We start from the raw sequence: 56,713 nt of genomic DNA on the forward strand, positions 1-56,713 counted from the left end.
CGGGGTAAGTTCGTCGGCCATCATGCCAGCTCACCGGTGATGGCGGCGGTGGAAGCCATGACGCTGGGAACCGCGTTCACCTGCTGGGTCAGGGCAAAGCAGCACATCACGACCATCGCACCGATGCTGGCGAGGCTGGCGCGGCCGAGCGAGGTGGAGAAAAAGCGGGCGGTGTACATTTTCGTGACCTTTCGGCGGGTTACTTGTCAGTTGGTCCGGCTTGCCGCCGGGTTGTTCATGGTAGAGCAAGGGGTGTGCCAAACTGCGAAGGGCGCAGAATTCCGCCACTTTTCGAGAGTCACCCACCTTTAATGTTGGGAATTCTTGCCGAGACTTGGGAAAATGCGCTAAACATGCGGCATGGACAGGGAGGTTCAGTTCATTGGCCAATCGGGCGCGTTCCTCGACGCGGTCGAACGCGCCAGCCGCGCCGCACCAATGCGCCGCCCGGTGCTCGTCATCGGCGAACGCGGGACCGGCAAGGAACTGATCGCCGAACGCCTCCACCGCCTGTCGACGCGCTGGCAGGAACCGCTGGTAACGATGAACTGCGCGGCCCTGCCCGAAACGCTGATTGAGGCCGAACTGTTTGGACATGAGGCGGGCGCGTTCACGGGCGCGACGCGGGCACGAACCGGTCGGTTCGAGGAAGCCGACAAGGGCACGCTGTTCCTGGACGAACTGGGCACGCTTTCGATGGGCGCGCAGGAGCGCTTGCTGCGCGCGGTGGAATATGGCGAGGTTACGCGGATCGGTTCAAGCAAGCCCGTGCGCGTCGACGTGCGCATCGTGGCGGCGACCAACGAGGATCTGCCCAAGCTGGCCGAACAGGGCCGCTTCCGCGCCGACCTGCTCGACCGGCTGAGCTTCGAGGTGATCACCCTGCCCCCGCTGCGCGTGCGCGAGGGCGACATCGCTGTGCTGGCCGACTACTTCGGGCGGCGCATGGCGGCAGAACTGCACTGGGATTCCTGGCCTGGTTTTGCAGCATCGGTGCAGAAAGCGATGGAAGACTACCTCTGGCCCGGCAACGTGCGCGAATTGCGCAACGTGGTGGAACGCGCGGTATATCGCTGGGACGACTGGACGCAGGCCATCGGCCACGTCCAGTTCGATCCGTTCGAAAGCCCGTGGAAGCCAGCCGCATCGATGCGGCCGGAGGTGGCGGAAAGCGAGGCTGCGGCACCGGTGCGCGTTGCCGCTCCTTCCGCCGACTTCGACAGCGTGGCCGACTTGCGCGCGGCGGTTGATGCGCACGAACGCGCCATCGTCGAGCATCACCTCGGCCGCAACCGCTACAACCAGCGCCAGACCGCCAAGGCGCTGGGGCTGACCTACGACCAGTTGCGCCATTGCATGAAGAAGCATGGCCTGAGTGACAAGACTTGAGCGAGAAGGCCTGAGCGACAAGACTGGAGGTTTCGCTTGTCGCGCAAACCCACTAACGCCTCAAATCGATGTCTCTCACCCGCCTGACCTTGCGCGATTTTCGCAACCATGCTGCGACGCGGCTTGAGGGGATGCGCGCGTTCAACGTGCTGGTGGGGGAAAACGGAGCGGGCAAGACCAATGTGCTCGAGGCTATCAGCCTGCTGGCGCCGGGGCGCGGGCTGCGGCGGGCGCAGCCTGCCGAGATGGCGGGGCGCGATGGGTCTGGCGGGTTTGCAGTGGCGGCGGAGATCGAGGACGGGGCCGTGCAGATCGGCACGTCGACCGCGCACGAGGCGCCAAATCGCCGGCTGGTGCGGATCAATGGTGCGGAAGGGCCGGCGGCACGGCTGGGGGAATGGCTCTCGATCACCTGGCTGACGCCGGCGATGGACCGGCTTTTCGCAGAAAGCGCCGGATCGCGGCGGCGCTTTCTCGATCGGCTGGTGCTGGCGCGCGAGCCTGCCCATGCGCGCAATGCCACGCGCTATGAAACCGCACTGCGCGAGCGCAACCGGCTGCTGGGCGAGCCTGTCGAACCTGATCCGCTGTGGCTTGACGGTATCGAGACGCAGATGGCCGAAAGCGGTGCAGCCATGGCGGCGGCGCGGGCCGCACTTGTGGCAGACCTTGGCCGCGTGCTGGAAAGCGTTCCCGAACAACCCTTTGCGCGGCCTTCTTTGGTCTATGCCAGCGATGTGCCGGTCGAGGCCGATGCCCTGCGCAACCTTTTGCGCGAGGGGCGGCGTCGGGATCGCGCGGCAGGGCGATCGCTCAGCGGCCCGCATCGCGATGATCTTGCCGTGACGCTGGCGACCAAGAACGCGCCTGCCGCCGATTGCTCTACGGGTGAGCAGAAGGCAATGCTGATCGCCATTGTCCTCGCCCACGCGGAACTGACGGCGGGGGAGCGCCCGCGCCTGCTGTTGCTTGACGAGATTGCCGCGCACCTCGACCCGGTCCGGCGCACGGCACTGTTCGAGCGGCTGGGATCGAGCGGAGCGCAAGTGTGGATGACAGGGACCGAGATGGCACCGTTTGCCGAGATCGCCGGGTCAAGCGCCGTGTGGGCGGTGCGCGACGGGTTGGTCGAGCGAGTCTGAGCGCTATTCCGCAGTGGCCGCTTTAAGCGCCTCTGCCACCTGGCCCCTGGTCGCCGCGACGATCCTGTCAACGCCCTGGGCGTTAGGGTGGACATTGTCTTCCAGCATCAGGCTCTTGTTGCCAAGGACGGGGGCGAGGAAAAACGGGACGAGGCCTGCCTTGTGCTTCTTGGCCAGATCGGGCCAGATCGGGTTGAATTGCTTCTGGTAGTCCGCGCCCAGATTTGGGGCAGCGAGCATTCCCGTAAGCACCACGGGGATGCCGCGCTTGTCGAACTCGGTCAGGATTGCATCAAGGTTGGCGCGGGTCTCCGCCGGGGGCAGCCCCCGCAACATGTCGTTGCCACCGAGGCCGACAAGCGCGAGACTTGGTTGCACCGGTTGGTTGTCGAGCGTGAACTGGAGGCGCTGAAGGGCCGCTGCGGTGGTATCTCCCGAGACACCTGCATTGACGACTTTGACGGGAACGCCGCCCGCATTGAGCGCCGCTTCAAGGCGCGGCGGATAGCCCTCGCCCGGATCAAGCTGGTATCCCGCATAGAGGCTGTCGCCGAATGCGAGGATGACCGGGGCATTGGCCGGAACCGGTGCCTGTGCCTGCCCCTGCGCCTGTGCGGCTTTGGTGGCGGCCGGTTCAGGGGTCTTCTCGGGCGAGCAGGCGGCAAGAACAAGGGTGGCGGCAAGAGCGAAGCGGCGCATTGAAACTCCATAGGCGCGCCCCCAAGTGCCGGTTGCACGCTGCAACCAATCTATGCCACGTGAGGCCTGTGACAAGCTCCCCCCTTTCAAGTTCATCGGCGCCGGCAATCGCCGCTTCGGCCCTTACCCTATCGCTCGGCAGCGGGGAGGCACAGGTTCAGATCCTTCGCGGCATCGACCTGACGGTGGGCGCGGGCGAGACGCTCGCATTGCTGGGGCCATCAGGCTCGGGCAAGTCATCGCTGCTGGCGATCCTGTCCGGCCTGGAGCGCGCGAGCGGCGGGTCGCTCAATGTCGCCGGGGCGGATTTCACCGCGCTGGACGAGGACGGCCTTGCCGCCGCGCGGCGCGGGCGGATCGGCATCGTGCTCCAGGCTTTCCACCTGCTGCCGACGATGACCGCACTCGAGAATGTAGCGACGCCGCTGGAACTGGCGGGCCAGACCGACGCGATGACACGCGCCGAAGCGGAACTGGTAGCTGTCGGCCTCGGCCATCGCCTGCACCACTACCCGACGCAGCTTTCAGGCGGCGAGCAGCAGCGCGTGGCGATTGCGCGGGCACTCGCGCCCAGTCCCGCCATTCTGTTCGCCGACGAGCCGACCGGCAATCTCGACCATGCGACCGGCGAAGCGGTAGCCGACCTGCTGTTCGCGCGGGCAGCGCAGGCGGACGCGACGTTCATCATGGTCACCCATGACGAGGCGCTGGCGGCGCGCTGCGGGCGCATCGTGCGGCTGGCCGATGGGCAGATCGCTTCGGACGTTTCTTCGTGAACCTTTCGTGGAGTGCCGCCTGGCGGCTCGCGCGTCGCGGACTGGACTGGCGGTTCAAGGGACTTCGCCTGCTGCTGGTGTGCCTGGTGCTGGGCACGGCAGCGCTTTCGGCCATTGGTACGCTGACCGGCGCGATCGAGCGCGAACTGGCGACGCGCGGGCGCGAGATGCTCGGCGCGGATCTCGAATTCACCTTGGCAGCGCGCCAGCCATCGGCAGAGGAACGGGCAGCCATCGCCGCGATGGGCGAGCTTTCCGAAGGCGCGCGGTTGCAGGCGATGGCACGGGTGCCGGATGACGAGACGCGCACAACGCCGGTCGAGTTGAAGGCAGTCGACGCAAAGTGGCCGCTTTACGGGCGGTTCACGCTGGAGGGCGGCAAGGTTGCCGGCGCGCCGGATGGCATGACTGCTTGGATAGCACCGGGTGTTGCCGACCGGCTTGGCGTGAAGATTGGCGACAAGCTGCGCGTGGGCGAGGCCGAGCTTGTCGTTGGCGGGGTGATCGGGTCGGAGCCGGACCGGCTGGCTGAGGGTTTTTCGCTCGGGCCGACGGTGATCGTCAGCAAGGGCGCGCTTGCGGCATCCAAGCTGGTGCAGCCGGGATCGATGGTGCGGAGCAAGCTGCGCTTGAAGCTGCCGGCGGGCGCCGACGCGCTGGCGCTGGGCGAGAGGGTGAAAGCGCAGTTTCCGCTGGCGGGCTATGAGGTGCGGACGCGCGACAAGGCCTCGCCGGGACTGGACCGTTTCGTTTCGCGGATGGGGCAGTTTTTGGTGCTGGTTGCGCTCGCGGCGCTGGCGATTGCCGGCATCGGCATCGGCAACGGGGTGAATTCCTACCTCGAAGCGCGGCGCGGGAGCATTGCCACGCTCAAGATCCTCGGCGCTTCGAGCCGGGACATTGCGCGGATCTATCTGCTGCAGTTGGCCGCCGCTGCGTCGCTGGCCATTCTCGGCGGACTGGTGATCGGGGTGAGCATCACGCCGTTGATCGCCAGGGCGCTGCAAGGGCTGCTGCCGATCGAGGCAGGGTTTGTGCTCGATTGGGGCGCTCTGGCGATTGCTGCGGCCTATGGGGCCTTGATTGCGCTGACTTTTGCCGCTCCGCCCTTGACCAGGGCCAAGGCGTTTCCAGCGATGGCACTGATGCGGGCGCGGGTAAGTCCATTGGCGGGCGGCTGGAAGGGCGCAGCACTCCCGGTCGCGCTCGGGCTTGGCGGGATTGTGGCGCTGGCGGTGCTGACTGCACCGCAGAAGCTGCTCGCCGCCGGATTTCTGGGCGGGGCGGCTGTGCTGTTCCTCCTGCTGTCGGCGCTCGGGTGGGGCCTGCAGCGGCTGGCAGCACGGCTGCCCCGGCCCAAGGGCGCGATTGCGCGGATGGCGCTGGCCAACCTGCACCGTCCCGGCGCGCAGACTTCGGCGCTGGTGGTGGCGTTGGGCTTTGGCCTCGCCGCCTTCGTCCTGCTGGCAGGCGTGCAGACCAGTCTTGACGGCAATATCGCATTGCGGGTGCCTACCCGCGCGCCGGACTACTTCGTTCTCGACCTGCCGCAGGGCAAGACCGGCGAGTTTGACCGGATCGTTCAGCGTGCCGCGCCCGAAGCTATGCTTCGCAAGGTCCCTGCCCTGCGCGGTTCGATCGTTGGCTATGGGCCAGCAGATGCGATGACGCGGGTGGCCGATCTCAAGGAAATACCCGACAACGCTTGGCCCCTGCGCGGCGATCGCGGGCTGACTTATGCCGACGACGTTCCCGAGGGTAACGTGCTTACGGCGGGAGAATGGTGGCCCAAGAACTATTCCGGCGAGCCATTGGTTTCGGTCGACGATGATCTGCGTGAGGCTCTCGGGCTGAAACTGGGCGACCGCATCGCGGTCTCGATCCTCGGTGTCGAGCGAAGCGCCAGGATCGCCTCGTTCCGACGGATCGACTGGGAGAACATGGGCTTCAACTATGTGCTGGTGTTCAGCCCCAATGCGATTGCCGATGCTCCGCACAATCTGGCGGCGACCATCAGCTTGCCGGAAAGCGCGAAGACGCCGGAAGTTCGCCGCGCTATACTGGGTGGGCTGGTAAAGGCGCTGCCTTCTAGCTCGGTGATCGAAATCGGCCCGGTGCTGGGGCAAGCGCGCGAGATCCTGTCGCAGATGGGCACGGCGATCCTTGCTGCGGCGAGCGTGGCGATCCTTGCCGGGATGGCAGTGCTGGCCGGCGCGATCGCCGCCGCGCGCGAACGCAAGACCTACGACAACGTGATCCTGCGCGTACTGGGCGCAAGCCGCAGGCAATTGCTGGTGCTGCTGGTGGCCGAATACGGCCTGCTCAGTGCGCTGCTGGCAGGCGTGGCACTGGTGCTGGGCACGGGCGTGGCATGGGGCGTGATCGTGCTGCTGTTCGAGTTCGATTGGCTGCCCGACTGGCCACGCATCCTTGGCGTGCTGGGCGCAGGCGTAGCGCTGGTCATGGTGCTGGCGATTGCCGGCTCGGTCGGGCTGCTGCGGACCCGACCGTCGCAAGTGCTGCGCGAGCTTTAGGGTCCAAACTAAGAAAAAACGTCCGCAGGCGTCGGTTTCTTGGGGTCAGGTCCGAAGCGGTTCGGGCCGCGCGTGCCATCGAGGCACATCAGCACAAAAATGGCGAACCAGCCGAGGAACGGGATGATCCACAGCAGCAGAAGCCAGCCGCTGCGGTCCTGATCGTGAAGGCGCCGCACCGACACGGCAAGACCCGGAACGATGGAGGCGAGCCAGAACAGCCCGCCGATCCATCCTCCTGCCCCGACCAGCCGGGAACCGTACACGAACGCGCCCTCGCCTTGTGTCACTTCGTTGGTGCCGAAGACCACGTTCAGCGCCACCATCACCAGCACATAAAACAGTGCGAAGCCCCAGTATTCCCTGCGCCGTGACCGGCCGGCAAATTCGGCGTAGCGGCGATAGGGCAGGATCATCCAGTTCATCGCAAAGTCCCCTTGCCTTGGATCACCCGAACACGTCGTAGCCAGCGGGGTTCTTCGGATCATCGCCAAAGCGGTTCATGCCCGTGGTGCCCGGCAGACACAGGATCACCAGAAAAGCGATGCTGGCGATCCAGCCCACGAACGGGATCATGCCCAGCACGATGAAACCGAGATACCACCAGCCAGACATGTCGCGATCATGCAGGCGGCGCACGATCACCGCGATGCCGGGCACCAGAGTACCGAGGAAGAACACCATCATCAGAACGGCACCAATCCAGAACGAAACCCCGAACTGGGGATCATCGACGCCTGAAAGTGCTGTACCAAGACCGCCGGCAAACATGAATGCAGCAATCAAGGCGTAGACGATCACCGTGAACAGGGTGAACATCCAGTATTCCTTGCGCCGCGAGCGCCCCGAGAATTCAGCGTAACGCCGATAAGGCATCAGCATCCATTCCATGACTTTCCCCCTTTGTTGTTTATCCGCAGGACCATTGCGGTTTCACCAGTGACCATCATTTGGCAGCGACTGCAAGTGCGGCAAGCGTTTTGCATTCAATTGCCGACCAGCACGAATGGTGCCCACGTCGCGGGATGCGCGCCGCCCGGCACTTTGGCATCGCGCAGGATGGCGAGCTGGGCGCGACGCAAGCCTTCGGCGCGGGACAGGCCCTTGCCAGCACCTTTCAGGGTGTCGAGTGTCAGGCGGCTGGCCACGTCATCCCGCACCGGCCAGTGCGACAGCAGCAGCGAACGCGCACCGGCGGCAACAAAGGAGCGGGCAAGGCCCGAGTAGGTCGGCGCGCTTTCGCCATCGCCAGCACTGGTATCGCAGGCCGAGAGGATTACCCAATCGGCATCAAGCCGCAGCTTGGCAATTTCCGAAGCAGTGAGCAGGCCGTCGTCGGTCTCGCTCGGCTGTTCGGGGGGCGTGAGAACAAGTGCGGGTTCCACGAGATCACGGAAGGCCCCGCCGACAAGACCGTGCGTGGCGAAGGCCAGGACGCTGGCCTGTTCCAGCGGCGCTGCCTTGACGGCTGCTTCGGTGGCGTCCGCACCGATCAGCAAGGCTGGCTTGCCGGGGAAAGCCGTTGCCATCGCCCGCAACTCGTCAGCCGCGCCCGGCAGGCTGGCCAGCTCGCGCAGGGCCTTGGTGCTGGTATCGCCCGAGCGCAGCAGAGGCGCAGCACGGGCGGCCAGTCGAACGGGCTGACCCAGGATCGGCGCGCCAATGCCGGCGAAGGTCACTTCGCGCTTGCCGCCCGCGCGCTGAGGGAGCGGCGTCGCAGCGAGCGGGACAGAGACCGCGTGGTCCAATGCCAGCCAGTGCGTGTTGCGCAGGGCCGCAGGTGCGTCATCCGCCCCTTCTGGTGCTTGCGTGACCAAGGCGGAAAACGGCAGCGCAGCAAGGCCACCAGGGGCAAGTATGCGCAAGTCGGGCGCAGCCTTGATGGCCTGCCGGATCGGTGCCGGGAAGAGCAGTTGGTAAAGTTCGAATGCAGCTTTCCGATCGAAGCGTCCTGCACCGTTGTTGACGAGACCAAGGTCGATCGAGCCGCGCATGCGCTTGATCAGTTCAAGCATTGGCCGCGGAGCAATCGCACTTTCCGCAACCACCGCCTTTTCCGCCGTGACGGCAAGGACGACCAGGCCGTCCTCATCTTGCCCGAAGAGCACAAGGGCCTGCCCCTTGGCCAAAGCCTTCTGGGCAGCGGAGAGAGCGGCGGGCTCGACGGCGGTCTGCAGCGAATAGCCGGGGATCAGTTCGGCCAGCCGGGCGTCCTCTTGCCGGATCTTCGCATCGATTTCTTCAAGCTGGCGGTTGATCGCGTTGACGGTGTCACCCTTCCCCGCTGCGACTTGTGCGTTGAGCGTGCGGCGCAGTCTTGCGCCATCGCTGGCCAGAGACTGATAACGCCGGATCACCTCGGTCGCCTCGGCGCCATTGCCGTCGCGCAGCATGGCCAGGCTCGACATGGCGCTTTGCAGATCGCCAAGGTTGGCCAGTTGCAGTGCCTCGAACGCTTGCGCTGGGTCATTCGCACCTGCCGCAAATCGCGCCTGCTGGACGAACAGGAAGTGATACTGCTCCGCCAGCCTCATGACCTCGCCGCGCGGCGTCGCGCGGTCGAGCAGACGCGCTCGCGCTGGTGCCAGAATCTGAACGGTTCGGGTGAGCGCTCCTGCTACATCACCGCGAGCCGCAGCTATCTGCTCGGCGAAGATCAGGCCGCAAAGCCGGCGAAAGTTGGCGTCGAGCGCTCGCTGCCGGAAAGCGGCGTTGGCATGATCCAGCAGAACCGACGCCTCATCCAGACGGCGGTTCGCGATGTATTCGCGCGCCAGATTGACCTCTGCCAGCAGCACGTCCGGATGTTCTGCAGAGGCCGCCCGCTTTCGCCCCACTTGCAGCGCTTTTTCACGCAGGGCCAACGATTGCGCCTTGTCGCCACGCCAGGCGGCAAGGCGCGCCAACTGGCCAATGACCGTAGCGCCTACCGTCTCCTTGCGTTCGGTGCTGCTGTTTTCGAAAATTTCGGCAGCCCGCTCATAGAATGGAAGCGCCTCGTCCTTGTGCCCCGAATTATCGAGCGCAAAGCCCAGCGCGCTCAGCGAGAAGCCAATATCCTGATGCCCTGCAGGATAGGCCTTCATACGCAGATCAAGGGTCCTGCGTATCACCGGAATGGCTTGGGCATAGAGCCCGGATTCACTGAGCGATGCGCCCAACTGGTTAAGGGCAGCCATGGTAACACGATGGTCCTCGCCCAGATGCGTTTCAGCCCATACCGCTGCTTCACGAGCCGGCTCAATCGACGACGCGGTATCACCCGACTGGATCAGAAGAGCTGCCAAGCTCAGCCCGAAAATTGCGGGCTGTTCGACATCATCACCGGTGCGGTTCGCATGGGCGCGGGCCAGACGCAGCGCCTCGCGCACGCGCGGCAGTGCTTTCAAGGGCTCTCCCCGCCGGAACTCGACCAGAGCCATGCCATAAAGTGCCGAGGCATATTCGATGCTCTCGGTACCAGCTGTCTGCGCAGTCAGATCAAGCGCGCGCAGCTTGTAGCGGCTGGCTTCTTCAAGCTTGCCGAGGGAGGAGTAGAGCGAACCGATATTGTTGACGAGCTCGGCCCGGTCGGGGGTCATCGCGTATTTGCCCGAGTCCAGTTCAGCTTCGAGCCTGTGGTAGATTCCCAGAGCCTCGTCATAGCGGTCGAGCCAGAACAGGGCATTGGCGCGGCTGGCTTCGGCGTAGATCATGTCCAGCCGATCGATACCCTTCGCCTTGCGGGCGCGTGCGAGGACGACATCGATCCTGGCCAGCGCCTCTGCAGGCTTTCCGGCCGTGTCCATCGTCTTGAGCGCCTTGACCTCGTCGGCAAGGCTTGGCGCGGATGCTGGTGCTGGCTCCGCCGCTTGCGCGACACTTGGCACCCCTGTCGCCAAAAGTGCCGCCAACCAGATCGATTTTCCCATGCCCCACCCTTAAAAGATCCAATCCGGAAGCAAGGGTTAATGGCGATTTAGCGAAACAACAGTGCCTATTCGCACATTTTCATTTGAGCCAGCCCGCCTCGCGGTACCACGCGGCCGTGGCGTGAAGTCCCATCGCGGTTTCGACTTGGGGCATCCAGATGGCGGGCGGCGGCTGGTTGCCCTCGCCCGCGCGCCAGTCCGGGTGGCACATGTAGCCGACGCGATCGAGCGTGAGCTTGGCGCCCTTTCCGCGGAACGTGGCGTCAAGCTTGGCGCCCAGGCGCAGAATGCTGGCAGGGAGGTTCACTGCGGTGGCGCGCCTGCCCACGGCCATGCCGATGGCCTTGGCAAGATCGTTGTGGGTCCATCCTCCCGGGGTGCCGTCATCGGGTTCGAAGGTCAGGTGCGTAACCTCCTCGCCTCCGGGGATCAGGGCGAGCAGCAGGCGGGCGAGATCACCCACGTGGATGATCGAAAGATGTCCCTGCGGCGGGAGCGGCACGATTCCCCTTCGCGCCAGCTTGAACAGCTCGAACATCTCGGTATCGCGCGGGCCGTAGACGGCCGGCGGACGCACCACGGTCCAGTCAAGACTGCTGGCCTTGACGATCTTCTCTCCGCGCAACTTGGACCGACCATAGACCGACAGGCCCGGTTCGCGCGCCGAGAGAGACGAGACGTGGATGAAGCGCGGGACCCCCGCCTCCAACGCGGCGTTGACGACGTTGAGCGTGCCCCAGACGTTGCCGTCCTCGAAGCCCTGCTCGTCGGGCGCGTTGACCACGCCGGCGATGTGCAGGACGACGCTGGCCCGGCCGACCAGGCGCTGGAGGGCGCGCTTGTCATTGAGATCACCCTGAACCCATTCGACGCCAACGCGCGCATCCTGCGGGCGGCGGGCAAGCGCGCGGACCTCGATCCCGGCGCGGGCGGCATAATCGAGCACGGCCTGGCCGACGAAGCCGGTGGCTCCGGTAATCGCCAGCAGTTCCGCCGCCATTACAGCAGCACCATCTGGTCGCGATGGATCAGCGCCGAGCGGGGAGCATAGCCGAGGATACCCTCATGCTCGCGGCTGTGATGGCCCTTGAGGCGCGCGCATTCGGCAGCATCGTATTCCGACAGCCCCCGCGCCAGCGTTGCGCCATCAGGTCCGATCACGGCAATGGCATCGCCTCGCTGGAAATCCCCTTCGACTTGCTTGATGCCCGCAGCAAGCAGGCTGGAGCCACGCGCGAGTGCGGCGGCGGCCCCGGCATCGACATGGACGCTCCCGCGCATGCGCATGCGCCCGCCCAGCCACGCCTTGCGCGCCTGCTTGCGGCCGCGCGGCAGGAACAGCGTGCCACGCTCGGCGCTCAGCGCAGCGTGGATCGGCGAAACGGGCTGACCATCGATAATGGCCAGCGCCATGCCGGCAAGCTCCGCAATCTCGGCAGCCTGCAGCTTGGAGGTCATCCCGCCCGAGCCCAGGCCAGATGACGATCCCCCCGTGGCCATGGCATGAATTTCCGGAGTAACGCCCCTTACCACTGGAATACGCGCAGCTCCGGGTTCGCGCGGATCCCGGTCATAAAGCCCGTCGATATCGGACAGGAGCAGAACGCCCGAAGCCCCGGCCGCCTGCCCGACGCGGGCGGCAAGTCGGTCGTTATCGCCGAAGCGGATTTCCTGTGTGGCGACGGAGTCGTTCTCGTTTATCACCGGCACTGCCCCTGCGGCCAGCAGAGTGCCGAGCGTGGCGGTCACATTGAGGTAGCGCCGACGATCCTCGAGGTCCTCGAGCGTAAGCAGGATCTGGGCGGCGGCCAGGCCATGTGCCGCCAGCAATTCAGCCCACAGGCCCGCAAGCGCGATCTGGCCGACCGAGGCGGCGGCCTGGGCGTCGGACAGGCTGCCGCGCCCACCCTTGGCAAGGCCGAGCCTGCGGGCGCCCAAGGCGATAGCGCCGGAGGAGACGACGATGACTTCCTGCCCCGCAGCGCGCGCCGCCGCAATCTCGGCGACCAGCGCGGTCAGCCATTCACGCCGCGGCGCACCATCCCTGCCCACGAGCAGCGCCGAGCCGACCTTGACCACCAGGCGCGGACAGGCAGAGGCGTCGGTCAGGTGGGCAAGCTGGCTGATCTTCATGAGGGCCGCTTAGGGCAATTGTGACGGATCGTGAAGGGCTGTCAGTCCCGCTGGCAGAGCGCTTGGGCGATCAGATCGGCGACCATGGCTTCTGGTCAGTCTCTTCCTCGACTTCGCCCGTCGGCCGTTCGGTCGCCGTGGCAAGAGGCAGGTGTTCGAGCACTGCATCGAGCAGGGCATCCATGCCCTTCCCGGTCGCGCCGGAGATCGGATAGACCTTGCGCGCGCCTGCCTCGCGCAGTTCCTTGGTGAAAGCCTTGACCAGTTCTGCATCGACCAGGTCGATCTTGTTGAGGGCGATCAGGCGGGGCTTTTCATCAAGCCCGGCACCGTAGGCCTCAAGTTCGCTCTCGACGATCTGCATGGCTTCGGCGGGATCGGTCTCGCTGTGGATGTCGATGAGGTGAATCAGCACGCGGCAGCGCTCGATATGACCGAGGAAACGGTCACCGATGCCGGCACCGTCGGCGGCCCCCTCGATCAGGCCGGGAATATCCGCCAGCACGAATTCCCGGTTGCGATGGCGCACAACGCCCAGTTGCGGGCGCAGCGTGGTAAAGGCGTAATCGCCAACCTTGGCCTTGGTGTTGGTGATCTGATTGATGAAAGTGGATTTGCCCGCGTTGGGCAGGCCGACAAGACCGGCATCCGCCAGCAGCTTCAGCCGCAGCCAGACGTACATCTCCTCGCCGGGCCAGCCGGGACCGTGCTGGCGCGGGGCACGATTGGTAGAGGACTTGTACGAGGCATTGCCCCGGCCGCCATCGCCGCCGCGCAGAAGGACCTTCTGCACGCCCACTTCGGTCATGTCGAGCAGGACGGTCTCGCGATCATCGTCAAGAATCTGGGTGCCGACCGGCACCTTGATGACCAGATCGTTGCCGCCGGCACCGGTGCGGTTCTGGCCTGCGCCGCCGCCGCCGCGCTGCGCCTTGAAGTGCTGGGTATAACGGAAATCGATCAGGGTGTTGAGGCCGGTCACGGCTTCGAAGATGATGTCGCCGCCCTTGCCGCCGTTGCCGCCGTCGGGGCCACCGTATTCGACATACTTCTCACGCCGGAAGCTGACAGCGCCGGGGCCGCCCTGCCCTGAGCGAATGAAGATCTTGGCCTGATCGAGAAAATGCATGCGGGTAACTGTTTCCAATGACAGGCCCGGAGCAAATGCAACATGCCGCCCCGGAAGCGAGCCTTTTACCCGTTCATGGAGAGCTTGTAACGCCGAACCGCGAGGCGCCTGCCATATCAGGCGGTTCGGTGATACCTGGTGGAGCCGAGGGGGATCGAACCCCTGACCTCGTCATTGCGAACGACGCGCTCTCCCATCTGAGCTACGGCCCCGTTCCCGGTATCGCCCCACGGTGTGCCACCGCAGGGAGCGCCGCCATTAGCGCAGCGCTCCCTTGCTGAAAAGAAATTTTTTGCCGCTCCAGTCCGGCTCAATGCCCTGCGGCAGTACCGTCCGGAACAGGCGCCGCCGTGATCTGCACCGCCTGCTGCGGCGGATTCACAAGGTTGCCGTACTGCGCCTGCCAGATGGCAAGATCCGTGCGGTAGACCTCGTAGCGACGGTAGAAATCATCGAACACGACTTCGATGTTGGGCAGGCTGCGCACGGCGAAGGCTTCAAGATCGGCCGGTGCGACGGCAGCGCCATCCCGGCTCACGGCCATGACGGCATCGCAGAAGTCGGACAGTGTCGGCGGCAACGCAAAGTGGTTGTAGACTTGCGTGATGTACGCCTCGCGCGGGGCAATGAACTTGGCGCCGTACTTCGCCTTGAATTCGACATCGAGGCGCTTGTTGATGGCGTTCAGCACCTTGTTGTGGGTGGTCAGGAACGCCTTGTAGCGGGGCAGGATGTCCGCATGGACCGGTGCGTTGCAATTCAGCGCAGCCACGTTGTAGGCCGAGCGGAGGTTCCACACCATCTGCGCGGACGAGATGTTGCGGTTCAGCGACTGGCGCAGGCCATTGGCATCAGCCGGAGGAACCGGAATATTGTCCGAAGCGCCATTGGGTGCCTTCGGCTTGGGCGGAATGACCACAACCTTCGGCGGCGGCGGGGGTGGTGGCGGCGGCGGCGGCGGTGGCTTTGGCGCACAGGAAGCAAGGCCGATAGCCAACCCTGCAGTGATAAGGCTTGGCGCGACGATACGCCGGAAACGAAACATTGGCATTCCCCCAATTCCGATCCCTAAAAGGACCGTGACAGGCAGATGGTCCCTTGCTGCAGCGTGTCAAAATGCTGCGCGAACCATCCTGTATGCAAGATGAAGACGAGCGTAGCGTCGGCGCAGACAAATGAGAATCCCCCAGGCAATAAAAACCCGGCGAACCGTTGCGGCCCGCCGGGTCAATCTGGTTCAGTTCGGGTGCTTTTCAGATCAGCGGCGATCGCCCATGAACTGCAGCAGGAACTGGAACATGTTGATGAAGTCGAGGTAGAGGCTCAGCGCGCCGAGAACGACGGCCTTGCCCGCGAAATCGGTGCCAGCGACGTAGGCATACTGCTCCTTGAGCTTCTGCGTGTCATAGGCGGTCAGACCCGCGAAGATGAGCACGCCCAGGAAGCTGATCGCCCAGCCGAGGCCCGACGACTTCAGGAAGATGTTAAGCAGCGAGGCGATCAGGATGCCGAAGACGCCCATGATCAGGAAGCTGCCCATGCCCGACAGGTCCTTCTTGGTGGTGTAGCCGTAAAGGCTCAGACCCGCGAAGGCGCCAGCAGTGGCAAAGAAGGTCGTCGCGATCGAGGCGCCGGTGTAGACGAGGAAGATCGTCGACAGCGACAGGCCCATGGCCACCGCAAAGCCCCAGAACATTCCCTGGAGAGCCATGGTCGAGAACTTGTTGGCGCCAAAGCTCATGAACATGACGAAGGCGAGCGGGGAAAGCATCACCAACCACATCAGCGGCGTGCCGAACAGCATGAGCGTGAAGCCGGTGGTTGCCGACAGCAGCGCAACGACGCCAGAGAGCAACACGCCCGAGGCCATGTAGTTGTAGATCGACAGCATGTGACGGCGCAGGCCCGCGTCGAACACTTCGCCGCGAGCGGAGACGCCGGAAAGGCTCGGAGACGCGCCGAAGCCCGTTCCGGTGGGCCGAGGGTCGTTCCAGTTTGCCATTTTCAAAGCTCCGTTCTGTGGCCCCAATGGCCACGTACACGGAATATCGGCGCTTTGGCCCGCGCTTTCAAGTGAAACCGGACCAGCCGACAGGTCGCCAACTGTAACGAATTGTTGCGGCGTTCAACCGGCCTTGCGCGCCTGCTCGGTCATCTCGGCGCTGCGATCTCGCGCGCCGCGCAACGTGTCTTCCATAAGGCGAACCAACCGGTCATCGGCATCGAGCACGTCGATACCGATCTGCGTGACGCCTCCGGGGCTCGCGACACGGCGGGCAAGCTCGCCCGGTGCGTGCTCGGACGCTGCCGCGAGCATCGCTGCGCCTTCGACCATCGACAGCGCCAGCCGATCCGCCTGCTCGCGCGGCAGGCCGAGCACAGCAGCACCTTGGGCCAGCGCATCGATGAAGCGATAGACAAACGCGGGGCCCGAGCCGGCAAGTGCGGTTACCAGGTCCATCTGGTCCTCACCACCAAGCCATTCGGCCTGGCCAAGCGGCACCATCAGAGCTTCGGTTTCAGCGCGCGCGGCTTGGTCCGCATCGCCGACCAGCGCAATCGGCGACTTGCCAAGCGCTGCGGCAAGGTTCGGCATGACGCGGACGATGGCGCGGGCCTCAGGGAAGCTGGCGCGCAAGGTGGCAAGATCGACACCCGCCAGAATCGAGAGCAGGAGCGTGTTCGCGCCGACGAATGGCCGGACCGAAGCAGCCGCATCGGGCAACTGCTGCGGTTTGAAACCCAGCAACACGACATCGAATGCCCCCTCGCCTTCGGGCGCGGAACCGAGCAACCGCGTACCCGGCGGCGCATTCTCCAGATACGGGTCAACGATTGTGAAGATCTCAGGCGCAATGCCGCCAGCCAGCCAGCCCTTGAGCATGGCTCCGCCCATGTTGCCGCAGCCGAACTGGAGAAAGGTCTTGGTCATGGAGCGGTTCCCTCGAAGCGCATCTGCTGAGTCGCGCTTGGCCGCTCAATGCCGAGCCGCCCTGCCTATCGCAAGCGCTGAAAGCCGCAGCTCAAGCCTCGCCTGCCGCATCCACCATAGCGCTGGCCAGGGCATCGGCCGGGCTCTTGTCGCCCCACAGGATGAACTGAAACGCCGGATAGAACCGGTCGCATTCATCCACTGCCGCCTCGATCGCGGCCTGGGCCTGGCTGATGCTGAGCAGACCTTCGTCACCGAGCATCAGCCCATGACGGTAAAGCAGGACGGAACCGTTGGACCAGATGTCGAAATGGCCGATCCAAACCTGCTCGTTGATCATCGCCATCAACTCGTAGACCGCGGGCTTCTTGTCATCGGGAATGCGAATGTCGGGCAGGCAGAGAATCTGGAGGACGTGATCCTCGACGCGCCAGATGGCACGCAGCTGATAATTGGCCCATGAGCCCTGGATCTCGCCGGTGACCTCATCGTCTGAGACGAACTCGCATGGCCAACCGCGCGCCTCGAAAAGCGAGGCGATCATGTCGACAGGCGCTGCCTCCTCGCGCTCGTTGTCGTCATGGCCGGTCCGCATGGTACGTCCCCTGAACATGTGATCGGGCCTCCTCGGCTGGTTGGCCCGGCAGGGCGATCTGCCCTGACTGCTGCTCAAAACGTCAATGGCGGTTCACACCCCCGCCCGACAATCGCGGGTTAACAGGCGGTTGGGCAAAACTCGACAACCTTGTGGGAAAGCTGTGGACAAGGAGTGAACAGGAATCCCGGACAGAGGTTCCGCCCAGCCCCCTTATTTGAGCGAGAGCGTATCTACCGCCTGGCCGGCAGGGCTGGTCCACTGGTAACTCGAAACCCCGTCCTTCTTGAGTTTCGTGACGAAATCCTGCGCGTCAGCCTCGCTGTCGAAGGGACCGGTCAGAAGGCGGAAATTGCTGCGCCAGGGTGAAAGATAGGGCTTTCGCGAGCGCAGCAGCGTCGGCGCCTCCTTCACGAGACGACGCCACTCGCTGTCCATGACGCCCTTGTTCGCACCGGTCAGCACCTGCACCCAGATACGGCTTGGGTGGCTGGGAGCGGCCTTCTTGGCCTTCGCCTCTTGCGTGTCCTTTGCGGCAGCCTTGGGATCCTTGATCGGCTTCCCGTCCTTGCCAAGTTTCACCGCATCCCTGGCCGCTGGCTTCTGCGGCTCCTTGGCGGGCGTTCGCGACACATCGGTCGGGCCGTCAGGCCGTTCACCGCGAGGGTCAGGCTTGGCACCCTTGGCGGCGGAACCGGGGGCAATGCGCGTGATGTCGACCGCCGGAACCGAAGAAACGCGCTCCTCCGGCGGGGGAGTGAACGATTTGAACAAGGTGGCCAGATCACGCGCTGGCGGTGGCGTGTCAGCCGATGCCGCCTGCCCTGGCGGCGGTAATGGCACCGGAGCGACCGTTCCGGACGCAGCAACTGGAGCGCTTGCGGGGGCAGAAGCGACACCGGGTGCTGATCCCGCTGTAGATGTCGAAGCCGCCGCAGTGGCAGGCGGGGCAGCGGTAACCGACCCGACCTTAGCCAGATCAAACCCGCTCGCCGATGCAAGCGACGGCGCTGGCCGAACATTGCCCGCAGGAGAGGGCGACGTTGGCTTCGCAGAGGACGTGGCGCTCGCTGTTCGGGCAACTGCCATAGTTGGCGCGGCAGTCAGATCCTGCTGGAAGCCGGGCTTCGCAATCGGGTTTGGCGATGGCGCGATCGTCGTCGTAGGAGCCGGGGTTGTCAGCGGCCGGGTGACCGACGGCTGGACCGATGCCGATTGTGCAGGCCGGATCGGCGGAACAGCAGGACGCACAGACCCGGGCGGTACGTCGAGCGCTGAAAGCACTGTCGGGCGGGGAACTGTCGGGCCGGGTACTGCCGGGGTCATACTGGCCGGAGGAGCTGACTGCACTGCTGGCGCGGCGCTCGCATAACTCTGGACCGGCGGCAGCTCTGCCGAAGGTGATGTGCGCACGGCTGGACGTACGACAACCGCCGAAGATGCGGCGCCATCGCTCCTGCCGGGACGGCGGCGCTTCTCGCGGCTGGGCTTTTCGCTGGAGGCGACGGATGGGCCGAGGGGCGCACCTGCCGGAATCAGGCCCGCTTCCGCTGTGCGCGGCGCGCGCGGGTTGAGCGCAGCATATTGCACCACGCGCGGATCATCGCGCCCGATGTCTGCTGCGCGGGGAAACCTCCCGAAATTTGCAGCGGCGGCCTGCTGCGCCGGCGTAAGGCGCGGCATATAACGCAAGTAGGGCGCAATGCCCGATGCCAGATCTTGCGGCATCGAGGCGTAGGCGATGGCCACTGCCTCGTCCGGCCCGCCAGTCACGGCCATCGCAAACGTGCGGGTCCGCCATGCTGCGCGATCCTGCTTTTCGATCAACGGCGAAAGCAGCGCCTCGGCGCCGCGCCGATCGCCCGATATGGCAAGGCTCATCGCATAGCGGCGCGTGATTTCGTCGTCCCCGCCCCGGCTCAGCGCAACCTGATACCACCGCTGTGCGCGGCCATTGTCACCAACGAGATCGTAGGCAAGCGCCCGGTCCGCAGCCATGGCAAATGTATCAGCGCCAGCCCGTTCCGCCTCATCAAAGGAGCGGATAGCCTCGACCGGATTTTCCGCGACAAGCTGGGCCTTGCCGAGCAGGGCCTTGGTTCGGGCATTGCCCGGCTGGACCTCGTCAGCCCGCGCCAGAAACCCGATCGCAGCATCGCTGTCACCCAGCTTCAGTGCAGCGCTGGCTGCATCGAACAGCGCGGCAACATTGCGTGGATCGGCAGCAAGTCGTGCCAATGCGGCATTGAGCTCGCGGCTGGGACTGGGGGCCGTAGACTGCACCACGGGGCGCGATACCGTGGCGGGGCCATCAGGATCGTCATCCACCTGCGCGAATGCCCGTGGCGCTGCAGCGCAAAACAGGAGCGCCAGAGCGAGCCTTAGACGCGATGAGCCCGAGAACTGCGCGATGGGGAGCCGATTCGTCATCCTGCCGCGCTCTTTACCGTCTTGAAGATGAAGCGGCGGCAACAGCCGCCGCCGCTCGCACCTGATTACTGGTTGTTCTGGCGGCCGAGGAAGCGCGGAATATTCAGCGAACCGCCTTCATCGCCATCGTCATCGCCGGTGGGGGCACGATTGCCGCGAGAGAGATTGGCCATACGCTCGAACAGGGTGCTGCCGCCGGCAGGCTTTGCGGGCTCCTGCTCCGGCGCGCGGCCAAGCCGGGGCATTTGCGGGGCAGGTTCCGGCGCGGGCGCGGCCACTGGCGGTTCGGCAGGAGCCTCAATGCCACCCAGAAGCAGTTCATCCGAGGCAGGTTCCTCCTGCGCGGCGGAAAGGTCGAGCGTAAGATCGAGCGGCTCCGGCTCGGGCGCGGCTGGCGCTTCAGGCTGGACCTGCTCTGCCGCAGGCGTCCATGCCGGTTGCGCAGGCTCCGGAGCGGCAGCAGGCGGCGGCGTGTAGACAGGTGCCGCAGGTGCAGCCGTTGGCACGGCAGGGCCGCGCGCGCTGCTCGGGATCGAGACCGGACGCGATGCGATCTCCGCCTGCTCCTGGCTCTGTTCGATGCCGGTTGCGACAACCGAAACCCGGATTTTGCCATCAAGATCGGGATTGAAGGCCGAACCCCAGATGATGTTCGCGTTGGGATCGACCAGTTCGCGGATGTGGTTGGCGGCTTCGTCGACCTCGAGCAGCTTCATGTCGTCGCCACCGATGATCGAGATGATCACGCCCTTGGCGCCCTGCATCGACACGCCATCGAGCAGCGGATTGGCGATCGCGCGTTCGGCCGCTTCCAGCGCGCGGTTCGGACCTTCGCCCTCGCCCGTGCCCATCATCGCCTTGCCCATCTCGCCCATGACCGAGCGGACGTCGGCAAAGTCGAGGTTGATCAGGCCCGGCATGACCATGAGGTCGGTGATCGAGCGGACGCCTTGCTGCAGCACTTCGTCGGCGAGCTGGAACGCTTCCTTGAAGGTCGTCTCCGCCTTGGCAACCAGAAACAGGTTCTGGTTCGGAATGACGATGAGCGTATCGACGTGCTTCTGCAGCTCCTCGATGCCGCTTTCGGCCGAGCGCATGCGGCGCGTGCCTTCGAACAGGAACGGCTTGGTCACCACGCCAACAGTGAGCACGCCCTTGCGACGGGCAGCTTCGGCAATGACAGGAGCCGCGCCGGTGCCGGTGCCGCCGCCCATGCCGGCGGCGATGAACACCATGTGCACGCCTTCCAGGGCGCGCTCGAGTTCCTCGATCGTCTCTTCCGCAGCAGCGCGGCCCACTTCGGGGCGAGCGCCCGCACCAAGGCCCTGCGTGATGTCCGGGCCGAGCTGGATGCGGTTTTCGGCGATAGAATTATTCAGCGCCTGCGCATCGGTATTGACGACGATGAACTCGACGCCCTCGATCTGCGCGTTGATCATGTTGGCGATGGCATTGCCGCCTGCGCCACCAACCCCGATCACCGTGATCCGGGGACGAAGTTCGTCAATTGCCGGCGGTCCGATGTTGATGCTCATAGTCGGTCTCCCAATCGGGTCATATGTCTCGTTGCTGGCTGGAACGCGCACCAAACGAGATTGGAAAGCTTCACATTAACCTGTTGCACAAGGCTGCGCGGCGAATCAAAGGCGCAGCAACCTTTTCCACAGGTTGCAACACCATGACGGGCCAAGTTCGCACGTCGAGAGCGCTGAACCGGGCCAAAAGGCCGTTCAAAAGTAATCCTTTATCGCCCGCATAAGGCGAATCAGCAGCTTCTTGCCGCCGTAAGCTCCGCCGACCGGGTCGTTGGCTGGGCCGATGGCGCGAATGTCCACTGGATCGGCCGCTGCAAACAGCACGAGTCCCACCAGTGTGGAGGAGCTTGGCGTGGCATGGCCCGGCGGAAGGCCGAGCATCGTCGGCGGCGAACCGATGCGCACAGGCCGACCGAGCGCCGATTGCGCATAGTCGGCAAGGCCTGGAAGTTGCGCGCCCCCACCGGTCAGCACGACCTGCTGCCCGGTCTGGCCAACGAAGCCCATCGACTTGAGTGATTTGCCCACTTCCTCGGTGAAGAAGCCGAGCTGCTGGGTGATGACCGAGATCAATTCGGCACGAGGAATGCGGTTCTTGTCGTCGGCATGGCGGGCGACCGGGCCGCCTTCGGGGTCACCTGGCGCGTTGACCGGGATCATCTCGCGATGGTCCGCCGGGCTGGCGATGGCCGAGCCGGACATGCACTTGAGGCGCTCTGCCTGATAGCGACGGATGCCGAAGGCCGAGGCAATCGCATCGGTGATATCGCCCGAACCGTACTGGATCACCTGCATGCCAAGCAGCATGCCGGCCGCGTAGACCGATACCGTCGTGACCTCTGCCCCGAACTCGACCAGCGCCACGCCCAGTTCACGCTCTTCCGGCGTAAGGCATGCGTGGCCAGCCGCGACCGGCGATCCGACGACAGCTTCGACCTCGAGATGGGCGTTCTGCACTGCCTCCCGAAGATTGCGAACCGGTGCACCATCGGCGAGCATGACGTGGATATCCACCGCAAGCCGTTCGGCATGAAGGCCCTTGGGATTGGGCACACCGTGGGCACCATCGAGCGTGTAGTGCGCTGGCTGGGCGTGGAGCACGGTGCGGCCATCGGGCTGGATCACGCCGCGCCCGGCCACCAGCAGATGCTCGATATCGTCCTGCTCGATGCGGCGTCCGCCGACCTCGACCTCGACCCGCGCGGTGGTGCTGGCAAGGCCTGCACCTGCGCAGCCGATCCAGACCTTCTGGATATCGACATTGGCCATCTTCTCGGCCCGCTCGATCGCATCGCGCACCGAATGGGTCGCAGCCTGCATGTCGGTGACATAGCCGCGCTTGATCCCCTGCGCGGCGCGGTGTCCGGAACCGAGCACCACCATCTCGCCCGTTTCCGAAAGCCCCGCGATCATCGCAGAAACGCGGAACGAGCCGATGTTCACGGCAGCAAAGACTTTGGTGATGCGGGGCGTCGCCATGTCGCTGGATCAGCCCTCGTCGCTCTTGGCCGCAGCCGCGATGCGCTTGGCTTCGGCCTTGGCCTGATCGGCGGCGCGCTTTTCCGCCGCAACTTCCTCAGCATGGCCAGGCACGCGCATATAAACGCGGTCGGGCGCGCGCATGTCGAAGGCGGCAACCTTGCCGCCGAGCAGCCGGTTCACCCCGTCCATGCGCGCAAAGCTCAGCAGCGCTCCGGCAGACTTCTCGTCGCCCTCAGGCAGAGCCAGCACCTGCCCGGTCTTGAACGTGAGGTTCCAGCGGCGGTTGCCGACCCACTCGGCTTCCGAAACCTGCGGTTTCAAGGCAGGCGCGGCATCAAGCAGTCGCGTGAGGTCCTGAACGCGCTGGCCAACGCCGAGGCCGGACAGGACGAGCATGCCCTTGGCCTTGTCAGGCTTTACCGTTTCGAGCTCCACGCCGGTATCGTCGATCAGCACCATGCGATCGGGCTTGCGCAGCACGGCGTGCGGATTGCGCTCGACGATGTCGATCACCAGCGTATCGGGCAACTTGCGCGAAACGCGGGCATCCTTGACCCACGGCAGCTGGTTGAGTTCGTCTCGCAGCGCCGCGAGATCGAGCGTGGTCATCGCACGATCGTTCTGGCCAAGCACACGCTCATAAATGCGCTGCTCGTTCATGCGGTTGACGCCGCGCACCTCGAGATGGCTGACCTTGAACCCGGCATCGGACGCGATCAGTGCCGCCTGTTCGGAAGCAAGCGTCGGGATGCCGGCCATGACCGCCACGGTCCACACCAACCCTGCTGCTGCCCCCAGGATCAGCGTCATCAGGATGCGGTGCAGGGTCTCCTCGCTGAACGGCAGCCAGTGCATCACGGTGTCGAGCACCGATCCGGTCTGTTGGCGCGCTGCCTGGACCTTGCGCTGCGTCGTCCGCGCAGCCGCTGCCCGCCGCACGCCCTTTCCGCCCCGCTTGATCGTCTGCGCCATGCTTCAGGCCCTTCCTGAGTCCTTGCCCGAGTCTTTCAGGCTTTCCGCAATGATCGCCTCGACCAGATCGGGATAGTCCATGCCCAGCGCCTTGGCCTGTTCGGGCACGAGGCTGAGCGGGGTCATGCCAGGCTGGGTGTTGACCTCCAGCAGGAACAGCCCTTCGACGCCCTGCTCGTCATCCCAGCGGAAGTCGGAGCGGCTGGTGCCCTTGCAGCCCAGCAACTGGTGCGCGCGCAGGGCGATCTGCTTGCACGCCTCGGTGATTTCGTCCGGAATCTCGGCCGGGCAGATGTGATCGGTCATGCCGTCGGTGTACTTGGCGTCGAAATCGTAGAAGCCGGACTTGGGCTTGAGTTCGGTGACGAGCAGCGCGCGATCACCGATGACGGCTGTGGTCAGTTCACGGCCACGAATGAAGGGTTCGGCAAGAAGCTCGTCGAACTCCTGCCACGGACCTCGCGAATCCGCGTTGATCGGGTTGCCGTAGTTGCCGTCAGCCGTGACGATAGCGACGCCAACCGATGAGCCTTCATTGACCGGCTTGAGCACGTAAGGACGCGGCAGGGGATCAGCCTTGTAGAGCTCTTCGGTGCGTACGATGCGCCCGCCTGGCATCGGAATGCCATGCGGCACGAGCGCCTGCTTGGTCAGTTCCTTGTCGATCGCGATGACCGAGGTGGCAAGGCCCGAATGGGTGTAGGTCAGGCCCATGATGTCCATCAGGCCCTGGATCGAGCCATCCTCGCCCGGCGTGCCGTGCAGCGCGTTGAACACCACATCGGGCTTTGCTTCAGCCAGACGCAGGGCAACCTCGCGATCCATGTCGATCCGCGTGACCTTGTGGCCCTTGGACTCAAGCGCCTTGGCCACGCCTTCGCCCGACATGAGCGAAACCGGCCGCTCGCTCGACCAGCCGCCCATCAGCACCGCGACGTGGAGTTTAGGTAGCGTCACGCCCAGTTCCTCCCCGGCACGGGGAGGGCGACCATGCCCTTCGGCTGGCCGGCAGGCCGGCCGCTCAGGATAAACTGCCCGCAGGGTAGCATGGTGGAGGGGCACCGGCCGGAGTGCACTAGCGAGAGTGCCCCTCCACCACCTACGGTGGTCTCCCTCCCCCGGTAGGGGAGGAACTGGTGCAAACCCGTCATGCTCTGCCAATCCTCTTGATTTCCCATTCGAGCTCGACGCCCGACATGTCCTTCACGCGCTTGCGCACTTCCTCGCCCAGCGCTTCGATTTCGGCGCTGGTAGCTTCGCCGGTGTTGATCAGAAAGTTGGTGTGCTTCTCGCTGACTTGCGCGCCGCCCATGGTAAGCCCACGGCATCCGGCCTTGTCGACCAGTTCCCACGCCTTTCCGCCGTCCGGGTTCTTGAAGGTCGAACCGCCGGTCTTGGAGCGCAGCGGCTGCGAAGCCTCGCGGGCAGCGCTGATGCGGTCCATTTCGGCCTGGATGTCGTCCGGCTCACCGGGGTGGCCGCGAAACCGTGCGGCGACCACAATCGAGCCGTCGGTGAGGTCTGAGTGACGGTAGGTGTAACCCAGTTCCGAAAGCGGCAGCGTGACGATCTCGCCCGAGCGGATCACTACGTCGCAATCGACCAGCACGTCCTTGACCTCGCGCCCGTAGGCACCGCCGTTCATGCGCACGAAGCCGCCGACCGTGCCGGGGATCGAACGCAGGAATTCCAGCCCGGCAATGCCGTTGTCGCGCGCTGTGCTGGACACCAGAATGCCCGATGCACCACCGCCGCATTTGAGCGTGATTTCATCAACCTTCTCGACCTTGGCGAAGGCCTTGCCAAGACGAACGACCACCCCCGGAACGCCGCCATCGCGCACGATCAGGTTCGAGCCTAGCCCCAACGCCATCACGGGAACGTCCGGAGCGAGCCCCGCCAAAAAGTCCTGCAGGTCGGCGACGTCCTTGGGCTCGAACAGCCAGTCAGCCGTGCCTCCGGACTTGAACCAGACCAGCGGCGCAAGCGGGGCGTTCTGCGTCAGCTTGCCGCGAACCTGAGGCAGCGTGAGGATGGTCACCCCTGCCCCCTTTCACGCGCGATCGCATCGGCAAGCCCAGCGGCCCACTTGGTGATGTCACCGGCGCCGAGGCACACGACCATGTCACCGGGCTGCGCCGTCGCAGCAAGTTCCTTGGCCAACGCGTCGGGACCGGCTGTCAGGTGCGCGCTGCGATGCCCGCGCGCCTTGATGCCGTCGACCATCGCCGCGCTATCCACGCCTTCGATCGGCTGTTCGCCTGCAGCGTAAACCGGCGCGGCATAGACCACATCGGCGTCGTTGAACGCACCCTGGAAGTCTTCCATGTGATCGCGCAACCGGGTGAAGCGGTGCGGCTGAACTACTGCGATGACGCGGCCTTGCACACCTTCGCGCGCGGCAGCGAGAACAGCGCGGATTTCGACCGGGTGGTGGCCGTAATCGTCGATGACCGTCACGCCATCCACCTCACCGACCTTGGTGAAGCGACGCTTGACCCCGCCGAACTTGCCGAAGCCGGTGCGGACAAGTTCGTCTGAAACGCCCATTTCCACTGCGACTGCAACGGCGGCGAGCGCGTTCTGGACGTTGTGACGGCCCGGCATCGGCAGTTCGATGCCCTCGATGCGGCGGAACGAACCATCGCGCTGGCGCAGCACGGCGGTGAAGCGGTTGCCTCCAGGGATCGGCGTGACGTTCTCTCCGCGCACGTCAGCCTGCGCCGAGAAGCCATAGGTCACGACGCGTCGGTCACGCACCTTGGGGATGATTGCCTGGACTTCGGGATGGTCGATGCACAGCATCGCCGCGCCATAGAATGGCACGTTCTCGATGAACTCCACGAAGGCCGACTTGACCTTCTCGAAGCTGCCGTAGTGATCAAGGTGCTCAGGATCGATATTGGTGACGACCGCCAGAGTGCCATCAAGGCGCAGGAACGAACCATCGCTCTCGTCAGCCTCGACCACCATCCACTCGCTGTCACCCAGACGCGCGTTCGAGCCATAGGAATTGATGATCCCGCCGTTGATCACGGTCGGATCGATCCCGCCCGCATCGAGCAAGCAGGCAACCATCGAGGTCGTCGTGGTCTTGCCGTGGGTCCCGGCGACCGCAACCGTGCTCTTGAGGCGCATCAGTTCGGCCAGCATCTCGGCACGGCGAACCACCGGGATGCGGTTTTCCAGTGCGGCAACCACTTCGGGATTGTCGCGCTTTACGGCGGTCGAGGTCACGACCACGGCAACGCCATCCACGTTCTCGGACTTCTGCCCGATCATCACCTTGATACCGCGCGAGCGCAGTCCATCGACGACATAGCTTTCCGCCATGTCGGAGCCCTGCACCGAATAGCCCATGTTGTGCATGACCTCGGCAATGCCGGACATGCCGATGCCACCGATGCCGACAAAGTGGATCGTGCCGATCTCGGTGCCGACGCCCTTCATGCGAGTTGCTCCTGCCCTGACGGCGCGGCGCTGCAGGTGTCGACGCGGATCACGTCCATGATCGGCTCACCGCCAAAGCTTTCGACCAGATCGGCCAGATCGCTGACGGCGTTGGGCAGCCCACAGTTCCACGCAGCGTGCGCGGCATTGGCAAGGGTATGCGGGTGCTGGGCCATGGCCTGAATCTGTTTCGCCAGTTCCTTGGGGGTAAAGCCGGTCTGCCGGATCGCGCGCGCGCCGCCTGCCGCAACCATCTCGCGCGTGTTGGCGGCCTGATGATCATCTGTCGCGATGGGCAGCGGGACGAGGATCGCCGGGCGTCCCACGGCAGTCAGTTCGGCAATGGTCGATGCGCCGGCGCGACCGATGAACAGGTGCGTTCCGGCAAGGCGAGACTGCATGTCTTCGAAGTACGTGCCAAGTTCAGCCGGAATCTCATGTGCGGCATAGCGGGCGCGAACAGCCTCGAGGTCCTCCGGGCGGCACTGCTGAGTCACCTGCAAGCGATGGCGTAGCGCGGGCGGCAGCATCGCCAGACCATCGGGTACGACTTCCGACAAGACCGAAGCGCCCTGGCTCCCACCTGTCACCAGCACACGGAACAGGCTGTCTTCGGTGAACTCGGGGAACGGCTCGCCCCGCAGCGCCAGTACTTCGGGCCGCACAGGATTACCGACGCGGTGGACCTTGCCCCACAGCTTGGGGTCGAGCCGGTCAACCTCGCCGTAAGCCGTGGCGATGGCGTCAACGCGCTTGGCGAGGAAGCGGTTTACGCGTCCCAGCACTGCGTTCTGCTCATGGATCACCGTCGGGATCTTCGCCGAATGGGCTGCCAGCAGTGCGGGAAGCGCAGGATAACCGCCAAAGCCGATCACGCAGGAAGGCTGGAAGCTTTCGAACAGTCGCAGCGCCATCGCCCGGCCCTGCCAGATCGCGCGCAGCCCCTTGAGCAACGCCACCGGGTTCTTGGCGAGACGGCCTGCGGGCAGCACGTGCGCCGGCATGAAGTCCGGCTTGCCGGGAATCTTCGCGCCGCGCTCATCGGTTACCAGCGCGACATGATGGCCGCGCCGTTCCAGCTCGACCGCCAGCGCGAAGGCTGGAATGAGATGTCCGCCCGTGCCGCCTGCCGCGAGCACGTAATGCCGAGAAGCGCCACTCATTTGCGCACCAGTTCCGAAACATCGAACTTCTCGCGCGAAAGGTAGGGATTGCGCCGCGTGATCGCGAGCAGCAGCCCGACTCCCATGAGCAGCGCGATGGTGGAGGATCCGCCGTAGCTGATCAGCGGCAAGGTCATGCCTTTCGAAGGGAAAAGTTGCAGGTTCACAAGGATGTTGATGAACGCCTGACCGACCAGCTGCGCGGTCAGCCCGGCTGCCGCGAGGATGGTGAACAGATCGTCCTCATCAAGCAGGCGCATCAGCACGCGCAGCGCGATCGCGCAATAGATCGTGACGATCACCGCGCAGGCGATCAGCCCGAATTCCTCACCAACCACCGAAAAGATATAGTCGGTGTGCGCTTCGGGCAGCGCATTCTTGCGGCTGCCGAGCCACAGGCCGGTCCCGCTCCATCCGCCGTTCATCAAGGTGCGCATGGCAAGGTCGACCTGATCGAACTCGCTGCCCCCCGAAATGAAGTTGTCGATACGGTGCGTCGCGTTCGGGTAGAAGAAGTACGCGGCAATGACCACGAGGATCAGCCCGCCCATCGCATATATGATCTTATTGACCGACAGGCCCGAAAGCAGCGCCAATACGAACCATACACCGCCGAACAGCATGGTTGAGCCGAAGTCGGGCTGGGCCATCAGCAGGATGCCCACCAGCCCCATGATCGCCACCGTGATCGGGATGACGGGGATGTTCGGATCGCGCACCCGCCACGACAGGATCCAGGCCAGGGCAATGGCAAAGCCGGGCTTGAGAAATTCCGAAGGCTGCAGGCTGAAGCCGATCCACAGCCAGCGCTTCGCACCCTTAACCTCGCTACCGACAAGCGGCACGAGCACGAGTGCAAGGACCATCGCAGCCGCGAGCAGGATGGCTCCGCGTCGTGCCGCCTCCTTGGGGAGGACAGATGCAAAGAACATCGCGATCAGCCCCAGCGCGACCCAACGCAGGTGAATCCAGAAGAAATAGAGATCGCCGAGCGACTTCTGGTTCGTGGACAGGCGATGCGCCGAGGCGGGGGACGCAGCGGCAACGGCGATGCAGCCGATCGTCACCAGTGAAAGGATCAGGGTGAGCAGCACGCGATCGATCTCGCGCCACCAGATCAGCAGTTCGCTGCGACGGCTGCGGCGAAAACGCGCGCCGTGGCCAACCACCCGCACGCCACCATCGGGCATGGTGGTGGTGACGAGGCGGGTGGGCGTGGGCGTAGTGCTCATGAACCAGTCCCCGGCGGACAGGGTGCATCGGAATCGGCAATCAGCGCCTCGACAATCTGGCGGAAGCTGTCCCCGCGCGCCTCGAAATCGCGGAACTGATCGAAGCTGGCACACGCTGGCGAAAGCATCACCACGTCGCCGGGCTGCGCTGCCTGCATCGCCTGACGCACGGCATCGCACATCATCTCGCTGCGGTTGACCGGCATGATGGGATCGAGGATGTCGGCAAACATCGGCCCTGCCTCGCCGATCGTGTAGGCGGCGACAACGTGGTCGAAGTAGGGCGCGCACTCATCGAGGTTGTCGCTCTTGGGCAGGCCACCAAGGATCCAGTGGATACGCGGATAGGCGCCGAGCGCAGGCGCGGTCGAGGCCGGATTGGTAGCCTTGCTGTCGTTGACGAACAGCACGCCGTTCGACTCGGCCACGCGTTCCATGCGGTGCGGAAGGCCGACGAAACTGGTCAGCGCCGGACGCCACACGTCTTCGCCGATGCCGAGCTGCCGCGCGATCTCCACCGCAATCGCAGCATTCTGCAGGTTGTGCGGCCCTTGCAGCGAGGGCCAAGCCGTTTGCCCCTCCAGCGCATCAGGCTGCACCACATGGACGAAACCGACGTCATGCGTGGCCGAAGTTTCGCGCGCGATCTTCAGGGTATGCTCGTCACCGCAACCGAACACGGCATGGTGCTGCCCAGACTGCATCCGGAACAGGCGAGCCTTGGCCGCGGCGTAACCTTCAAAGCCATCGTAGCGGTCAAGGTGATCGGGACTGAGGTTGATCAGCGCGGCGACATCGCAATCAAGGCTCTGCGTCAGGTCGATCTGGTAGCTGGACAGCTCGAGCACATAGACGCCGCCTTCGGGCAGCGGCTCCTGCCCCAGGACGGGCAGGCCGATATTGCCGCCAAGCCGGGCTTCGAGACCAGCCGCCTTACAGATGTGGTGCACCAGCATCGTCGTCGTCGATTTGCCGTTGGTGCCGGTGATGCCGACAACGCGATGCGGCGGCAGGTCAGCGCGGGCTTGCGCGAACAGTTCGATGTCGCCGATAACCGGCACGCCGCATGAAGCGGCATGGGCCGCGATAGGATGGCGATTGAGTGGCACCCCGGGGCTCACCACCACGCCCGCAAACCCGGTCAGGTCGGTCGCCAGTGGATCGGCGATAGTGCAGCTCCCTTCGTAGGCTGCGCGCGGTTCCTCGCGGCTGTCCCACACGGTGACGTCCGCCCCGCCCGCCAGCAGCGCCTCGACGCTCGCCTGCCCCGAACGGGCGAGGCCGAGCACGGCGAAGCGTTTGCCGGAAAAGGCGGGCGAGACGATCATCGCACCTTCAGCGTGGCGAGGCCGATCAGCGCCAGCACGATCGACACGATCCAGAAGCGGATCACGACGGTCGATTCCTTCCAGCCGAGCTGCTCGAAGTGGTGGTGGATCGGGGCCATGCGGAACACGCGCTTGCCGGTGCGCTTGTAGACCGCGACCTGGACGATCACCGACACGGCCTCCATCACGAACAGCCCGCCGACAATGGCCAGCACGATCTCATGATGCGCGGCGACGGCAATCACGCCAAGAGCGCCACCGAGCGCGAGGCTGCCGGTATCGCCCATGAACACGGCGGCAGGCGGAGCGTTGAACCACAGAAACGCGAGGCCCGCCCCCATCATTGCCGCACAGAAGATCGCCAGTTCGCCCGCACCCTTGACGTGCGGAATGCCGAGGTAGGTTGAATAGTCCACGCGCCCGGCCAGATAGGCGATGATCGCGAATGTTCCGGCCGCGATGATCACCGGCATGGTTGCAAGGCCGTCCAGACCGTCGGTCAGGTTCACCGCATTGCCCGCGCCGACGATCACGAAAATCGCGAAGAGGTAATAGAACGGCCCGAGCGGCACGTAGAGATTGCTGAACAGCGGAACGTAAAGGTGCGTTTCGCCCACGGCCAGCCACGCAGCGATACCGGCCACCACGAACTCACCGGCAAGGCGCACCTTGGCGGGCACGCCCTTGTGCGCGTACTTTGTAACCTTGTCGTAGTCGTCAAGAAAGCCGATCAGCCCGAAGCCGAGCGTCACGACAACGCAGGACCAGACGAGGCGACTGGTCACATCCATCCACAGCAGCAGCGACAGCGTGAGCGACGTCACGATCATCAATCCGCCCATGGTCGGCGTGCCGCGCTTGGCGAGGTGCGACTGCGGGCCGTCCTCGCGGATCGGCTGACCCTTGCCCTGGCGCACACGCAGCATGTTGATGAAGCGCGGACCGATGATCAGGCCGATCATCAGTGCGGTCAACAGCGTCGCGCCCGCGCGGAACGTCTGGTAGCGGATGAGGTTGCTGAATCCCTCGAAATGCAGCCACTCGGCCAGCTGGTAGAGCATTCACCGTTCCCTGGTGGTGAGCGAACGCACGATCGCGCCCAGTCCCACCGAATTCGACCCCTTCACGAGGATCGCATCACCCCCGCGCACACCGTCCGCAGCCAGACATTCCGCCGCTTCCGAAGCTGTCTGCACATGCGCCACATCGATTTTACCGGCAAGCGAGAACGGCCCGCTTTTCCCCAGCGCGTCGGCCAATGCCGCCATTTCGGCGCCTACCAGCACCAGCTTGTCGACCTTGCCCTCGGCGACGGGCCCGGCGAGTTCGGCGTGATAGCGTGCCTCGGCTTCGCCCAGCTCCTTCATCGCGCCAAGAATGGCAACGCGGCGGGTGGCGGGTGTCGCACCAAGCTGGCGCAGGGTGACGGCCATCGAGGCAGGATTGGCGTTGTAGCTTTCGTCGATCAGCAGGGCCTTGCCCGAACCGTCGCCACCGGTGGCGGCAATCTCGTGGCGGGCCCCGCGCCCAGCAAGGCCTTCCATCTCGGCCAGAGCGAGACCGGCAGCGCCCAGATCGCCCCCGATCGCTTCGACAGCGGCCATGATCGCCAGAGAGTTGGCAACCCAGTGTTCGCCCGGTTGTGAGATCGTGTAGCAGACCTTGCGGCCCCCAAGGTCCGCCGTAACCAGGGTACCGCCCCCTGAGGCCGCCACCGCATCGATCAGCCGGACGCTTGCGTCGGCATGGCGACCGAAGCTGATCACGCGCTCGGCATGTTGCGCGGCCTTGGCCCGCAGCCGTTCGAAATGGCGGTTGTCAGCGGGAATGATGGCGACGCCACCATGTTCAAGACCTTCGAAGATCTCCGCCTTGGCATCGGCAATCGCTTCCTCACCCGAAAAATGACCGATGTGGGCGGGCGCAATGGTAGTGACGATGGCGACGTGGGGACGGACCAGCCGGGTCAGCGCGGCCAGCTCGCCCGCATGGTTCATGCCCATTTCGAACACGCCGAAGCTGGTGCGGGCGGGCATGCGCGAAAGGCTTAGCGGCACGCCGACATGGTTGTTGTAGCTCTTGACCGAACGGTGTGCCCGGCCCCGACTGGCGCGGTCGAGCGCGGCATAGAGCGCTTCCTTGACGCCGGTCTTGCCGGCAGAACCCGTCACCCCGATGATCCCGGCATCGACGCGCGCGCGCGCCGCCCGGCCAAGGTTCTCAAGCGCAGTCATCGTGTTGCCGACCAGCACGTGCGGGCCGAACGTCGCATGTTCGACCACCGTGCCCGCCGCGCCGCGCCCGTAGGCGCCCTCAAGGTAGCGATGACCGTCCGAAGCCTCGCCCTTCAAGGCGAAGAACAGGTCGCCTTCCACCACCTCGCGGCTGTCGATCTCGACGCCGGAGACCGCGAACTGCGCGCTTGCCCGGCCACCCGTTGCCGCAGCGATTTCCTCGCTCGTCCAAAGCGCAAGACCCGCCGCGTCGGACGGGTCCTCTGGCCATGCGATAAGCGCGGGATGGGCGGTCATGTGGTGCACTCCCTGGCGACCTGAACGTCGTCAAACGGCAGGATACGGACAGCATCGCCCCTGCCCACGATCTGTCCCTGTTCGTGCCCCTTCCCTGCAACAAGGACAATGTCTTCACGGCCCGCCTCGGCAATCGCGGCGGCAATCGCGGCACGACGATCGCCGATCTCGCGGGCCTTTTCGTCGCAGCCCGCCATGATGGCGGCGCGGATTTCCGCGGGATCTTCACCACGGGGATTGTCATCCGTGACAATCACCAGATCCGAGCCGGCACAGGCAGCACTTCCCATCTCCGGACGCTTGCCGCCGTCGCGGTCACCGCCAGCACCGAACACGGTGATCAGGCGCCCGGACGTATGCGGGCGCAGCGCGGCAATCGCCGCTTCGATGGCGTCGGGCGTGTGCGCGTAGTCGACATAGACCGGCGCCCCGGCACGATTGATCGCCGCGCGCTCCAGCCGCCCCCGCACCGGTTGCAACCGCGCCAGCGCATCGAACACCTTGGCCGCATCGGTCCCTGAAGCAATTGCCAGCCCGGCGGAAACCAGCGCGTTCGCCGCCTGATAGGCGCCGATCAGCGGCAGGTTGATCTTGCGCGCCTGGCCTTCGAACGCGATCTCGAGGGTCTGCCCCAGTTGGGTCGGGGTACGGGCGAGCAGGCGGATCTCGGTCCCCTGCTTGCCCACCGAGAGCAACCGCAGACCCCTCGCGCGGACATGCTCCACCACCCGTCCCGACCACTCGTCGTCCATCCAGACGACCGCCGTGCCGCTCTCTTCCACGACATGGTCGAACAGGCGCATCTTGGCCGCGAAGTAATCGTCCATCGTCGCGTGGTAATCGAGATGGTCGCGGCTGAGGTTGGTAAAGGCCCCTGCCCCCACGCGCAGGCCCTCGTTGCGGTACTGCGAGAGGCCATGGCTCGACGCTTCGTAGGCGACATGTGTCACACCCTCGCGGGCAAGGCCGGTCATGTTCGAAAGGAACGTCACGATGTCCGGCGTGGTCAGCCCGGTAGAGACGCTTTCGTCTGCCGTGGTCACGCCGAGCGTGCCGATCGACGCCGCAGAATAGCCGGCCATGCGCCAGATCTGGCGCGTCATTTCAACCGTTGAGGTCTTGCCGTTGGTCCCCGTAACGGCAACAACGGTCTCGGGCACAGGCTGGAAAAAGCGCGCGGCCAGCGCGGCAAAGGCGCGGCGCGGCTCTTCATCGGCAACGTGCACCGCCCCTTCGACCTTGGCCTGCGGCCGCGCGACCACGGCGACAGCGCCCGCCTTCACGGCATCGGCAATGAAGTCCTCGCCATTGAAGCGCGTGCCTGGAAAGGCACCGAAGATCGTTCCCGGGGCAACCTTGCGATGATCGATGGCAAAGCCGGTGACGTTCGCATCAGCGTTCTCGCCAGCGAAACCCGCCGCTTCAAGGATCGCGCCGAGCTTCATTCACCATCTCCGTTGCCGACCAGCGGCGACAAGTCCGAAATGTCAATGTCGCGCGTGTCATCGGGCACGACGCCGAGGAACGGGCCGATGCGCGGGACGACGCGGCCGACGATCGGGGCCGCGTTCCAGGCCGCCGTGCGCTGGTACGAGGTTGCCGCCGTGCCCTTCGGCTCGTCAAGCATGGCGATCACGACATAGCGCGGCTTGTCCATCGGGAAGGCCGCAGCGAATGTCGCGACGAGCGAAGTGCGGTTATAGCCGCCCTTCCCGCCGGGCTTTTCCGCCGAGCCGGTCTTTCCTCCGACGCGATAGCCCGAGGCATTGGCGCTCTTGCCGGTGCCATCCACCACGATCATCCGCAGCAACTGGCGCATGCGCGCGCTGGTCGAAGCCTTGTAGACGCGGCGACCTTCAGGGATCTGCGTCGGCTCGCGCTTGAACAGCGTCGCCGGGCGCCAGATGCCGCCGTTGACCATTGCGGCATAGGCTGCTGCCAGATGCAGCGGGGTAACCGCGATGCCGTGACCGTAGCTGACCGTCATCGTGGTAATGCGCGCCCAGTCGCCGTTCTTGTTGGTGCCGCGCGGCCAGAGCGGGAAGCCACGCGCCGGCAGTTCGATGTAGGGCCGCTCATTCATGCCGAGCGCCGCCATCGTCTTCTTCAGCGCGGGACCACCCAACTTGTCAGCCACCTGCGCCGTAACGATGTTCGATGAGTGAATCAGCGCTTCGGGCACGTTGAGCGAAGCGCCGAAGCTGTGGCTGTCACGAATGTGAAAACCGCCGATCGCCAGCGGCCTGTCCGAAGGATAGCGCACCGAAAGGTCGGTCACCACGCCCGCGTCGATTGCCGCCGCAACGCTCAGCGGCTTGAAGGTCGACCCGAGTTCGTAAACCTGGTTCGTCACCTTGTTGAACACCAGGTTGTTGAGCGCCTGGTCCGAACGGTTGGGATTGAACGAGGGTAGCGATGCCAGCGCGATAATCTCGCCGGTATCGACATCGAGGATCACACCCGCCGCGCCCTTGGCCTCGGTCTCGAGCATGCCGCGCCCGAGTTCGTCCTCAAGCGCGCCTTGCGCACGCATATCGATGGAAAGCGCTACCGGCTTTCCGCGCTGGGCTGGATCGAGCAGCTGCTTTTCGAGCACCTGCTCCATGCCGACATGGCCATGGCCTTCACTGTCGACATAGCCGAGCACGTGCGCGCCAAGCGATCCTTGCGGGTAATAGCGCTGGTTCTCGCGCGGGAACTCCAGCGCAGGCTCGCCAAGGGCAAAGATGCGGTTGGCATCCTCCGGCATCACCCTCTGGCGCAGATAGCTCGGCTTGTCGGACTTCAGCCGCCGGAGCAAATCATTGTAATCCGCATCGGGGAAGATGGCGAGAAGCGCCTTGGCCACCTCTTCGGGCGACTTGACGAGCGGCGTGCCGTTCTCACCGAAAGCCTTGGGATTGTACCACAGCGCATAGGCCGGGAACGCGCGTGCCAGCGGAACGCCATTGCGATCGGTGATCTCGCCACGCGGCGGAAGCAACGCTTCAGCCAGCGAACGACGTGTCGGCGAGCCTTCGAAAAAGCCGAGTTGGGCAATCCGCGCCAGCGCCGCAAAGCCAAAGAACAGGATGAAGCCGGCCACCACCAGCGCACGAACCTTGGCCTCGACCAGCGAGCGCTGGCGGACATTGGCCAGCAGGACGCGGCCGGAAGCGATGGCGGCTGAGGCGGTGAGTGCGTTCACCGGGCTGCCTTAGCCTCCTTGCCCTTGGTGGCGCGAGGGGCCGAACCGGACTTGGTCTTGCTTGCGCCCGACTTATCCGCAGTTGTGACCGCCTTGGCCTTGGCAGCAGGCTTGCCGGCCGACTTCGCATTCGCGGCCCTGTCCTTCGCAACGACGTCCTTGGCAACGACGTCCTTGGCAGCAACCTTCTGCGCCGCCTTCGGCTTGGCAGATGCCGATGCCTCGGCCCGGTCCATCTTGGCGTCCAGCTTGGCGTCCAGCTTGGCGTCCTTCTTGCCCGGACGCTCCTTCTCGGAAGCCGTCTCCTTGCGCACCGGACCGCGCGGGCGAGCATCGACAACCTTGCCAAGGCGGTCTTTCAGCGTCTCGACAGCTTCAGCGTGATCGACAGTGCGCGCCGAACGGTCCCCTTCGGTATCGTCCGCAGCAACCTTGCTGTCATTGCTGGCCAGCGCCTTGCCCGAAAGCGGCGAAACCATCGCCGGGAACGCGGCCGAAGCGATAACACTGTCATCGACGCTGGCGACGCGGATCGGGGCGGGCGCATCCGGCGTGGCGGGCACGCTCAGTGCGGCAAGCTGGCGTTCGCCTTCGATGTACTGGCTGGCGTTGGGCGCGGCATAGCCGAACTCGACATCGTTCCACGCCTTCAACTGCTGCTGGTTCGAGCGCGTCTCGAATTCGGTCTCGAGATACATCTTCTCCTGCTTGAGCGCGACAATGCGCGCCTCGGCATGGTGGATCTGGCTCCGCAGGGCATTGACCCGGAATGCCAGTGCCACAACCAGCGCCAGGCACAGGCCCAGCAGGACCAGCCAGCCAACCGAGCGAAGACGGCTTGTGGTCGAGATCATGCCGCAGCCCTCCCCGCACCAGTTCGGGCAGGCGCGGAAGTGCGCACGGCCCAGCGCAGCGTGGCGGAGCGGGCGCGCGGATTGCGCTCCTCTTCCTCGGGCGTCGGACGGATTGCGGCCGACGGCTTTTCGAAGACCGGGTCAACCTTCGCGGCCATTTGCGGCAGGTGGCGCGAACCGGCAGGCACGGCGCCGGCAGCCTCGCGCAGGAACTGCTTGACGATGCGGTCCTCAAGGCTGTGGAAGCTTACTACCGCGATGCGACCGCCGGGAACCAGCACCTTCTCTGCCGCGGCCAGACCTTCGATCAGCTCGTCCAGTTCGCCATTTACGTGGATGCGCACGGCTTGGAAGCTGCGGGTCGCCGGGTCCTTCTGCGCCTTTGGCCCCTTGATGTCGGGACGATAGCCCAGCGCCTTGCGCACGACCGTGGCAAACTGTCCGGTGGTGGTCAGCGGGCGGGCAGCGACGATGGCGCGGGCAATCCGGCGCGATTGGCGTTCCTCGCCGTAGCGATAGAGAACGTCTGCTATTTCCCCCTCGTCCGCTTCATTCAGGAAATCCGCCGCACTTGGACCGTCCTGTGACATCCGCATGTCTAACGGTCCGTCGGACGAGAACGCAAATCCCCGCCCGGGCTGATCGAGCTGCATCGAGCTTACGCCGATGTCGAACACGACGCCCTGAACGCCCGCAATTCCGGCCTCTGCAAGTCCTTCCGCAAGTTCGGAAAAGCGACGGGGATGCAGAATGAGGCGCGGATCTTTTCCACAGGTTTCTCCCCAGAGCCTTCCCGCCGCGATCGCATCGGGATCGCGGTCGAACGCATGAACCGTAGCGCCCGATTCCAGCAGGCGGCGGGTGTAGCCGCCCGCTCCGAATGTCGCGTCGACGATCAGATCGCCCGGCTTTGCATCAAGGGCCGCGACGACCTCTTCGAGCAGCACGGGAATGTGCGGGGCTTTTGGCGCTGCAGCGGTCACTTGCGCTTCCCCTTGGCAGCTTCGGCCATCTTGGCACGACACCCCGCCTTGGCGCTGGCCCAACCATCGCCCTGCTCGAACAGGATCTGCGGGTTCCAGATGGTGATCTGGCGGCCGCCACCATGGAAATAGAGACCGTCTTCCACCTGCCCCAGTTCGGACAGGTATTCGGGCAGGACAAAGCGACCGCTCTCGTCGAAGCTCACGCGGGTGAAGCCATAGGCCTGCGCCTCGGCCATGTCGCGGTCGAAGTCCTGGTTGAGGCGGAGCCTCTTCTCTTCCTCGCGATCGATCTCTGCAGCCAGTTCGTCCAGGCGGGACAGGCCGAATCCGGTCAGGCAAGGCAGGCGGGGATGCTTGTCGAGGCAGAGAATGCGCTGGTTGGCGGAAGCTGCGTAGATGTCGGAGCGGAAGTCGGCAGGCAGGACGAAGCGGCCCTTTTCGCCACGCGGCGAAAAGCCCTGTCCCACCAGATTTACCGGCCCTCCCGCCACGCTGGACACCCCGCTCGCGGACAAAGCTCCATCGCTCGACCCCGCGCCATCGCGCGTTGCCGACTCATCCCCCGCGGATGCGATTGGAGTTCGTCCCGATAACCCACACTACTAACGCGGGACGGGGCGGGCGAAAAGGGGAAAATGCGGGAAAATGCGGACTAGCTATGATTCCGTAGCATTTTCTCTACATCTTACCGCTTGAGTAACCATGACTTGCTGCAAAAGTAATCGCGCAGATGCGGGCGTTTCGACGAAGTCCTCCGTGCAGAGCAGGACCTTACCCGCATTTTCCCGCGAACAAAAGGAGATCATTGCGCCATCACCCCGTCGAGCAGGCGCTGCAACTGAATTTCCGGCCGGTCTGCGGTTGGCTCGGGCTCCAACAGCGCGGCGTCCGCCACCAGCGTTGCCCGCCCTTTCCCGATCGTGCAGCGCGCAATCAGCCCGTCCTTGGCAATCGCGCAGTTCGCCTCATGCCCGCCCGCAATGGCCTTGAAGGTGCCTGCCAGATTGATCGGCAGCCCCTCGCCCGCACTTTCCCGCAATCCGCCGGGCTGCGTATCGTCGAACTGCAGTTCCAGCCCCCACCGCGCCAGGATCGGCGAAACCAGCGCCACGTCCTGCGGCCGGCGTCGGTCACCCAGCGCAAACGCGCTCTCCTGCGTCAGCATCGGATCGGCGAACATCAGCAAGTGCCCGCCCGCGCGCACCCAGGCATCAAGCGCCACATTCTCTTCCGGCACCAACGGGCGCGGCTGCGCCACGACCAGCAAGTCCACAGGCTCAAGCTGAAGCAGCGTATCGAGCGGGATCACCTTGCCGTTGGACTCCAGCACGGCGCGTGCCCAGTGCGGCGCGGATGGCGGGTCGATCATGCCCTTGAGATCGTCCGCCTCGTTCCACAGGATCGGCAGGCTGGTGAACAGGCCCACAGTCCTGTCAGGTGTGCGTGCCGGTGAAAACGCCCACCACCCGGCCAGCGCAACAATCGCTGCCAGCACGGCAAGAGTGATCCGGCGATGCACTCAGTTCTTCGGCGCGTTGACCGAAGGGGCCGGGACCGAAGGGGCGGGCGTCGGTGCGGGAGGAGCGGGCGAGATCGTGACGGTCGGCTGTTCCTTGGCCGTCACAGGCAATTGCGGGGCCACGCCCATGTCAGCCAGCGGGTCCTTCGCCGATGTCTCGCTCGCCTCGACCGTCGGCGCGGCTGTATTGACCGCACTGGCGTCGATGAACTTGGCCCGGTCCATGATCACGTTGGCCAGGCTTACCAGCAGCAGCATTCCGGCCAGACCGAACAGCCCGACCTGAAGCCGATGAACCGCCTGTGCCCGCAGCTCGCGCGTGGTCGGCGGCACGTGGGCAAGTGCGCTGGCAGCGGCGATGTCCGCCTCGGTCGGGGCGGAAGCCTGCTTGCCTGCGGGGAAACCGAACAGTGCCATGGCGGCAGCCTAGCCTATTGCTCCAGCCAAGGGAACACCGGCAATCCCTTGGCCTTGAGCCACTCGGGATTGTAGAGCGACGACAGGTAGCGGAAGCCCGTATCGCACAGGATCGTCGCCACGCGGCTGCCCTTGCCAAGCTGCTTGGCCAGCGCAACGGCGCCCGCCACGTTGATCCCGCTCGACAGGCCAAGGCACAGGCCCTCATCGGCCAGCAGCCGCTCGACCCAGTACAGCCCTTCCTCGTCCGAAATGCGGAACTGCGTGTCGATCGGTGCGCCTTCGAGGTTGGCGGTGATGCGGCCCTGCCCGATACCCTCGGCCACCGAAGACCCTTCGGCCTTCAACTCGCCATTGGCGTAATAGTTGTACAGCGCCGCGCCATGCGGGTCGGTCAGCGCGATCGTGATGTTTTCGTCAAACGCCTTGAGGCCCAGGCCCACCCCCGCGATCGTCCCACCGGTGCCGGCAGCGCAGGTAAAGCCGTCGATGCGGTGCTCCATCTGCTCCCAGATCTCGGGCGCGGTGCTTTCGATGTCAGCGCGGCGGTTGGCGATATTGTCGAACTGGTTGGCCCAGACCGCCCCTTCGGTTTCCTCGGCGATGCGGCGCGAGGTGTGGACGAAGTGGCCGGGGTTGGAGAACGGCGCCGCCGGCACCAGCACCAGCTCGGCGCGCAGCGCACGCAGCGTGTCCATCTTCTCGCGCGATTGCGTCTCGGGCATGACGATGACCGACTTGTACCCGCGGGCGTTGGCCACCAGCGCAAGGCCGATGCCGGTATTGCCCGCCGTGCCTTCGACGATCGTCCCGCCGGGCTGCAGCACGCCCCGCTCTTCGGCATCGCGCACGATCCACAGCGCAGCGCGGTCCTTCACCGAAGCGCCGGGGTTGGCGAACTCGCACTTGCCGTAGATCTCGGCCCCTGCCGCCTCGCTCGGCCCCTTCAGCAGGACGAGCGGCGTGTTGCCGATGAGCGAAATGGTATCGGATGCAATCGATGGTGCAGTCATGGCCCCGAGTTAGGGACACTTGGCGCAATTGCCAACGAATTTGCGCTTGGGGGCGTGCAAGCCCTGCTCGCGGCCTTATTCGCGTCCGGCCCGGATCGCCGCACCGCCCGCGAACGGGGCGACGGCCAGTGCCACAAGGCTGCACGCCCCCAGGAGCAGCAAGCCCCCCTCACCCCCCGGTTGCAGCGATCCTGCGCCAAAGATCAGGAGCGGCACCGCCAGCGGAATCGCCAGCAATCCGCCCAGCGCAGACCCTGCCCGCAAGCCCGCCGTCAGCGCCGCAATGGTCACGCCGATTGCCGCCAGCCCCGGAGTGCCCAGCAGCAGCCCGATTTCCACCGTCCACAACTGCTGCCCGTCAAGCCCCAGCAGCCCTGCCGAGATCGGCGCTGCCAGCATCAGCGGCACGCCAAAGCTCAGCCAGTGCGCCAGAATGCGCACCATCAGCAGCGCCTCCTCGGCAATGCCGCGCAAGGCCCACTGGTCGAACATTCCGGCTTCCACGTCAGGTTCGACAAGCCGGTCCAGCGGGAGGATCGCCGCAAGCAGCGCCGCAACCCAGATCACGCCCGCGCCGGTCCGTGCCAGCAACCGGGCATCGGGGCCGACCGCAAAGGGAAACAGCATTGCCACCGCCAGGAAGAACAGCAGCGGCAGAACCGCTCCGCCTCGCCCTTGGGCACCGCGCGTAAGCAGCACCAGATCGCGCACAAAGATCGGCCAAAGCTTGCGGATCACGGCTGAAAATCCAGCAATTCGATCACCTTTACCGCATCGAGAGAAAGCGGTTGGTGCGAGGCAATGATAACCGCCCCACCGGCATTGCAATGCGCCTTGATCGCCGCCTGCGCGATGCACGACCAATGGGTGTCGAGCCCGTTGAGCGGCTCGTCGAGCAGCCAGATCGGCGCCCCGCTTGCCGCCACGCGGGCCAGCGCCGCCCGCTTGCGCTGTCCGGTTGAAAGATAGCGCACCGGCACGTCGAGCAGGTCGGCCAGCCCGAAGTCTGCATCGCCCTGTGGCGCGCGGTCGATCCGCTGCCAGAAGGCCAGCGCCTTTTCCAGCGGTTCGTGCCCGTCCAGCGCCAGCCGCTCGTCCGAAAGCGCAAGGGCGCCATGTCGCTCCACCGAACCCATGAACGGCCGCAGCAGACCTGCCAGAATGCGGATCAGGCTCGATTTGCCGATTCCGTTAGGCCCGGCCAGATGAACCACCTCGCCCGCAGCCAAGGCAAACGACAGCCCCCGGAACAGAAGCCGGTCCCCGCGCCTGCAGGCAATATCCGTGGCGACGAGACCGCACTCTTGCATGGAAAGACGCGATAGGGGAAACGGCGGCAACTGCCAAGGATGCCAAAGGACCAAGCATGACCGTCGCCCGCCTTACCGATGCCGAACGCGATTCGCTGCTGGCCGAACTCCCGGAGTGGCAATTGCGTGAAGACGGCCGCGCCATTGTGCGCACCTTCCGCTTTGCCGATTTCTCGGAAAGCTGGGCCTTCATGAACCGCGTCGCCCTCTACGCCGAAAAGGCCGACCACCACCCCGAATGGTTCAACGTCTACAACCGCGTCGAGGTGACGCTGACGACGCACGATGCCGATGGCCTCTCGGCACGGGATGCCACCATGGCGCGGGCGATGGAAGGCTTTCTATGAAGCTCACCTCACCGAGCAATTGGTTGATGCATGGCTCGTCCGCGCTTCTCATCTTGCTATCGATACAAGTTGCCCGTGCCGAACCTGCCGCTTGCGCAGAGAATGTCGCCTCATTTCAGCCCAAGACGGGCGTTGTGGGATCGGCAGAGACGGCAAAGTCAGTGGCCATGATTTACCTGAAGCCCATTTACGGCACTAAACTGATTGAAGGGCAGCGACCCTTCAAGGCTACACTCCGCGAGGGTGTGTGGACAGTGACAGGTTCGCTACCGAGAGGCCGGGATGGCGGCGTCGCACACATCTCGATTTGCCGCTGGAACGGCAAAGTGTTGCGCATTTTTCACGACAAGTGAGCAATCCAAATCAAAAGGGACGTAGCGCCGCTACTTCCCCAAAGGCCGCTCCGCAGACCGCATCTGCTTGCGCAAAGTCCCCGGCATCCAGCGCGAGGCGAACGCGAGCCGCCGCGCGGTCTTGCCGACTAGCGTATGCACCTTGTCGCCATGCACCGCCGCCCATGCTGCATCGGCAACCTCAACCACCGGCGTGATCTCCAGCCCCGCGCCGCGCACGCGGGTGCGGATATCCTCGTTGCTGGCGCGATTAGGCGCATGGTCCAGCAAGGGCGTCTCGATGAAGCCGGGCATCAGGCTGCGCACCTTGATGCCGTACTCGGCCCATTCACCGTCCAGCGATTCGGTCAACGCCCTCACTCCGAACTTCGTCGCGGAATAGACCGAGGCCCCGGGTGAACCATAGATCCCTGCCGCACTGGCGGTGTTGAGCAGGCACGACCCCGGCGCGCTCGCCCGCAGCCACGGAAACGCCGCCTGCGCGCCGAAGATCACCCCTTTGAGGTTGATGTCGAGCGTGCGTTCGATCTCCTCGGGCGTCAGATCGACAATGCCGCCACCGATGGGGATGCCGGCATTGTTGAACACGACATCGATCTGCCCGCCAGCCGCTTTGGCACAGTCGGACAGGGCAGTATCCCAAGCCGCGCGGTCGCGCACGTCGAGACGGTGGCACGAGCTTTGCCCGGCGGGAAGCTGCGCGGCGGTTTCGGCCATGCCGGCCTCGTTGATGTCCGCGATGCCGACGAACCACCCGCCTTGTGCAAAGCGCTGCGCCACGGCACGGCCGATGCCCGATGCGCCGCCGGTGATGAAGATCGTCTTGCGTGCCATCGGCACCTCCCCCTGCTCACATTGCTGTCAGCAGGACACTACAGCGCCGGATTGTTATAGCAATGCCAGGTGAAGATCGCCGCTGCACCACGATGCGGGCGCCAGTCCTCGGCCAGAGCGCGCGTTTCCTTCTCGCTCGGCCGGCCCGCCAGGCCCAGCAGCTTGCCAAGGCCGACCTGCACGGCCAGATCGCCCGCAGGCCAGATGTCCGGGCGCCCTTCTGCAAACAGAAGGTAAATCTCGGCTGACCAGCGGCCGATCCCCTTGATCTTGATCAGCTCCGCAATCGCTTCTTCGTCATCTTCGGGCAGCGCATCGAGATCGAGCTCGCCCGACACGACCAGTTCGCACAACGACCGCGCATATCCCTGCTTCTGGCGCGACAGGCCACAGGCACGCAAGGCATCGAAATCAGCGGCAAGCAAGTCGTGCGGGGGAATGTCCTCCCCCAGCAGCGCCTCAAGCTTGTTCCACACCGAAGCGGCAGCCGCCACGCTGACCTGCTGGCCAACGATGGTACGCAGCAAGGTGCCATAGCCGGTCGAGCGGATGCGTGGTTCGGGATAGCCGACCCGCTCTATCGCACCCGCCATGGCAGGGTTGCGTGCGGCGATATGATCGAGACCTTCGCGGATCGCCTCTGCCGTCAGTCCCACCCTAGTTCTCCGCAACAGTGTTTTGGCCGGATCGGCAGTTGCCAAAGCCGAAATGGCGCGATAGCAGCCCCGTCCAAAGGCGAACAGGGGGCGCGGGTCATGCGTTGATGCCCGTCGCCGCATTTGGAGAACAAACGATGCCGAAGATCGTGGTTGTCAATCGTGCGGGTGAAGAGAAGACGGTAGAGGCCGATGCCGGCCTTTCGGTGATGGAAGCCATCCGCGACAACGGGTTCGACGAGTTGCTGGCCCTGTGCGGCGGCTGCTGCTCCTGCGCCACCTGCCACGTCTACATCGACCCTGCCTTTGCCGACAAGGTTGCGCCGATGAGCGAGGACGAGAACGACCTGCTCGACAGCTCGGACCATCGCAACGAAACCTCGCGCCTGTCGTGCCAGGTGCAGATCACCGGCGATCTCGACGGTCTTCGCGTCACGATCGCGCCGGAAGACTGATCTTCCCGGCCATTGCGCCGAAAAAGGGCCCGCCTCCACCCGGAGTGCGGGCCCTTTTCGCGTCTGCCGCCATTGACCGTCGGGCCCGAACGAGGACGAGCTACAAATCCTTCGCGCGCCAGCGGGACCGACAGGACGATTTTTCGGGGAACAAAAGTCGCGCTCGAGCGTGCGGCGAGCCAAATCGGGCTTCGCAGATCTTTCACCATCTCCTGGGCGACAGATCCGGCAGGGAATCATCGTTACGGATGAAATTAAATTACACCACAACCAAAGATAGGGTTCTATATTTCCAAATTGCGACGAAACGTTGCTAAATTGAGATAATCTAAATATTTCAGTGTCTTGTTACATGAACACAACACTAACTAACGTTTAATGTGCGGACTCGGCTTTCCCGTTTGAACGGCGCCCACTGCGTAGTCACACAGACGCATCCTTTCCGCCCATGCTTCCGGCCAACCGCAATCGCGGTGGCGTAGCGGCTGGGTGGTGAGGCCTGCCTCCCGTCATGGGGGCAGACGTTCAGGACAAGAGGACGCCCACGTGAACATCAAGTATCTCTCCGCGCTCCGCTCGGGCGCGACCCCTCTGGCGATGGGCTTTGCGCTTATCTCCACCGCAGCCTTCGCCCAGGATGCGGCCACGACGGCGGCGCCGCAGAGCGTCGATTGCGGCACCACGCCCGACGACCCGAGCTGCGGCGACACCCAGGCGATCGTCGTCACCGGCTCGATCCTGCGCCGCACCGACACCGAGACCGTCTCGCCGGTCACCACGGTCACGCAGGAGAACCTTGACCAGCGCGGCATCTCGACCGTGCAGGAAGGCCTGCAGACGCTCGCCGCTAACAACGGCCCGGCGCTGACCAACTCGTTCACCGCCAACGGCGCGTTCGCGGCTGGTGCCTCGGCAATCTCGCTGCGCGGTCTTTCGACCAACTCGACGCTGGTCCTGTTCGACGGCATGCGTGCCGCCTACTACCCACTGGCCGATGACGGTTCGCGCAACTTCGTCGACCTCAACACGATCCCTGACGATATCGTCGAACGCGTGGAAGTGCTGCGCGATGGCGCTTCGGCGTCCTATGGCGCCGACGCCATTGCCGGTGTGGTCAACATCATCACCAAGCGCGAGTTCAAGGGCGTGCGCGCCCGTGGCGAGGCCGGCCTTTCCGACCGCAACGATGCCGCACAATACCGCCTTTCGCTGACCGCCGGCGTGGGCGACCTGTCCGAGAACGGTTACAACGCCTACGTCTCCGGGTTCTATTACAAGAGCAACAAGCTGATGAACCGGGACCGCCCCTACCCGTTCAACACATCGGACCTTCGCGGCGTCTGCGATGCGGCGGGCAACTGCGGCAACGATGACCGCAACGGCTCGCCCACGTCGGACGACTTCAGCGGTACGCGCGGCGCCTTGCTCGTCCGCCCCTACGATCCGACCAACACGACCGCGCTCGGCCGCTTCCAGTTGCTCAACAACGTGGGCTGCGACAGTGCCTATACGCTTACGCCACAGCAGCTTGAAGACAACGAAGCCGCGCCTTTGCAGACCTGCACGGTCGACCTTACGCGCAATTATGGCGTGATCCAGCCGGACCTCGAACGCTGGGGCATCTCGGGACGAGTCACGGCGGCTCTTACCGACAACATCGAAGGCTATGCCGAGTTCAACTACCTGCAGAGCAGCAGCTCCTACACCGGCCTGCCGGAGCGCGTTGCGCGCAGCGCCAACGCCGGTATCCTGTTCCCGCCGTTCTCGACCGCAACGGGCGCTGGCGCCGTGGCGCCGGGTTCCTTTGCCCTGACCCTGCCGGTCTACGTCTGCGCAGCTGGTGTCGGTGATGCTAGCGGCCTCAACACCGGCTGCAACGCCACCAACGGCACGTTAAATCCGAACAACCCGTTTGCTGCTGCCGGACAGCTTGCGCGCATCCAGGGCCGGTTGCTTGATCAGCCGACCTACGACCAGACCCGCAACCGCGCCTATCGCGGTGCCATCGGCATCAAGGGCGATCTGACCGACAGCATCAATTTCGACTTCGGTGCGACCGCGATGCACAACGACCTGCGCCGGACGCAGGCGGGATACGTCTACATTGCCAATCTGCTGACGGCGATATCGCGTGGCACCTACAACTTCGTCGATCCGACGCAGAACACCCAGGCCCAGAACGATTTCATCCGGCCGACTTCGATCATCAACGCCACATCGGACCAGGTGCAGTTCCAGGGATCGCTGGGCACGGACCTGATGCAGCTTCCCGGTGGACCGCTGCAGCTCGCAGTTGGTGCAGGGGCTCGCTACGAAGCGGTCGATGCGCCTTCGGGCAACCCGGACACTTTCGGACCGACACAGCGCTACCTGACGCTCAACGCGTTCGGTACCAAGGGCAGCCGCTGGGTCTATTCCGGCTTCTTCGAACTGAATGCGCCCGTTGTCGACCAAGTCGAGGTCAACCTTTCGGGCCGCTATGACAAGTATTCGAGCGGCCAGAACGCATTCTCGCCCAAGGCAGGGATCAAGTTCAAGCCGATCGACCAGCTCCTGATCCGTGGCACCTACTCGCGCGGTTTCCGCATTCCGTCGTTCGGCGAAGCCAATGCCCTGCCAACGACGGGCTTCGTCACCAACACGGCAGCCGCCTTCAACGATGCCTACCTCGGCCAGTACGGCTGCACGGTCGCCACGTTCGACGAATGTCCCAGCTACCTGCGGACCGGCTCATACGGCCAGACGACGCTGGCTTCGCCGAACCTCAAGCCTGAACGGTCGCGCAGCTTTACCGCCGGCGTGTTCTTCGAGCCGATCCGCAACCTCAGCTTCTCGGTGGACTACTACAACATCAAGAAGACTGGCGTGATTGCCCAGCCGTCCAACGGACCTGCCTTGCAGGCCTACTACAGCGGACAGGCAATCCCGGCGGGCTATACGGTTATCGCCGACGCGGTGAGCCCGGACTTCCCGAACGCGACCCCGCGCATTGCCTTCATCCAGTCACAGCTGATCAACGCCAATACCCAGAAGGTTTCGGGCCTGGACTTCCAGATCGACGGCCGGGTCAACCTGACCGACAACATCCGATTCACCAGCCATCTCGAAGCCAGCTACATCATCAAGCTGGAATCGGACCTGACGGCGAGCGGTGGCGGTGTCGAGCGCTATGACGGCACGCTCGGCAACTTCAACCTGACGGCAGGTTCGGGTACGCCCAAGTGGCACGGCTATTGGCTGAACGGCTTGCAGTTCGACGACAACCTCGAGATCAACACCACCCTCAACTACTTCGGTGGCTACAATCTCTCGGCAGTTGACCAAGGTACCGGCTACAAGGACTGCGGTCTGAACCCAGGCTACAGCCCCTCGGGCTGCAACGTGCCGCGCTACATCACGTTCGACCTGCAGACGCGCTTCAAGGTCAACGACCGCTTCACGCTGTCGCTCACCGCGCTGAACCTGTTCGACAACATGCCGCCGGTCGATGTCGTGACCTACGGCGCATACCTCTACAACCCGATCCAGGGCGGCCAGGGCATTCTGGGCCGTTACTTCAAGGTTGGTTTCCAGGCTGACTTTTAAAGGTCTGGTGCCACGTGTCCGACTTGGGGGCAGCATCGCAAGATGCTGCCCCTTTTTTCAGCCGTTTGGGTTAGGCGCCCAAACAAAAAACGCCCCCACTTGCGTGGAGGCGTTTTGCGAAGCTATCCGGAATGATCTCCTAGAGGCGCAGTCCCGCCGTTTCGTCGAGGCCCGCCATCAGGTTCAGCGATTGCACCGCAGCGCCGCTGGCGCCCTTGCCCAGGTTATCGAGCACGGCAACGAGCCGGGCCTGTTCGCCGTCGGCACTGCCCATGACGTGAAGCGCAAGTCCGTCCCACGGCTCCATGGCGGCGCGCAGCAGCATTTCGCCGTCGGCAGGAAGCTCCTGCGCCACGGTAACAACCGCCGAGCCATCGTAGAACTGCGTCAGGGCAGCGCGCAGAAGCTCTGCCGGGACGTTGCCGGGCATGACGCCAAGAGGCAGCGGGATTTCGACGACCATGCCGCGATGGGCATTGACCACGGCCGGGCTGAACAGCGGGGCGATGGCCGTGCCGGTGTAGCGCTGCATTTCGGGGATGTGCTTGTGGCCGAAGGTCAGTCCATAGCCGCGCCAGGCGATGTCGGTGTCCTGCTCGAACCGGCCGATTAGCGCCTTGCCGCCGCCGGAGTAACCCGTGACCGCGTTGCAGCTGTAGGGCCATGCGGCGGGCAGGAGGCCATTGTGGACGAGCGGCGCCAGCAGGCCGATGAAGCCGGTCGGATAGCAGCCAGGGTTCGACACGCGCTTGGCTTCCGCAACCGTCTCGCGCCCGACGATCTCGGGAAAACCGTAGGTCCAGCCCTCGGCCACGCGGTGTGCGGTCGAAGCGTCGATCACCTTGGTGCGATCATTGCGGATCATCGCCACGGCATCGCGCGCAGCGTCATCGGGCAGGCACAGGATCACCACGTCGGCATCATTGATCGCCTCGGCGCGCGCGGCATCGTCCTTGCGGCGCGCATCGTCGAGCGCAATCAGGGTGAATTCGCTGCGGCCCGCAAGCCGCTCGGCGATTTCGAGGCCAGTGGTGCCGGCGGCCCCGTCGATGAAGACTGACGTGGTCATGCGGAAGCCTCCAACTGGCTCATCTCGACATAGCCGACGAGCAGATCGGATCGGGCCTGCCCCCAGGCCCAGCCGCCTGCCATGTCGAGAACGTCGAACACTTCGCCGGCCGCCAGCGCGCGCAGTTCCGCCGAATCCTGCTTGCCCGCCGCGCGAAGCACCGTTTCGGCCTTCACGCCATGCGCCATCGGCACCGCGTAATGCGGCACGAAGTATTTTCCGGCGAGACCGATATGCGCAAGATCGCCGCGCACGGGCAGGTGCGGCTTGTCCGAACGATCAGCCGCTCGCGAAAGCTGGAGCTGGCCGGTGGGCAGTTCGGTGGAAAGAGGCATGGCTTCGACGGTCAATTCACGGTGTCCCCGCAGCAGGAAAGCCGGGCGATTAGCGGCGCCCGCGTCATCAGGCAAGCTATGGTGCACTTGTCCGCCCCTCAGCCGTAGCGTGCCTTGAGCAGGCCCCACGCCGCACGCAGGCCCAGGGCATCGCCACCCTTGGGTCGGCCGGGCTTTCCAACAGGGCGCCAGGCGAAAGTATCGAAGTGCACCCAGTCGATCCCCTCGCCGACAAACCGGTCAAGAAACAGCGCGGCAACACTGGCGCCGGCAAATCCGTTGGCCGGCGAATTCTGCAGGTCGGCGACGTCGGACTTGAGGTACTCGCGGTAGCCTTCGTGCAGGGGGAGTTGCCAGCAGGGGTCGTCGAGTTGCCGTCCTGCCTCGAGGAGTTGGGTGGCAGTTGGAGATTGCCGCGCGAACATCGCCGGGAGGTCCGGCCCCAGCGCAACGCGTGCCGCGCCGGTCAATGTGGCGAAGTCTATGACGAGTTCCGGCTTCATTTCCGTCGCGCGGGTCAGCGCGTCGCCCAGTACCAGCCGCCCCTCGGCGTCGGTGTTGGTGATCTCGACCGAGAGCCCGGCACGCGACCGGAGGATGTCGCCCGGCCGGAACGCGTTGCCGGAGATCGCGTTTTCAACCGCAGGAACAAGCACGTGCAGCCGGACCTTCAAGCCCATCGTCATGATCAGACCGGCCAGCGCCAGCGCATGCGCCGCCCCGCCCATGTCCTTCTTCATCAGCGCCATCCCCGAGGAAGGCTTGATATCGAGCCCGCCCGAATCGAAGCACACGCCTTTCCCCACGATCGCAACGCGCGGGTGCTTTGCATCGCCCCACGTCATCTCGATCAGGCGCGGGGCGTGGCTGCGCGCGGCGGCACGGCCGACGGCGTGGACCATCGGGTAGTCATGCTCGAGCGCATCGCCCGAGACGACGTGAACCTCCGCGTGATGACACTTGGCGAGCGCGCGCGCCTCGGCTTCAAGCTGAAGCGGCCCCATGTCCTCGGCGGGGGTATTGACGAGATCGCGGACCATGAGGACGGCAGTTGCCTCAGCGATCGCAGGTTCGATCAGCGCCACGTCCTTGGTCAGCAGGATGCGCGGTTCGGCGTCCTTGGCGTCCTTGCGGTAGCGGTCGAAGCGGTACTGGCCGGTGATCCAGCCGTGAAGCGCCTTCCCGGGCTCCCCGCCTGCGCGGCGATAGGTGCCGCCGGGGAGCACGTCGGCAAGCTTGGCCATGCACCACGACGACAGGTCATTGACATTGGCAACGCCCGCCACGGCGAACCAGCTATCGCCATCGGGGACGATAGCGTGTTCGTAGCCGCCGCCTTCGAACTTCTGCGCGGAAAGGGCCGCGCGCTGGCCTGCGTTAAGCCCCTTGAGGAAGTCGGCAAGGGTAGCCTTGTCGACGAGGTGGAGCGCCGTTGCCGGTTGGCCGCGATCGGGCTGGATCAGTGCTTGTCTGTCGGTCATCTTGGCCAAGGTCATGCCGCATGGCGTGGCGCGTTGCGAGAGGAATTTGCCTGATGCGAGTGCTGTTGCTGACCCCGCTGGCGCTGCTGGCCGCCTGTTCGGCAGAGAAAGCCCCTGCCCCGGCGCCGAGCACTGAGGCGGCCGTCGCCGCGCCGATGCCGCCGCAGCCGCCTGCACAGACGCCAGTTACCGCGCGCGAGGTGCACGAGGAGAACAACCTCTATGTGTTCGACTACTCCTATCCGGCAAGCGCAGGGGCGGTCCCGGCCCTGAAGGCCTTGCTGGACGGCGAACTCGACGAAGCGCGCACGCGACTGAAGGCCGAGGCGCAGGAGGGTCGCAAGGCGGCGACCGAAGGCGGCTTTCCGTTCCGCCCCTACAGCCATAGCGTGAAGTGGGAAGTGGTGACGGACCTGCCGGCGTGGCTGAGCATGTCGACCCTGGTGGGCTTCGATTCAGGCGGAGCGCATCCCAACTATGTGTTCGACGCGCTGCTTTGGGACCGGATTGCAGCCAAGCGGCGAGCGGCGGTGGAGCTGTTCACTTCCAAGGCAGCGCTGGCCGCTGCCCTGCGCGAGCCGTTCTGCAAGGACCTTGATCGCCAGCGTGCGAAGAAGCGCGGGGGACAGGATGGGGGCTTGCCCGAGTTCGAAGAGTGCATTGATCCGACCGAACAGACGGTGATCCTCGGCTCGTCCAACGGCAAGGCGTTCAACCGCATCGGCATTCTGATCGCGCCCTACGCGGCAGGTCCCTATGCCGAAGGGGATTACGAGGTCACGTTGCCGGTGACGCAGAAGGTGCTTGATGCGGTTCGGCCCGAATTCAAGGCCGCCTTCGTCGCGGGATGAAATGGCCTCTGCGAGCACCTCGCAATTTGCCGGCATTGTCGCTACATGGGTGGCATGACCGAATATCTGACTGTTGAAGACCACGACGTCCTGCTGCGCGACGGCACGATCAAGCTTCATGGGCCTGCGGGCTTCGAAGGGATGCGCAAGGCTGGCCGCCTCGCCGCCGAGATCCTCGATGCACTGGCCCCGCTGGTCGTGCCCGGCGTGCGGACCGACCATCTTGACGACGTGGTCCGGCAGATGACTCTGGATGGCGGCGCCGTCCCGGCAACGCTGGGCTATCGCGGCTATACCCATTCGTGCTGCATTTCGATCAACCACGTCGTCTGCCACGGCATTCCTTCGGAAAAGACGCTCAAGGACGGGGACATCGTCAACATCGACGTCACGCCGCTGCTCGATGGCTGGCACGGCGACACGAGCAGAATGTACCTCGTCGGCGACGTGCCGTTGAAGGCAAAGCGCCTGGTCGACGTGACTTATGAGTGCCTGATGATCGGGATCGAGCAGGCCAAGCCGGGTGCGCGGCTCGGCGACATTGGCGCGGCGATCCAGGCCCATGCCGAAAAGCAGCGCTATGGCGTGGTGCGCGAGTTTTGCGGCCATGGTCTGGGCCGCCTGTTCCACGATGCGCCCGAAGTGGTCCACGCCGCGCGCGCCGGAACCGGGCCGGAACTCAAGCCGGGCATGTTCTTCACGATCGAACCGATGATCAACCTCGGCAAACCCGGTGTGAAGATCCTCGACGATGGCTGGACGGCCGTCACGCGCGACCGCTCGCTCTCGGCGCAGTTCGAACATTCGATCGGCATCACCGAGGATGGTTGCGAGATCTTCACCGCAAGTCCGAAGGCTCTGGACAAGCCGCCCTACGCAGCGTGATCATATCAGGTCTGCCTAAAAATAAGGCAGCGCATGCGCAAAATTTGTGCATGATTTGAACAAGCTCACGCAATCTTGCGTATGGAAGCCTTGCGCATTCGATTCAAATCTTGCCGAGCCCCTGATTTTACGGCTTTCGCGTTGCAGCGCGATGGCCTAGTGCTTGCCCTCAGCGCGTGGCACGATTCTTGTAACGTCGTTGCCACACACGGGATGAATTGCCGAAACGCCGCCCTTGGCGCTTCGGCCCGCGTTGCAGGGGTCTGAACGACGTGAAAAAGGTCGAAGCGATCATCAAGCCCTTCAAGCTCGATGAAGTGAAGGAAGCGCTGCACGAGATCGGCGTATCGGGTATTACCGTTACCGAGGCCAAGGGCTTTGGTCGCCAGAAGGGCCACACCGAACTCTATCGCGGCGCTGAATATGTCGTCGACTTCCTGCCCAAGGTGAAGCTCGAGGTCGTCGTGGGCGACGCACTGGTTGACCGCGTGGTCGAAGCGATCGCCGCCGCAGCGCAGACCGGCCGCATCGGCGATGGCAAGATCTTCGTGATCCCGATCGAGAGCGCCCTGCGCATCCGCACCGGTGAGCGCAACGACGACGCGATCTGATTACAACACCAGGACAAGTTTGATGCCGCGACGGGCCTGACCCGCCGGGCAGCATAGCGGGGGTGGGCCTGTGGACGGGCAAGCCTCCAGACGACAACCACCCCAGATACCCTCCGGAGCTCTCCACCGGAGGCAATGAAGAAGAAGGACCAGCGATGGCAACTGCAAAGGACATCCTCGCCCGCATCAAGGACGAGGAAATCGAATGGGTCGACCTGCGCTTCACTGACCCGAAGGGCAAGTGGCAGCACCTGACCATGGTCTCGACCGTTCTCGGCGAAGACGAACTGGAAGACGGCCTGATGTTCGACGGTTCGTCGATCGAAGGCTGGAAGGCCATCAACGAGTCGGACATGATCCTCAAGCCCGACCTCGACTCGGTCTATGTCGATCCGTTCTCGGCCTCGCCGATGCTGATCATCTGCTGCGACATCGTTGAACCGTCGACCGGCGAACTCTACGCCCGCGACCCGCGTTCGACCGCCAAGCGCGCAGAAGCCTTCGTCAAGTCGGCCGGTTTCGGTGACACCGTCTACGTCGGTCCGGAAGCCGAGTTCTTCCTGTTCGACGACGTGAAGTTCTATGACGGCTATGACGGCAACGGCTTTAAGATCGACGACATCGAGCTGCCGACCAACTCGGCCAAGGACTACGAAGGCGGCAACCTCGGCCACCGTCCGCGCGCCAAGGGCGGCTACTTCCCGGTCGCTCCGGTCGACAGCTGCGTCGACATCCGCGGCGAGATGGTCCGCACGATGATCGAAATGGGCCTGCCCTGCGACAAGCACCACCACGAAGTGGCTTCGGCGCAGCACGAACTCGGCCTGACCTTCGGCACGCTGGTGCAGACGGCTGACCGCATGCAGGTCTACAAGTACGTCGTGCAGCAGGTCGCCCATGCCTATGGCAAGACCGCCACGTTCATGCCGAAGCCGATCAAGACCGACAACGGTTCGGGCATGCACACCCACATTTCGATCTGGGACGGTGGCAAGCCGCTGTTCGCAGGCAACGGCTATGCCGGCCTGTCGGAAATGTGCCTGTACTTCATCGGCGGCGTGATCAAGCACGCCAAGGCGCTCAACGCCTTCACCAACCCGACCACCAACAGCTACAAGCGCCTGGTGCCGGGCTATGAGGCCCCCGTGCTGCTGGCCTACTCGGCCCGCAACCGTTCGGCCTCGTGCCGCATCCCTTACGGCGCTGGCGCCAAGGCGAAGCGCGTCGAGTTCCGCTTCCCCGACGCGATGGCCAACCCCTACCTGTGCTATGCAGCGCTGCTGATGGCTGGCCTCGACGGGATCAAGAACAAGATCCACCCGGGCGAAGCCATGGACAAGAACCTGTACGACCTGCCGCCGGCAGAACTCGCCCAGGTCCCGACCGTTTGCGGCTCGCTCCGCGAAGCGCTGGAAAGCCTCGAAGCCGATTACGACTTCCTGCTCCAGGGTGGCGTGTTCACCAAGGACCAGATCGAAGCCTACATCGAACTGAAGTGGCCGGAAGTGATGCGTTGGGAAACCACGCCGTCGGCCGTCGAGTTCGACATGTACTACTCGCTCTGATCCCACGGATCAGCGAGAAGCCGAAAGGGGCGTCCGGGAAACCGGGCGCCCTTTTCGTTTTGCCCTTTTGGTTTTGATGGCCGCCTGCAGCGGGAAACGCCCGAGATTGTGATTTTATCCACAGGCGCCGGAGGTTTTGCGACGAAGCGAGACGAGCTGTGATTGCCGCAGGATGAACGGAGGGCGCCAAGACTCCTCGAATCCCCCGAAATCCTTAGTGATGCTGCCCATGATAAAGAACGCGGTCGCAGCATTCCTGGCATTCTTCGCAGTCGTCGCCCTGCCGACCGCTGCCCAGGCCCGCCTTCAGTGCGTGACCTACGCCCGCCAGATTTCGGACGTCCAGATCAGCGGCAACGCCCGTGACTGGTGGAACAACGCCGCAGGCACCTACGAACGCGGCCAGCAGCCGAAGGCAGGCGCCGTCCTCGCCTTCAACGGTACGCGCGCGATGCCCTATGGCCACGTCGCCGTCGTCCGCAAGGTGGTTGACGATCGCCACATCCTGATCGACCACGCCAACTGGTCGGGCCCGGGCATGGTCGAAAAGGGCGTGATGGCGGTTGACGTTTCAGCCGCTGGCGACTGGAGCGAAGTGCGCGTGTGGTACGCGCCGACCAAGTCGGTCGGCCTGCGTGCCAGCCCGGCCCACGGCTTCATCTATCCCCGCACCATGACGGCGGACGCTTCGGGCGCCACTTCGGCCAAGGGCTGAAGCCGCGCTAGCCGCAACTTTGCCACCGACAAGGCGGCAATTGCATTTGCAAGTCACGCGGCGGGCCTGCACTCTTCCCTGAAAGGAGAGCTGCCCATGCCGTTCCGCCATACCATTATCGCCTCGGCACTTTGCCTCATCGCGACGCCAGCAGCAGCTGCCGATCCGATGACCGACGCGCAGGTAGAGGAGCTTTCCGCGGCGATTTTCAACGACATCATCGCCGGCAAGCCCGCGGTGGCGATCGACAAGGCCAACCAGCTGATTGCTGCGTTCAACGTCCGCCAGGCAAAGCGCGCACTCGCGTGTGCAGAATCGCACG

The 56,713-nt window shown here is 64.7% G+C and carries 54 protein-coding genes and 1 tRNA gene (2 of these 55 only partly in view); 14 read left to right on the plus strand and 41 right to left on the minus strand.

Going from position 1 to position 56,713, the window contains the following annotated elements; all coding sequences use genetic code 11:
• On the minus strand, window positions 1-21 hold the 5' end (the start) of the coding sequence (gene pspA, locus ACZ1JY_RS06020; protein ID WP_465130682.1) for a phage shock protein PspA. The gene continues 804 nt to the left of window position 1, outside the view; 21 of the gene's 825 nt are visible here — the first part of the coding sequence; its start codon is at window positions 19-21; the stop codon falls past the left edge of the window.
• Entirely contained in the window at window positions 21-179 is a 159-nt protein-coding gene (locus ACZ1JY_RS06025) for a hypothetical protein (protein WP_162895982.1), read from the minus strand. Before ACZ1JY_RS06025 ends, pspA begins: the two co-directional genes overlap by 1 nt.
• A 181-nt stretch (window positions 180-360) precedes the next feature.
• On the opposite strand from ACZ1JY_RS06025, the gene pspF reads away from it, so the two are divergent.
• Window positions 361-1,389 (plus strand): phage shock protein operon transcriptional activator, encoded by a 1,029-nt coding sequence (gene pspF / locus ACZ1JY_RS06030; protein WP_168903688.1) that lies wholly within the window; start codon window positions 361-363, stop codon window positions 1,387-1,389.
• Between the two features lie 68 nt (window positions 1,390-1,457).
• A complete protein-coding gene (gene recF / locus ACZ1JY_RS06035) occupies window positions 1,458-2,531 on the plus strand; it encodes a DNA replication/repair protein RecF (RefSeq protein ID WP_168903687.1) in 1,074 nt (357 codons plus the stop codon).
• Window positions 2,532-2,534: 3 nt separating this feature from the next.
• Here recF and ACZ1JY_RS06040 read toward each other — a convergent pair whose 3' ends face one another.
• Entirely contained in the window at window positions 2,535-3,230 is a 696-nt protein-coding gene (locus tag ACZ1JY_RS06040) for an arylesterase (protein WP_465130683.1), read from the minus strand.
• Window positions 3,231-3,298: 68 nt separating this feature from the next.
• Between ACZ1JY_RS06040 and ACZ1JY_RS06045 the strand changes: the two genes are divergently transcribed.
• On the plus strand, window positions 3,299-4,006 hold the full coding sequence (locus ACZ1JY_RS06045; protein ID WP_465130684.1) for an ABC transporter ATP-binding protein: 708 nt from the start codon (window positions 3,299-3,301) through the stop codon (window positions 4,004-4,006).
• Window positions 4,003-6,540: an ABC transporter permease gene (locus tag ACZ1JY_RS06050; RefSeq protein WP_465130685.1), complete on the plus strand. Its 2,538-nt coding sequence runs from the start codon at window positions 4,003-4,005 to the stop codon at window positions 6,538-6,540. The genes ACZ1JY_RS06045 and ACZ1JY_RS06050 overlap by 4 nt, the downstream gene beginning before the upstream one ends.
• Before the next feature lie 8 nt (window positions 6,541-6,548).
• On the opposite strand, the gene ACZ1JY_RS06055 is transcribed toward ACZ1JY_RS06050, so the two are convergent.
• The 33 genes from ACZ1JY_RS06055 to ccmA form a co-directional block, all read right to left on the minus strand.
• Window positions 6,549-6,965: a DUF805 domain-containing protein gene (locus ACZ1JY_RS06055; protein ID WP_465130686.1), complete on the minus strand. Its 417-nt coding sequence runs from the start codon at window positions 6,963-6,965 to the stop codon at window positions 6,549-6,551.
• 22 nt (window positions 6,966-6,987) lie between these two features.
• Window positions 6,988-7,431, minus strand: a complete 444-nt coding sequence (locus tag ACZ1JY_RS06060) for a DUF805 domain-containing protein (RefSeq protein ID WP_168903682.1) — start codon at window positions 7,429-7,431, stop codon at window positions 6,988-6,990.
• 95 nt (window positions 7,432-7,526) lie between these two features.
• A complete protein-coding gene (locus ACZ1JY_RS06065) occupies window positions 7,527-10,451 on the minus strand; it encodes a CHAT domain-containing tetratricopeptide repeat protein (RefSeq protein ID WP_465130687.1) in 2,925 nt (974 codons plus the stop codon).
• Window positions 10,452-10,530: 79 nt separating this feature from the next.
• The gene (locus ACZ1JY_RS06070; RefSeq protein WP_118073402.1) at window positions 10,531-11,451 is read right to left on the minus strand and encodes an NAD-dependent epimerase/dehydratase family protein; all 921 of its coding nucleotides are present in this window, start codon (window positions 11,449-11,451) and stop codon (window positions 10,531-10,533) included.
• Window positions 11,451-12,584 (minus strand): glutamate 5-kinase, encoded by a 1,134-nt coding sequence (gene proB / locus ACZ1JY_RS06075; RefSeq protein ID WP_465130688.1) that lies wholly within the window; start codon window positions 12,582-12,584, stop codon window positions 11,451-11,453. Before proB ends, ACZ1JY_RS06070 begins: the two co-directional genes overlap by 1 nt.
• 70 nt (window positions 12,585-12,654) lie before the next feature.
• On the minus strand, window positions 12,655-13,713 hold the full coding sequence (gene obgE, locus ACZ1JY_RS06080; RefSeq protein ID WP_118073401.1) for a GTPase ObgE: 1,059 nt from the start codon (window positions 13,711-13,713) through the stop codon (window positions 12,655-12,657).
• A 136-nt stretch (window positions 13,714-13,849) separates the two neighbouring features.
• Window positions 13,850-13,925: transfer RNA gene (locus ACZ1JY_RS06085), tRNA-Ala, on the minus strand.
• 98 nt (window positions 13,926-14,023) lie between these two features.
• A complete protein-coding gene (locus tag ACZ1JY_RS06090; protein WP_465130689.1) occupies window positions 14,024-14,758 on the minus strand; it encodes a hypothetical protein in 735 nt (244 codons plus the stop codon).
• Between the two features lie 213 nt (window positions 14,759-14,971).
• Complete coding sequence (locus ACZ1JY_RS06095) at window positions 14,972-15,715, minus strand: Bax inhibitor-1/YccA family protein (RefSeq protein WP_465130690.1); 744 nt, start codon at window positions 15,713-15,715, stop codon at window positions 14,972-14,974.
• Window positions 15,716-15,838: 123 nt separating this feature from the next.
• Window positions 15,839-16,645: a pyrroline-5-carboxylate reductase family protein gene (locus ACZ1JY_RS06100; protein WP_465130691.1), complete on the minus strand. Its 807-nt coding sequence runs from the start codon at window positions 16,643-16,645 to the stop codon at window positions 15,839-15,841.
• 91 nt (window positions 16,646-16,736) lie between these two features.
• Window positions 16,737-17,258 carry a type III secretion system chaperone family protein gene (locus ACZ1JY_RS06105; protein ID WP_240946632.1) on the minus strand — a complete coding sequence of 174 codons (522 nt, stop codon included), beginning with the start codon at window positions 17,256-17,258 and terminating at the stop codon, window positions 16,737-16,739.
• 195 nt (window positions 17,259-17,453) lie between these two features.
• The gene (locus tag ACZ1JY_RS06110) at window positions 17,454-19,670 is read right to left on the minus strand and encodes an SPOR domain-containing protein (protein WP_465130692.1); all 2,217 of its coding nucleotides are present in this window, start codon (window positions 19,668-19,670) and stop codon (window positions 17,454-17,456) included.
• Between the two features lie 65 nt (window positions 19,671-19,735).
• A complete protein-coding gene (gene ftsZ, locus ACZ1JY_RS06115) occupies window positions 19,736-21,205 on the minus strand; it encodes a cell division protein FtsZ (RefSeq protein WP_168903675.1) in 1,470 nt (489 codons plus the stop codon).
• A 195-nt stretch (window positions 21,206-21,400) separates the two neighbouring features.
• Window positions 21,401-22,684: a cell division protein FtsA gene (gene ftsA / locus ACZ1JY_RS06120; protein WP_465130693.1), complete on the minus strand. Its 1,284-nt coding sequence runs from the start codon at window positions 22,682-22,684 to the stop codon at window positions 21,401-21,403.
• 9 nt (window positions 22,685-22,693) lie between these two features.
• Complete coding sequence (locus ACZ1JY_RS06125) at window positions 22,694-23,659, minus strand: cell division protein FtsQ/DivIB (protein WP_168903674.1); 966 nt, start codon at window positions 23,657-23,659, stop codon at window positions 22,694-22,696.
• 3 nt (window positions 23,660-23,662) lie between these two features.
• Window positions 23,663-24,616 carry a D-alanine--D-alanine ligase gene (locus ACZ1JY_RS06130; protein WP_465130694.1) on the minus strand — a complete coding sequence of 318 codons (954 nt, stop codon included), beginning with the start codon at window positions 24,614-24,616 and terminating at the stop codon, window positions 23,663-23,665.
• A 190-nt stretch (window positions 24,617-24,806) separates the two neighbouring features.
• Complete coding sequence (gene murB, locus ACZ1JY_RS06135) at window positions 24,807-25,700, minus strand: UDP-N-acetylmuramate dehydrogenase (RefSeq protein ID WP_465130695.1); 894 nt, start codon at window positions 25,698-25,700, stop codon at window positions 24,807-24,809.
• On the minus strand, window positions 25,697-27,109 hold the full coding sequence (murC, locus tag ACZ1JY_RS06140; protein WP_465130696.1) for a UDP-N-acetylmuramate--L-alanine ligase: 1,413 nt from the start codon (window positions 27,107-27,109) through the stop codon (window positions 25,697-25,699). The genes murB and murC overlap by 4 nt, the downstream gene beginning before the upstream one ends.
• Complete coding sequence (gene murG / locus ACZ1JY_RS06145) at window positions 27,106-28,272, minus strand: undecaprenyldiphospho-muramoylpentapeptide beta-N-acetylglucosaminyltransferase (protein WP_465130697.1); 1,167 nt, start codon at window positions 28,270-28,272, stop codon at window positions 27,106-27,108. Before murG ends, murC begins: the two co-directional genes overlap by 4 nt.
• Window positions 28,269-29,462, minus strand: coding sequence for an FtsW/RodA/SpoVE family cell cycle protein (locus tag ACZ1JY_RS06150; RefSeq protein WP_465130882.1), 1,194 nt, complete (start codon window positions 29,460-29,462; stop codon window positions 28,269-28,271). The genes murG and ACZ1JY_RS06150 overlap by 4 nt, the downstream gene beginning before the upstream one ends.
• 38 nt (window positions 29,463-29,500) lie before the next feature.
• Entirely contained in the window at window positions 29,501-30,832 is a 1,332-nt protein-coding gene (gene murD, locus ACZ1JY_RS06155; RefSeq protein ID WP_465130698.1) for a UDP-N-acetylmuramoyl-L-alanine--D-glutamate ligase, read from the minus strand.
• Window positions 30,829-31,893: a phospho-N-acetylmuramoyl-pentapeptide-transferase gene (gene mraY / locus ACZ1JY_RS06160; RefSeq protein ID WP_039334147.1), complete on the minus strand. Its 1,065-nt coding sequence runs from the start codon at window positions 31,891-31,893 to the stop codon at window positions 30,829-30,831. Before mraY ends, murD begins: the two co-directional genes overlap by 4 nt.
• The gene (locus ACZ1JY_RS06165) at window positions 31,894-33,363 is read right to left on the minus strand and encodes a UDP-N-acetylmuramoyl-tripeptide--D-alanyl-D-alanine ligase (RefSeq protein ID WP_465130699.1); all 1,470 of its coding nucleotides are present in this window, start codon (window positions 33,361-33,363) and stop codon (window positions 31,894-31,896) included.
• Window positions 33,360-34,808 (minus strand): UDP-N-acetylmuramoyl-L-alanyl-D-glutamate--2,6-diaminopimelate ligase, encoded by a 1,449-nt coding sequence (locus ACZ1JY_RS06170; RefSeq protein WP_465130700.1) that lies wholly within the window; start codon window positions 34,806-34,808, stop codon window positions 33,360-33,362. The genes ACZ1JY_RS06165 and ACZ1JY_RS06170 overlap by 4 nt, the downstream gene beginning before the upstream one ends.
• Window positions 34,805-36,550 carry a peptidoglycan D,D-transpeptidase FtsI family protein gene (locus ACZ1JY_RS06175; RefSeq protein WP_118073386.1) on the minus strand — a complete coding sequence of 582 codons (1,746 nt, stop codon included), beginning with the start codon at window positions 36,548-36,550 and terminating at the stop codon, window positions 34,805-34,807. The genes ACZ1JY_RS06170 and ACZ1JY_RS06175 overlap by 4 nt, the downstream gene beginning before the upstream one ends.
• A complete protein-coding gene (locus ACZ1JY_RS06180; protein ID WP_465130701.1) occupies window positions 36,547-37,404 on the minus strand; it encodes a hypothetical protein in 858 nt (285 codons plus the stop codon). Before ACZ1JY_RS06180 ends, ACZ1JY_RS06175 begins: the two co-directional genes overlap by 4 nt.
• The gene (gene rsmH, locus ACZ1JY_RS06185; protein ID WP_465130702.1) at window positions 37,401-38,387 is read right to left on the minus strand and encodes a 16S rRNA (cytosine(1402)-N(4))-methyltransferase RsmH; all 987 of its coding nucleotides are present in this window, start codon (window positions 38,385-38,387) and stop codon (window positions 37,401-37,403) included. The genes ACZ1JY_RS06180 and rsmH overlap by 4 nt, the downstream gene beginning before the upstream one ends.
• The gene (locus ACZ1JY_RS06190) at window positions 38,384-38,857 is read right to left on the minus strand and encodes a division/cell wall cluster transcriptional repressor MraZ (protein WP_465130703.1); all 474 of its coding nucleotides are present in this window, start codon (window positions 38,855-38,857) and stop codon (window positions 38,384-38,386) included. The genes rsmH and ACZ1JY_RS06190 overlap by 4 nt, the downstream gene beginning before the upstream one ends.
• Before the next feature lie 335 nt (window positions 38,858-39,192).
• Window positions 39,193-39,909: a DUF4350 domain-containing protein gene (locus ACZ1JY_RS06195; protein WP_465130704.1), complete on the minus strand. Its 717-nt coding sequence runs from the start codon at window positions 39,907-39,909 to the stop codon at window positions 39,193-39,195.
• A complete protein-coding gene (locus ACZ1JY_RS06200) occupies window positions 39,910-40,326 on the minus strand; it encodes a hypothetical protein (protein ID WP_240946631.1) in 417 nt (138 codons plus the stop codon). It abuts the gene before it with no gap.
• Between the two features lie 14 nt (window positions 40,327-40,340).
• Window positions 40,341-41,339 carry a cysteine synthase A gene (locus ACZ1JY_RS06205; RefSeq protein WP_465130705.1) on the minus strand — a complete coding sequence of 333 codons (999 nt, stop codon included), beginning with the start codon at window positions 41,337-41,339 and terminating at the stop codon, window positions 40,341-40,343.
• Between the two features lie 75 nt (window positions 41,340-41,414).
• Window positions 41,415-42,077 (minus strand): heme exporter protein CcmB, encoded by a 663-nt coding sequence (ccmB, locus tag ACZ1JY_RS06210; protein ID WP_205525157.1) that lies wholly within the window; start codon window positions 42,075-42,077, stop codon window positions 41,415-41,417.
• Complete coding sequence (gene ccmA, locus ACZ1JY_RS06215; RefSeq protein WP_118073381.1) at window positions 42,074-42,649, minus strand: heme ABC exporter ATP-binding protein CcmA; 576 nt, start codon at window positions 42,647-42,649, stop codon at window positions 42,074-42,076. The genes ccmB and ccmA overlap by 4 nt, the downstream gene beginning before the upstream one ends.
• Window positions 42,650-42,705: 56 nt before the next feature.
• Here ccmA and ACZ1JY_RS06220 point away from each other — a divergent pair, with 56 nt between their 5' ends.
• Both ACZ1JY_RS06220 and ACZ1JY_RS06225 read left to right on the plus strand, forming a co-directional pair.
• Entirely contained in the window at window positions 42,706-42,996 is a 291-nt protein-coding gene (locus tag ACZ1JY_RS06220; protein WP_465130706.1) for a 4a-hydroxytetrahydrobiopterin dehydratase, read from the plus strand.
• Complete coding sequence (locus ACZ1JY_RS06225; RefSeq protein ID WP_118073379.1) at window positions 42,993-43,349, plus strand: YbbC/YhhH family protein; 357 nt, start codon at window positions 42,993-42,995, stop codon at window positions 43,347-43,349. Before ACZ1JY_RS06220 ends, ACZ1JY_RS06225 begins: the two co-directional genes overlap by 4 nt.
• 30 nt (window positions 43,350-43,379) lie before the next feature.
• Here the strand turns inward: ACZ1JY_RS06225 and ACZ1JY_RS06230 are convergent, their stop codons facing one another.
• Window positions 43,380-44,183 carry an SDR family oxidoreductase gene (locus ACZ1JY_RS06230; protein ID WP_465130707.1) on the minus strand — a complete coding sequence of 268 codons (804 nt, stop codon included), beginning with the start codon at window positions 44,181-44,183 and terminating at the stop codon, window positions 43,380-43,382.
• 38 nt (window positions 44,184-44,221) lie between these two features.
• A complete protein-coding gene (locus ACZ1JY_RS06235; RefSeq protein ID WP_465130708.1) occupies window positions 44,222-44,839 on the minus strand; it encodes a DNA-3-methyladenine glycosylase family protein in 618 nt (205 codons plus the stop codon).
• 137 nt (window positions 44,840-44,976) lie between these two features.
• Here ACZ1JY_RS06235 and ACZ1JY_RS06240 point away from each other — a divergent pair, with 137 nt between their 5' ends.
• Window positions 44,977-45,294 carry a 2Fe-2S iron-sulfur cluster-binding protein gene (locus ACZ1JY_RS06240; RefSeq protein ID WP_039334168.1) on the plus strand — a complete coding sequence of 106 codons (318 nt, stop codon included), beginning with the start codon at window positions 44,977-44,979 and terminating at the stop codon, window positions 45,292-45,294.
• A 546-nt stretch (window positions 45,295-45,840) separates the two neighbouring features.
• The gene (locus ACZ1JY_RS06245) at window positions 45,841-48,879 is read left to right on the plus strand and encodes a TonB-dependent receptor domain-containing protein (protein WP_465130709.1); all 3,039 of its coding nucleotides are present in this window, start codon (window positions 45,841-45,843) and stop codon (window positions 48,877-48,879) included.
• Between the two features lie 139 nt (window positions 48,880-49,018).
• Here the strand turns inward: ACZ1JY_RS06245 and argC are convergent, their stop codons facing one another.
• The 3 genes from argC to ACZ1JY_RS06260 all read right to left on the minus strand — a co-directional run bounded on the left by argC (window position 49,019) and on the right by ACZ1JY_RS06260 (window position 51,764).
• Complete coding sequence (gene argC, locus ACZ1JY_RS06250; RefSeq protein ID WP_118073376.1) at window positions 49,019-49,948, minus strand: N-acetyl-gamma-glutamyl-phosphate reductase; 930 nt, start codon at window positions 49,946-49,948, stop codon at window positions 49,019-49,021.
• Window positions 49,945-50,283 (minus strand): SH3 domain-containing protein, encoded by a 339-nt coding sequence (locus tag ACZ1JY_RS06255; protein ID WP_465130710.1) that lies wholly within the window; start codon window positions 50,281-50,283, stop codon window positions 49,945-49,947. The genes argC and ACZ1JY_RS06255 overlap by 4 nt, the downstream gene beginning before the upstream one ends.
• 98 nt (window positions 50,284-50,381) lie before the next feature.
• On the minus strand, window positions 50,382-51,764 hold the full coding sequence (locus ACZ1JY_RS06260; protein WP_465130711.1) for a leucyl aminopeptidase family protein: 1,383 nt from the start codon (window positions 51,762-51,764) through the stop codon (window positions 50,382-50,384).
• 53 nt (window positions 51,765-51,817) lie between these two features.
• On the opposite strand from ACZ1JY_RS06260, the gene ACZ1JY_RS06265 reads away from it, so the two are divergent.
• From ACZ1JY_RS06265 to ACZ1JY_RS06290, 6 genes are all read left to right on the plus strand, one after another.
• Complete coding sequence (locus tag ACZ1JY_RS06265; protein ID WP_465130712.1) at window positions 51,818-52,615, plus strand: DUF3298 and DUF4163 domain-containing protein; 798 nt, start codon at window positions 51,818-51,820, stop codon at window positions 52,613-52,615.
• A gap of 54 nt (window positions 52,616-52,669) precedes the next feature.
• Window positions 52,670-53,500: a type I methionyl aminopeptidase gene (map, locus tag ACZ1JY_RS06270; protein ID WP_205525156.1), complete on the plus strand. Its 831-nt coding sequence runs from the start codon at window positions 52,670-52,672 to the stop codon at window positions 53,498-53,500.
• A 272-nt stretch (window positions 53,501-53,772) separates the two neighbouring features.
• On the plus strand, window positions 53,773-54,111 hold the full coding sequence (locus ACZ1JY_RS06275) for a P-II family nitrogen regulator (protein WP_039334174.1): 339 nt from the start codon (window positions 53,773-53,775) through the stop codon (window positions 54,109-54,111).
• 155 nt (window positions 54,112-54,266) lie between these two features.
• Window positions 54,267-55,676, plus strand: a complete 1,410-nt coding sequence (gene glnA / locus ACZ1JY_RS06280; protein WP_465130713.1) for a type I glutamate--ammonia ligase — start codon at window positions 54,267-54,269, stop codon at window positions 55,674-55,676.
• Window positions 55,677-55,905: 229 nt separating this feature from the next.
• Entirely contained in the window at window positions 55,906-56,391 is a 486-nt protein-coding gene (locus ACZ1JY_RS06285) for a CHAP domain-containing protein (protein ID WP_118074692.1), read from the plus strand.
• A gap of 96 nt (window positions 56,392-56,487) precedes the next feature.
• Window positions 56,488-56,713 carry the beginning of a tetratricopeptide repeat protein gene (locus tag ACZ1JY_RS06290; RefSeq protein ID WP_465130714.1) on the plus strand. It continues 467 nt past the right edge of the window, so only the first 226 of its 693 coding nucleotides appear in the window; its start codon is at window positions 56,488-56,490; its stop codon lies off the right edge, out of view.

This window comes from Novosphingobium sp. BL-A-41-Hi4B-X5A, assembly GCF_055521705.1.

Excerpts from the sequence above, each read along its gene's own strand:
- mraY (WP_039334147.1), bottom strand. The coding sequence starts at position 31,893 with ATGCTCTACCAGCTGGCCGAGTGGCTGCATTTCGAGGGATTCAGCAAC.
- ACZ1JY_RS06205 (WP_465130705.1), bottom strand. The coding sequence starts at position 41,339 with ATGACTGCACCATCGATTGCATCCGATACCATTTCGCTCATCGGCAAC.
- argC (WP_118073376.1), bottom strand. The coding sequence starts at position 49,948 with ATGACCACGTCAGTCTTCATCGACGGGGCCGCCGGCACCACTGGCCTC.
- ACZ1JY_RS06070 (WP_118073402.1), bottom strand. The coding sequence starts at position 11,451 with ATGGCGGCGGAACTGCTGGCGATTACCGGAGCCACCGGCTTCGTCGGC.
- ACZ1JY_RS06170 (WP_465130700.1), bottom strand. The coding sequence starts at position 34,808 with ATGAAGCTCGGCGCGATCCTTGAAGCGGCGGGTTTCGCTGGCGAGAAC.
- murC (WP_465130696.1), bottom strand. The coding sequence starts at position 27,109 with ATGAAGGGCGTCGGCACCGAGATCGGCACGATCCACTTTGTCGGCATC.
- obgE (WP_118073401.1), bottom strand. The coding sequence starts at position 13,713 with ATGCATTTTCTCGATCAGGCCAAGATCTTCATTCGCTCAGGGCAGGGC.
- ACZ1JY_RS06225 (WP_118073379.1), top strand. The coding sequence starts at position 42,993 with ATGAAGCTCACCTCACCGAGCAATTGGTTGATGCATGGCTCGTCCGCG.
- ACZ1JY_RS06065 (WP_465130687.1), bottom strand. The coding sequence starts at position 10,451 with ATGGGAAAATCGATCTGGTTGGCGGCACTTTTGGCGACAGGGGTGCCA.
- ACZ1JY_RS06200 (WP_240946631.1), bottom strand. The coding sequence starts at position 40,326 with ATGGCACTGTTCGGTTTCCCCGCAGGCAAGCAGGCTTCCGCCCCGACC.
- ACZ1JY_RS06180 (WP_465130701.1), bottom strand. The coding sequence starts at position 37,404 with ATGATCTCGACCACAAGCCGTCTTCGCTCGGTTGGCTGGCTGGTCCTG.
- recF (WP_168903687.1), top strand. The coding sequence starts at position 1,458 with ATGTCTCTCACCCGCCTGACCTTGCGCGATTTTCGCAACCATGCTGCG.
- ACZ1JY_RS06220 (WP_465130706.1), top strand. The coding sequence starts at position 42,706 with ATGACCGTCGCCCGCCTTACCGATGCCGAACGCGATTCGCTGCTGGCC.
- ftsZ (WP_168903675.1), bottom strand. The coding sequence starts at position 21,205 with ATGAGCATCAACATCGGACCGCCGGCAATTGACGAACTTCGTCCCCGG.
- ACZ1JY_RS06110 (WP_465130692.1), bottom strand. The coding sequence starts at position 19,670 with ATGACGAATCGGCTCCCCATCGCGCAGTTCTCGGGCTCATCGCGTCTA.
- ACZ1JY_RS06040 (WP_465130683.1), bottom strand. The coding sequence starts at position 3,230 with ATGCGCCGCTTCGCTCTTGCCGCCACCCTTGTTCTTGCCGCCTGCTCG.
- proB (WP_465130688.1), bottom strand. The coding sequence starts at position 12,584 with ATGAAGATCAGCCAGCTTGCCCACCTGACCGACGCCTCTGCCTGTCCG.
- ACZ1JY_RS06165 (WP_465130699.1), bottom strand. The coding sequence starts at position 33,363 with ATGACCGCCCATCCCGCGCTTATCGCATGGCCAGAGGACCCGTCCGAC.
- ACZ1JY_RS06255 (WP_465130710.1), bottom strand. The coding sequence starts at position 50,283 with ATGCCTCTTTCCACCGAACTGCCCACCGGCCAGCTCCAGCTTTCGCGA.
- ACZ1JY_RS06260 (WP_465130711.1), bottom strand. The coding sequence starts at position 51,764 with ATGACCGACAGACAAGCACTGATCCAGCCCGATCGCGGCCAACCGGCA.
- ACZ1JY_RS06055 (WP_465130686.1), bottom strand. The coding sequence starts at position 6,965 with ATGAACTGGATGATCCTGCCCTATCGCCGCTACGCCGAATTTGCCGGC.
- murD (WP_465130698.1), bottom strand. The coding sequence starts at position 30,832 with ATGATCGTCTCGCCCGCCTTTTCCGGCAAACGCTTCGCCGTGCTCGGC.
- ACZ1JY_RS06125 (WP_168903674.1), bottom strand. The coding sequence starts at position 23,659 with ATGGCGCAGACGATCAAGCGGGGCGGAAAGGGCGTGCGGCGGGCAGCG.
- ccmA (WP_118073381.1), bottom strand. The coding sequence starts at position 42,649 with ATGCAAGAGTGCGGTCTCGTCGCCACGGATATTGCCTGCAGGCGCGGG.
- pspF (WP_168903688.1), top strand. The coding sequence starts at position 361 with ATGGACAGGGAGGTTCAGTTCATTGGCCAATCGGGCGCGTTCCTCGAC.
- ACZ1JY_RS06025 (WP_162895982.1), bottom strand. The coding sequence starts at position 179 with ATGTACACCGCCCGCTTTTTCTCCACCTCGCTCGGCCGCGCCAGCCTC.
- ftsA (WP_465130693.1), bottom strand. The coding sequence starts at position 22,684 with ATGGCGACGCCCCGCATCACCAAAGTCTTTGCTGCCGTGAACATCGGC.
- glnA (WP_465130713.1), top strand. The coding sequence starts at position 54,267 with ATGGCAACTGCAAAGGACATCCTCGCCCGCATCAAGGACGAGGAAATC.
- ACZ1JY_RS06105 (WP_240946632.1), bottom strand. The coding sequence starts at position 17,258 with ATGTTCAGGGGACGTACCATGCGGACCGGCCATGACGACAACGAGCGC.
- ACZ1JY_RS06240 (WP_039334168.1), top strand. The coding sequence starts at position 44,977 with ATGCCGAAGATCGTGGTTGTCAATCGTGCGGGTGAAGAGAAGACGGTA.
- ACZ1JY_RS06265 (WP_465130712.1), top strand. The coding sequence starts at position 51,818 with ATGCGAGTGCTGTTGCTGACCCCGCTGGCGCTGCTGGCCGCCTGTTCG.
- ACZ1JY_RS06150 (WP_465130882.1), bottom strand. The coding sequence starts at position 29,462 with ATGCCCGATGGTGGCGTGCGGGTGGTTGGCCACGGCGCGCGTTTTCGC.
- ACZ1JY_RS06100 (WP_465130691.1), bottom strand. The coding sequence starts at position 16,645 with ATGACCAAGACCTTTCTCCAGTTCGGCTGCGGCAACATGGGCGGAGCC.
- ACZ1JY_RS06230 (WP_465130707.1), bottom strand. The coding sequence starts at position 44,183 with ATGGCACGCAAGACGATCTTCATCACCGGCGGCGCATCGGGCATCGGC.
- ACZ1JY_RS06060 (WP_168903682.1), bottom strand. The coding sequence starts at position 7,431 with ATGGAATGGATGCTGATGCCTTATCGGCGTTACGCTGAATTCTCGGGG.
- ACZ1JY_RS06090 (WP_465130689.1), bottom strand. The coding sequence starts at position 14,758 with ATGTTTCGTTTCCGGCGTATCGTCGCGCCAAGCCTTATCACTGCAGGG.
- map (WP_205525156.1), top strand. The coding sequence starts at position 52,670 with ATGACCGAATATCTGACTGTTGAAGACCACGACGTCCTGCTGCGCGAC.
- murG (WP_465130697.1), bottom strand. The coding sequence starts at position 28,272 with ATGAGTGGCGCTTCTCGGCATTACGTGCTCGCGGCAGGCGGCACGGGC.
- ACZ1JY_RS06095 (WP_465130690.1), bottom strand. The coding sequence starts at position 15,715 with ATGGCAAACTGGAACGACCCTCGGCCCACCGGAACGGGCTTCGGCGCG.
- ACZ1JY_RS06285 (WP_118074692.1), top strand. The coding sequence starts at position 55,906 with ATGATAAAGAACGCGGTCGCAGCATTCCTGGCATTCTTCGCAGTCGTC.